The organism is Pandoraea horticolens (assembly GCF_902459555.1).
Classification (GTDB): Bacteria; Pseudomonadota; Gammaproteobacteria; order Burkholderiales; family Burkholderiaceae; genus Pandoraea; species Pandoraea horticolens.
In genome coordinates this window covers 280,500-337,642 of record NZ_CABPSM010000002.1, presented here as the reverse complement: position 1 = coordinate 337,642, position 57,143 = coordinate 280,500, and the positions used below count along the sequence as shown (strand labels likewise).

The 57,143-nt window shown below is 62.8% G+C and carries 53 protein-coding genes and 1 pseudogene (2 of these 54 cut by a window edge); 18 read left to right on the top strand and 36 right to left on the bottom strand.

Features of this window, described 5'->3' with window-relative positions; genetic code table 11:
* The 23 genes from purF to PHO31112_RS05270 all read right to left on the bottom strand — a co-directional run.
* A protein-coding gene (gene purF / locus PHO31112_RS05385; RefSeq protein WP_150619552.1) for an amidophosphoribosyltransferase crosses the window boundary here: on the bottom strand, positions 1 to 1,432 show its 5' portion. 89 nt of this gene lie to the left of the window's left edge; only the first 1,432 of its 1,521 coding nucleotides appear in the window; its start codon is at positions 1,430 to 1,432; its stop codon lies beyond the left edge, outside the window.
* Positions 1,433 to 1,490: 58 nt separating this feature from the next.
* Positions 1,491 to 2,288, bottom strand: a complete 798-nt coding sequence (locus tag PHO31112_RS05380) for a CvpA family protein (RefSeq protein ID WP_150619551.1) — start codon at positions 2,286 to 2,288, stop codon at positions 1,491 to 1,493.
* Positions 2,289 to 2,316: 28 nt separating this feature from the next.
* Positions 2,317 to 3,345 carry an SPOR domain-containing protein gene (locus tag PHO31112_RS05375; RefSeq protein WP_246177752.1) on the bottom strand — a complete coding sequence of 343 codons (1,029 nt, stop codon included), beginning with the start codon at positions 3,343 to 3,345 and terminating at the stop codon, positions 2,317 to 2,319.
* Between the two features lie 45 nt (positions 3,346 to 3,390).
* Positions 3,391 to 4,689, bottom strand: coding sequence for a bifunctional tetrahydrofolate synthase/dihydrofolate synthase (gene folC, locus PHO31112_RS05370; RefSeq protein ID WP_150619550.1), 1,299 nt, complete (start codon positions 4,687 to 4,689; stop codon positions 3,391 to 3,393).
* A gap of 288 nt (positions 4,690 to 4,977) precedes the next feature.
* Positions 4,978 to 5,853, bottom strand: a complete 876-nt coding sequence (accD, locus tag PHO31112_RS05360) for an acetyl-CoA carboxylase, carboxyltransferase subunit beta (protein WP_150619548.1) — start codon at positions 5,851 to 5,853, stop codon at positions 4,978 to 4,980.
* Positions 5,854 to 5,970: 117 nt separating this feature from the next.
* Positions 5,971 to 6,795, bottom strand: coding sequence for a tryptophan synthase subunit alpha (gene trpA, locus PHO31112_RS05355; RefSeq protein ID WP_150619547.1), 825 nt, complete (start codon positions 6,793 to 6,795; stop codon positions 5,971 to 5,973).
* On the bottom strand, positions 6,749 to 7,582 hold the full coding sequence (locus tag PHO31112_RS05350; RefSeq protein WP_174995571.1) for a DNA-methyltransferase: 834 nt from the start codon (positions 7,580 to 7,582) through the stop codon (positions 6,749 to 6,751). Before PHO31112_RS05350 ends, trpA begins: the two co-directional genes overlap by 47 nt.
* A 165-nt stretch (positions 7,583 to 7,747) precedes the next feature.
* The gene (trpB, locus tag PHO31112_RS05345) at positions 7,748 to 8,950 is read right to left on the bottom strand and encodes a tryptophan synthase subunit beta (RefSeq protein WP_150619545.1); all 1,203 of its coding nucleotides are present in this window, start codon (positions 8,948 to 8,950) and stop codon (positions 7,748 to 7,750) included.
* Positions 8,951 to 9,007: 57 nt separating this feature from the next.
* Positions 9,008 to 9,664 (bottom strand): phosphoribosylanthranilate isomerase, encoded by a 657-nt coding sequence (locus PHO31112_RS05340; protein ID WP_150619544.1) that lies wholly within the window; start codon positions 9,662 to 9,664, stop codon positions 9,008 to 9,010.
* Positions 9,661 to 10,461 (bottom strand): tRNA pseudouridine(38-40) synthase TruA, encoded by an 801-nt coding sequence (truA, locus tag PHO31112_RS05335; RefSeq protein ID WP_150619543.1) that lies wholly within the window; start codon positions 10,459 to 10,461, stop codon positions 9,661 to 9,663. Before truA ends, PHO31112_RS05340 begins: the two co-directional genes overlap by 4 nt.
* Positions 10,462 to 10,544: 83 nt before the next feature.
* On the bottom strand, positions 10,545 to 13,583 hold the full coding sequence (locus PHO31112_RS05330) for a motility hub landmark protein FimV (protein WP_150619542.1): 3,039 nt from the start codon (positions 13,581 to 13,583) through the stop codon (positions 10,545 to 10,547).
* 124 nt (positions 13,584 to 13,707) lie between these two features.
* Positions 13,708 to 14,838: an aspartate-semialdehyde dehydrogenase gene (asd, locus tag PHO31112_RS05325; RefSeq protein WP_150619541.1), complete on the bottom strand. Its 1,131-nt coding sequence runs from the start codon at positions 14,836 to 14,838 to the stop codon at positions 13,708 to 13,710.
* 60 nt (positions 14,839 to 14,898) lie between these two features.
* Positions 14,899 to 15,966: a 3-isopropylmalate dehydrogenase gene (leuB, locus tag PHO31112_RS05320; RefSeq protein ID WP_150619540.1), complete on the bottom strand. Its 1,068-nt coding sequence runs from the start codon at positions 15,964 to 15,966 to the stop codon at positions 14,899 to 14,901.
* 36 nt (positions 15,967 to 16,002) lie between these two features.
* Complete coding sequence (leuD, locus tag PHO31112_RS05315) at positions 16,003 to 16,653, bottom strand: 3-isopropylmalate dehydratase small subunit (RefSeq protein ID WP_150619778.1); 651 nt, start codon at positions 16,651 to 16,653, stop codon at positions 16,003 to 16,005.
* 121 nt (positions 16,654 to 16,774) lie between these two features.
* On the bottom strand, positions 16,775 to 16,903 hold the full coding sequence (locus PHO31112_RS05310) for an entericidin A/B family lipoprotein (protein WP_010807368.1): 129 nt from the start codon (positions 16,901 to 16,903) through the stop codon (positions 16,775 to 16,777).
* Positions 16,904 to 16,958: 55 nt separating this feature from the next.
* On the bottom strand, positions 16,959 to 18,368 hold the full coding sequence (gene leuC / locus PHO31112_RS05305; protein WP_150619539.1) for a 3-isopropylmalate dehydratase large subunit: 1,410 nt from the start codon (positions 18,366 to 18,368) through the stop codon (positions 16,959 to 16,961).
* Positions 18,369 to 18,648: 280 nt separating this feature from the next.
* Positions 18,649 to 19,950, bottom strand: coding sequence for a citrate synthase (gene gltA, locus PHO31112_RS05300; RefSeq protein WP_010807370.1), 1,302 nt, complete (start codon positions 19,948 to 19,950; stop codon positions 18,649 to 18,651).
* Positions 19,951 to 19,979: 29 nt separating this feature from the next.
* Positions 19,980 to 20,252 carry an FAD assembly factor SdhE gene (locus PHO31112_RS05295; protein WP_150619538.1) on the bottom strand — a complete coding sequence of 91 codons (273 nt, stop codon included), beginning with the start codon at positions 20,250 to 20,252 and terminating at the stop codon, positions 19,980 to 19,982.
* Positions 20,253 to 20,262: 10 nt separating this feature from the next.
* Positions 20,263 to 20,967, bottom strand: coding sequence for a succinate dehydrogenase iron-sulfur subunit (locus PHO31112_RS05290; RefSeq protein ID WP_023873897.1), 705 nt, complete (start codon positions 20,965 to 20,967; stop codon positions 20,263 to 20,265).
* Between the two features lie 12 nt (positions 20,968 to 20,979).
* Positions 20,980 to 22,755 carry a succinate dehydrogenase flavoprotein subunit gene (gene sdhA, locus PHO31112_RS05285; RefSeq protein WP_150619537.1) on the bottom strand — a complete coding sequence of 592 codons (1,776 nt, stop codon included), beginning with the start codon at positions 22,753 to 22,755 and terminating at the stop codon, positions 20,980 to 20,982.
* 3 nt (positions 22,756 to 22,758) lie between these two features.
* Positions 22,759 to 23,124, bottom strand: coding sequence for a succinate dehydrogenase, hydrophobic membrane anchor protein (sdhD, locus tag PHO31112_RS05280; RefSeq protein WP_150619536.1), 366 nt, complete (start codon positions 23,122 to 23,124; stop codon positions 22,759 to 22,761).
* Position 23,125: 1 nt separating this feature from the next.
* A complete protein-coding gene (gene sdhC / locus PHO31112_RS05275; RefSeq protein WP_010807375.1) occupies positions 23,126 to 23,539 on the bottom strand; it encodes a succinate dehydrogenase, cytochrome b556 subunit in 414 nt (137 codons plus the stop codon).
* A gap of 185 nt (positions 23,540 to 23,724) precedes the next feature.
* Positions 23,725 to 24,567, bottom strand: a complete 843-nt coding sequence (locus tag PHO31112_RS05270; RefSeq protein ID WP_425495157.1) for a GntR family transcriptional regulator — start codon at positions 24,565 to 24,567, stop codon at positions 23,725 to 23,727.
* Between the two features lie 340 nt (positions 24,568 to 24,907).
* Between PHO31112_RS05270 and PHO31112_RS05265 the strand changes: the two genes are divergently transcribed.
* The 7 genes from PHO31112_RS05265 to PHO31112_RS05235 all read left to right on the top strand — a co-directional run bounded on the left by PHO31112_RS05265 (position 24,908) and on the right by PHO31112_RS05235 (position 33,472).
* The gene (locus tag PHO31112_RS05265; RefSeq protein WP_150619535.1) at positions 24,908 to 25,891 is read left to right on the top strand and encodes a malate dehydrogenase; all 984 of its coding nucleotides are present in this window, start codon (positions 24,908 to 24,910) and stop codon (positions 25,889 to 25,891) included.
* 137 nt (positions 25,892 to 26,028) lie between these two features.
* Positions 26,029 to 26,430: a hypothetical protein gene (locus PHO31112_RS05260; protein ID WP_150619534.1), complete on the top strand. Its 402-nt coding sequence runs from the start codon at positions 26,029 to 26,031 to the stop codon at positions 26,428 to 26,430.
* A 72-nt stretch (positions 26,431 to 26,502) separates the two neighbouring features.
* A complete protein-coding gene (locus PHO31112_RS05255; RefSeq protein WP_150619533.1) occupies positions 26,503 to 26,991 on the top strand; it encodes a hypothetical protein in 489 nt (162 codons plus the stop codon).
* A 206-nt stretch (positions 26,992 to 27,197) separates the two neighbouring features.
* Positions 27,198 to 29,906 (top strand): aconitate hydratase AcnA, encoded by a 2,709-nt coding sequence (gene acnA, locus PHO31112_RS05250; RefSeq protein WP_150619532.1) that lies wholly within the window; start codon positions 27,198 to 27,200, stop codon positions 29,904 to 29,906.
* A 205-nt stretch (positions 29,907 to 30,111) separates the two neighbouring features.
* The gene (locus PHO31112_RS05245; RefSeq protein WP_150619531.1) at positions 30,112 to 31,599 is read left to right on the top strand and encodes a DNA-3-methyladenine glycosylase 2 family protein; all 1,488 of its coding nucleotides are present in this window, start codon (positions 30,112 to 30,114) and stop codon (positions 31,597 to 31,599) included.
* A complete protein-coding gene (locus PHO31112_RS05240; RefSeq protein WP_150619530.1) occupies positions 31,596 to 32,159 on the top strand; it encodes a methylated-DNA--[protein]-cysteine S-methyltransferase in 564 nt (187 codons plus the stop codon). Before PHO31112_RS05245 ends, PHO31112_RS05240 begins: the two co-directional genes overlap by 4 nt.
* 134 nt (positions 32,160 to 32,293) lie before the next feature.
* Positions 32,294 to 33,472: a DUF2863 family protein gene (locus PHO31112_RS05235; RefSeq protein WP_150619529.1), complete on the top strand. Its 1,179-nt coding sequence runs from the start codon at positions 32,294 to 32,296 to the stop codon at positions 33,470 to 33,472.
* 103 nt (positions 33,473 to 33,575) lie between these two features.
* Here the strand turns inward: PHO31112_RS05235 and trmB are convergent, their stop codons facing one another.
* Positions 33,576 to 34,286, bottom strand: coding sequence for a tRNA (guanine(46)-N(7))-methyltransferase TrmB (gene trmB, locus PHO31112_RS05230; protein WP_150619528.1), 711 nt, complete (start codon positions 34,284 to 34,286; stop codon positions 33,576 to 33,578).
* A 433-nt stretch (positions 34,287 to 34,719) separates the two neighbouring features.
* Here trmB and PHO31112_RS05225 point away from each other — a divergent pair, with 433 nt between their 5' ends.
* The gene (locus tag PHO31112_RS05225) at positions 34,720 to 35,376 is read left to right on the top strand and encodes a BspC domain-containing protein (protein ID WP_150619527.1); all 657 of its coding nucleotides are present in this window, start codon (positions 34,720 to 34,722) and stop codon (positions 35,374 to 35,376) included.
* Positions 35,377 to 35,459: 83 nt separating this feature from the next.
* Here the strand turns inward: PHO31112_RS05225 and PHO31112_RS05220 are convergent, their stop codons facing one another.
* The gene (locus PHO31112_RS05220) at positions 35,460 to 36,608 is read right to left on the bottom strand and encodes a M14 family metallopeptidase (protein ID WP_150619526.1); all 1,149 of its coding nucleotides are present in this window, start codon (positions 36,606 to 36,608) and stop codon (positions 35,460 to 35,462) included.
* A gap of 65 nt (positions 36,609 to 36,673) precedes the next feature.
* Complete coding sequence (gene yaaA, locus PHO31112_RS05215) at positions 36,674 to 37,453, bottom strand: peroxide stress protein YaaA (RefSeq protein ID WP_010807386.1); 780 nt, start codon at positions 37,451 to 37,453, stop codon at positions 36,674 to 36,676.
* Positions 37,454 to 37,500: 47 nt separating this feature from the next.
* Between yaaA and PHO31112_RS05210 the strand changes: the two genes are divergently transcribed.
* From PHO31112_RS05210 to PHO31112_RS05200, 3 genes and pseudogenes are all read left to right on the top strand, one after another.
* A complete protein-coding gene (locus PHO31112_RS05210; RefSeq protein ID WP_150619525.1) occupies positions 37,501 to 38,013 on the top strand; it encodes a putative toxin-antitoxin system toxin component, PIN family in 513 nt (170 codons plus the stop codon).
* Between the two features lie 141 nt (positions 38,014 to 38,154).
* Positions 38,155 to 39,360, top strand: coding sequence for a pyridoxal phosphate-dependent aminotransferase (locus tag PHO31112_RS05205; protein ID WP_150619524.1), 1,206 nt, complete (start codon positions 38,155 to 38,157; stop codon positions 39,358 to 39,360).
* A gap of 113 nt (positions 39,361 to 39,473) precedes the next feature.
* Positions 39,474 to 40,798, top strand: a pseudogene (locus PHO31112_RS05200) (IS3 family transposase).
* 119 nt (positions 40,799 to 40,917) lie between these two features.
* Here the strand turns inward: PHO31112_RS05200 and PHO31112_RS05195 are convergent.
* Positions 40,918 to 41,574: a glutathione S-transferase gene (locus PHO31112_RS05195; protein WP_150619523.1), complete on the bottom strand. Its 657-nt coding sequence runs from the start codon at positions 41,572 to 41,574 to the stop codon at positions 40,918 to 40,920.
* Between the two features lie 550 nt (positions 41,575 to 42,124).
* Between PHO31112_RS05195 and PHO31112_RS05190 the strand changes: the two genes are divergently transcribed.
* The 7 genes from PHO31112_RS05190 to PHO31112_RS05160 all read left to right on the top strand — a co-directional run bounded on the left by PHO31112_RS05190 (position 42,125) and on the right by PHO31112_RS05160 (position 49,348).
* Entirely contained in the window at positions 42,125 to 43,681 is a 1,557-nt protein-coding gene (locus tag PHO31112_RS05190; protein WP_150619522.1) for a 3-hydroxyacyl-CoA dehydrogenase, read from the top strand.
* Positions 43,682 to 43,697: 16 nt separating this feature from the next.
* Complete coding sequence (locus PHO31112_RS05185) at positions 43,698 to 44,477, top strand: oxepin-CoA hydrolase, alternative type (protein WP_150619521.1); 780 nt, start codon at positions 43,698 to 43,700, stop codon at positions 44,475 to 44,477.
* A gap of 144 nt (positions 44,478 to 44,621) precedes the next feature.
* Positions 44,622 to 45,338 carry a histidine phosphatase family protein gene (locus PHO31112_RS05180; protein WP_174995567.1) on the top strand — a complete coding sequence of 239 codons (717 nt, stop codon included), beginning with the start codon at positions 44,622 to 44,624 and terminating at the stop codon, positions 45,336 to 45,338.
* 115 nt (positions 45,339 to 45,453) lie between these two features.
* Complete coding sequence (locus tag PHO31112_RS05175; RefSeq protein WP_150619519.1) at positions 45,454 to 46,578, top strand: phosphotransferase; 1,125 nt, start codon at positions 45,454 to 45,456, stop codon at positions 46,576 to 46,578.
* Between the two features lie 11 nt (positions 46,579 to 46,589).
* The gene (locus PHO31112_RS05170; protein ID WP_150619518.1) at positions 46,590 to 47,834 is read left to right on the top strand and encodes an acyl-CoA dehydrogenase family protein; all 1,245 of its coding nucleotides are present in this window, start codon (positions 46,590 to 46,592) and stop codon (positions 47,832 to 47,834) included.
* A 182-nt stretch (positions 47,835 to 48,016) separates the two neighbouring features.
* The gene (locus PHO31112_RS05165) at positions 48,017 to 48,709 is read left to right on the top strand and encodes a glutathione S-transferase C-terminal domain-containing protein (protein WP_150619517.1); all 693 of its coding nucleotides are present in this window, start codon (positions 48,017 to 48,019) and stop codon (positions 48,707 to 48,709) included.
* Positions 48,710 to 49,012: 303 nt separating this feature from the next.
* A complete protein-coding gene (locus tag PHO31112_RS05160) occupies positions 49,013 to 49,348 on the top strand; it encodes a YegP family protein (RefSeq protein ID WP_150619516.1) in 336 nt (111 codons plus the stop codon).
* Between the two features lie 62 nt (positions 49,349 to 49,410).
* Here PHO31112_RS05160 and PHO31112_RS05155 read toward each other — a convergent pair whose 3' ends face one another.
* The 9 genes from PHO31112_RS05155 to PHO31112_RS05115 form a co-directional block, all read right to left on the bottom strand.
* Positions 49,411 to 49,866 (bottom strand): MaoC family dehydratase, encoded by a 456-nt coding sequence (locus PHO31112_RS05155; RefSeq protein ID WP_150619515.1) that lies wholly within the window; start codon positions 49,864 to 49,866, stop codon positions 49,411 to 49,413.
* A 163-nt stretch (positions 49,867 to 50,029) separates the two neighbouring features.
* A complete protein-coding gene (locus PHO31112_RS05150; RefSeq protein ID WP_150619514.1) occupies positions 50,030 to 50,500 on the bottom strand; it encodes a DUF1178 family protein in 471 nt (156 codons plus the stop codon).
* 63 nt (positions 50,501 to 50,563) lie between these two features.
* Positions 50,564 to 51,157, bottom strand: coding sequence for an NUDIX domain-containing protein (locus PHO31112_RS05145; protein ID WP_150619513.1), 594 nt, complete (start codon positions 51,155 to 51,157; stop codon positions 50,564 to 50,566).
* A gap of 76 nt (positions 51,158 to 51,233) precedes the next feature.
* On the bottom strand, positions 51,234 to 51,551 hold the full coding sequence (locus PHO31112_RS05140; protein WP_174995547.1) for a DUF2818 family protein: 318 nt from the start codon (positions 51,549 to 51,551) through the stop codon (positions 51,234 to 51,236).
* A gap of 123 nt (positions 51,552 to 51,674) precedes the next feature.
* Positions 51,675 to 53,144, bottom strand: coding sequence for an NADH-quinone oxidoreductase subunit NuoN (gene nuoN, locus PHO31112_RS05135; RefSeq protein ID WP_150619512.1), 1,470 nt, complete (start codon positions 53,142 to 53,144; stop codon positions 51,675 to 51,677).
* A 20-nt stretch (positions 53,145 to 53,164) separates the two neighbouring features.
* The gene (locus tag PHO31112_RS05130; RefSeq protein WP_150619511.1) at positions 53,165 to 54,646 is read right to left on the bottom strand and encodes an NADH-quinone oxidoreductase subunit M; all 1,482 of its coding nucleotides are present in this window, start codon (positions 54,644 to 54,646) and stop codon (positions 53,165 to 53,167) included.
* Positions 54,647 to 54,664: 18 nt separating this feature from the next.
* Positions 54,665 to 56,716 (bottom strand): NADH-quinone oxidoreductase subunit L, encoded by a 2,052-nt coding sequence (gene nuoL / locus PHO31112_RS05125; RefSeq protein WP_150619510.1) that lies wholly within the window; start codon positions 56,714 to 56,716, stop codon positions 54,665 to 54,667.
* Between the two features lie 17 nt (positions 56,717 to 56,733).
* The gene (gene nuoK / locus PHO31112_RS05120) at positions 56,734 to 57,045 is read right to left on the bottom strand and encodes an NADH-quinone oxidoreductase subunit NuoK (protein ID WP_023596640.1); all 312 of its coding nucleotides are present in this window, start codon (positions 57,043 to 57,045) and stop codon (positions 56,734 to 56,736) included.
* Positions 57,046 to 57,054: 9 nt separating this feature from the next.
* On the bottom strand, positions 57,055 to 57,143 hold the final stretch of the coding sequence (locus PHO31112_RS05115) for an NADH-quinone oxidoreductase subunit J (protein WP_010807405.1). Its footprint extends 547 nt past the window's final position; the window shows 89 of its 636 coding nt (coding positions 548–636); the start codon falls outside the window, past its right edge; its stop codon occupies positions 57,055 to 57,057.

Sequence of the window (57,143 nt, the reverse complement as noted above, 5' to 3'; positions counted from 1 at the left end):
CCAGACGGTTCAGGTACTCGGTCGTCACATCGCCCGTGATGTACTTCCCGTCGAAGCACGACGCATCGAAATCGGTCAGCGCCGGATTGATGTCACGAACTGCGGCCTTCATGTCCTCGACATCCTGATAAATCAGTTCGTCGGCACCGATGATGCGCGCCACTTCTTCGTCGCTGCGATCATAGGCCACCAATTCGCTGCGCGTGGGCATGTCGATGCCGTACACGTTCGGGAACTTCACCGGCGGTGCAGCCGACGCGAAGATCACCTTGCGCGCACCGGCGTCACGCGCCATCTGCACGATTTCCTGGCTGGTGGTACCGCGCACGATCGAGTCGTCCACGATCAGCACGTTCTTGTCCTTGAACTCGACGCGCATGGCGTTGAGCTTCTGGCGCACCGACTTCTTGCGCATCGCCTGGCCGGGCATGATGAAGGTACGGCCAACGTAACGGTTCTTGAAGAAGCCTTCGCGATAGTTCAGGCCCAGTCGCTTGGCAACCTGCATGGCCGCCGGACGGCTCGAGTCCGGAATCGGCATCACGACGTCGATGTCCTGATAGTCGATCTCGCGGCGAATCTTCTCGGCAAGGTAGTCGCCCATGCGCAGACGCGCGTCGTAGACCGCCACGCCGTCGAGCACGGAATCCGGACGCGCCAGATACACGAGTTCGAAAATGCACGGGTGCATCGACACCGACTCGGAACACTGCTGCGACACCAGTTCACCGTCGTTGCTGATGAAGACCGCCTCGCCCGGCTTGACGTCGCGCTCGAACGCGAAGCCCATGCCTTCAAGCGCCACCGACTCCGACGCCACCATCCACTCCGTGCCATTCGGGCCATCGAAGCGGCCGATGCACAACGGACGGATACCGTTCGGATCGCGGAACGCGAGCAGCCCGAAGCCGGAGATGATCGAGACGATGGCATACGAGCCGCGCAGACGGCCGTGCACCTTGCCCACCGCTTCGAACAGCGACGCGACGTTCAGACCGTCGCGCGCGCTTTGCTGCAATTCGTGTGCGAGCACATTGAGCAGCACTTCGGAATCGGAGGTGGTGTTGATGTGGCGGCGGTCGACGCGGAACATCTCGTCCTTGAGCTGCTCCCAGTTCGTCAGGTTGCCGTTGTGCGCGAGCACAATGCCGTAGGGTGCATTCACGTAGAACGGCTGGGCTTGTGCGGCGCTCGACGAACCGGCCGTCGGGTAACGTACCTGACCGATACCGACCGTGCCCGGCAAGTCGCGCATGTTGCGCGTGCGGAACACGTCACGCACCATGCCGTTGCCCTTGTGCATGTAGAACGACTGACCGTCCGTCGTGGCGATACCGGCGGCGTCCTGCCCGCGGTGCTGCAGCAGCAGTAAGCTATCGTAGATGAACTGGTTGACAGGGGACTTGGAGACTACACCGACGATGCCACACATGGCATAAATCCTTCAAAAAACAGCGAAATCTGTGTCAAACGGAGGACCGTATTATCCGTCATTCGGCAACCTTGTGCAGGCCGGTCGACGGCGCGCCCGATCCGCTGCTGCGCATGCCCCACCCCTGCTGCTGCGCACCGCCCAGGCCATCGCCCGCCAAACCGTTGCCGGCGCTGCCACCCCGAAGGGCGCCACCGCCCATCAGGCTCGACACGCCGGACATCGCGCCGCCGCTCTGGCTGCCCGAATGTCCCTGTGTACCGTTACCGCCCTGCCCGCCGGCGTCCGGCGTTCCCCGATAGGGTTCCAGTTGTGGCAAAGGAATTGCCGTTCCCAGCGGATTGACGCTCGGCATCGCGGCCTCAGGCTTGTGCAGGTAGTGCTGCACAGGCTCGGGCAGGTAAGGCATGAGACGCTCCAGCCCCGCGTCCACCCACGGGCGCACCAGCGAGTGCTGCCACACCGGTTGTTGCGGCAATGCCGTTAACTTGGCGGCGACCATCAACAACATCAAGAGCAGAATGCCGCGAACGATACCGAATAACATCCCTAAACCGCGGTCAGCCGGGCGCAAGCCGATCATATCGGTCATGCGGCCCACGAGCGCGCTGACGATGCCTGCGCCGAATACCACCGCGACCAGCACCAGCAGGAAACCGAGTGCGCCCTGCGTCATCTCGCCACCGGGCAGGTCGGCGGGTAACCAGTGCGCCACCGCCGGGCCGAACGCGCGCGCCACGAAGAACGCCACCACCCAGCCGACCAGATTGAACAGCTCGCGCACGAGTCCGCGCAGCATGCCCAGCAGCATCGAGCCGATCAGAATGGCAATCGCCGCGTAATCCACGACAGTCATCAGACCGCTATGCACCGTATCGCCCAACTCAGCCCGCCTCGGCGACCTGCGCCGTCAGTCCGGCGTCACGGATCTTCTTGCCGGCCGCTTCGGCGCTGTTGCGATCGGGGAACGGCCCCGCGCGCAGCAGATACAACTCACGGCCGTCGACCGTACTCTTCACCATGTAGCTCGGCACATTCACGAGCTTCAGTTTGACGAGCCATGCCTGTGCGCGATCCTGCGTCGAGAAAGCGCCGATGCGCACCAGATACTTGCCACCCGACGACGCCGGTTTCTGCGCGTTGTCGTGGCTATCGGCCGGTTTGGTCGCCTTGGACGTCGTATTGTTCTGCGCGAACTGCGCAATCGGGTCGGCCACGTTGTTATTCGGCTGCGGCTTGGCCTGCGCCTTGGCCGTGTCGTGCGAGTCCGGCTTCGCAGCGGGCTTCTTGACATCGGGCTTGACGTCCGGCTTGTGCTCCGGCTTCGCTTGCGCCACCTGCGGTTCCGGCACGGCGCTCGGTGCAGGAGCAGGAGCAGGCGCCACGGCGGCGGCCGGGGGCACCGCCGTCGGTGCAGGGGCCGGCGTCGGCGCGGGCTTGGCCGGGTTGGCACCGGCCAGCGTGCTGCTGTCGACCGCTTCCTCACCCTTGTCGAGCGAAGCGTCGGACGGCGGCGTAACGGCAACCGCCGCTTTCGGCTTCACGCGCACGGGCGGCGAGTTGGCATCCTTTCCGGGGATCTGGATGGCGATGTCGTCGGCGGCCGGTTTCGGTTCGGGTGCGAGTACCATCGGCAAAATGATGACGGCCGCGAGCACCAACGCCAACGCGCCGACCAGACGGCGGCGCGCGCGTTGCTTCTCGGGCAGCAGCGGGTCGAGTTGCTCGTGCTCGCTGTACTCGCCCCCTCCCGCCGTACGGGTGCCGGTTCGGCCGCTCCTGCGGCTACCGCGCTTCGGGGGAACGGCTTCGGCGTCTTTCTTGCGGAAGGAAAACAATCCCATAGGGCCTTGGCTCAGGTCGTAACTCGCGTCGTTGGACTGATCATCGCGCATGTGGTGCGTCATGCGCATGACATTTCTCGTAAGAAAATGTCACGGCAAACGCACCTTCACACCTCAGTGGCGCTGTAATTTGCGGTGCGACATCACACCCGCCACCGTAAAGAACGATCCAAAAACCACAATTCTATCATTCTCCCCGCACTGCTCGAGCGCGGCGGCATAGGCTTTCTCGGGGGATTCGAAGGTTTCGACCGAATGATCGGCATCTTCCGCGAACCCTGCGGCCCGCAACTTCTCTTCAAGCAACGCCGGTGTGGCGGCACGCTCGGTCGGCAGCGCACACAGACGCCAGTGATCGACCCTGTCGACGAGATGACGCAGCACGCCTTCGACGTCCTTGTCGGCCATCGCACCGAACACGGCATACGTGTACGGGAAGAAGCCCATGCCATCGAGATTGTGGCCAAGCGCTGCGGCCGCATGTGGGTTGTGCGCGACGTCAAGCACCACGGCCGGACGCCCCGGCAGCACCTGGAAACGTCCCGGCAGTTCGACCGATGCAAGACCCAGACGAATGTCCTGCGCCGAGACCGGCAGCCGATCACGCATCGACTCGAGCGCGGCAAGTGCCGCCGACGCGTTGAGCAACTGGTTCGCGCCGCGCAGCGCCGGATACGCCAACGCCGGACGGCGCATCTGACGTCCGCCGTAGCTCCATTGCTGCTTGTCGCCCTGATAGTTGAAATCGCGGCCGAACAGCCATAGGTCTGCACCGATGCGCTCCGCCTCGGCTACAAGCGTGGCCGGCGGCATGGGATCGCCGCAAATCGCCGGCTTCCCGGGCCGGAAAATGCCGGCCTTCTCGATGGCGATCGCCTCGCGCGTATTGCCCAGATACTGCGCGTGATCGATGTCGATGCTCGTGATCACGGCACAGTCGGCATCGACGATATTCACCGCGTCGAGTCGTCCGCCCAGACCGACTTCGAGAATCACGGCGTCGAGGCCGGCCGTGGCGAACATGTGCATGATCGCCAGCGTGGTGAACTCGAAGTACGTGAGCGAGACCGGCGTATCGAAGCTCGTGCGCGCGGCTTCGACCGCTTCGAAGTGCGGCAGCAGTGTGGCGTCGTCGACGACCTCGCCGTTCAGACGCGCGCGTTCGTTAAAGGTCAGCAGATGCGGCGACGTATGGCAACCAACGCGGTACCCCGCAGAAAGCAGAATGGCTTCGATGATCGCGCAGGTCGAACCCTTGCCGTTGGTGCCGCCTATCGTGAAAACGGGGCACGGGAATTGCAGTCCGAGCGCCTCTTTCACGCGGCCAATGCGCGTGAGGCCCATGTCAATGCCCACGGGGTGAGCGGTTTCGAGATGGGCGAGCCAGGCGTCGAGAGTGGAGTATGTCGGCATGGATGTGCGAGGCAGAAAAACAAAAACGCGGACGTCACTAACGTCCGCGCTTCATTCCTGCTAAGTGATGCGTTCAAGCGCCGCTCGCGCGGCACTGCGTGGCGTTGCGTGGCGTTGCGTTGCGTGGCGTTGCGTGGCGTTGCGTGGCGTTGCGTGGCGTTGCGTGGCGTTGCGTGGCGTTGCGTGGCGTTGCGTTGCGTGGCGTTGCGTAATTCTACGCTGTTGCACCGCCCTTGGGGACACTGCAGCGGCGAGCGCCGCGCCATCGCACGCGTGAATTTGCCGTGCTCAGGCGACCGCGTCGGCCGGCTGACACTGCATCAAAGCGATCAGGCGAGCGATCTCCTCACGCATCTTGCGACGGTCGACGATCATGTCGATCGCGCCCTTCTGCAACAGGAACTCCGAACGCTGGAAGCCTTCCGGCAGCTTCTCGCGCACGGTCTGCTCGATCACGCGCGGGCCGGCGAAGCCGATCAGCGCCTTGGGCTCGGCCATCACCACATCGCCGAGGAAAGCGAAGCTGGCGGACACACCGCCCATCGTCGGGTCGGTGAGCACGGAGATGAACGGCAGCTTGGCGTTGGCCAGCTTGGTGAGCATGGCCGTGGTCTTGGCCATCTGCATGAGCGAGAGCAGGCTTTCCTGCATACGTGCACCGCCCGAAGCGGTTACGCAGATGAACGGCACCCCCTGCTCCAGTGCATTCTGTGCGCCGCGCACGAAGCGCTCGCCGACCACCGAACCCATCGAGCCGGCCATGAACGAGAACTCGAAGCACGCGACCACGACCGGCAGCGTGTGGATGGCACCGCCCATGACGACCATCGCATCGGTCTCGCCGGTGTCGTCCATCGCTTCCTTGATGCGATCCGGATATTTGCGGCTGTCCTTGAACTTCAACGCATCGACCGGCACGATCTCCTGGCCGAGTTCGTAACGGCCTTCCGGATCGAGCAGCGCATCGAGACGCGCACGCGCGCCAATGCGCATATGATGGTCACACTTCGGGCAAACGTGCAGATTCGCTTCCACGTCGTTGCGATACAGCACGGCTTCGCATGACGGGCACTTGATCCACAGCCCTTCCGGGATGCTCTTGTTGCGCTGCGTCGGATCGGTTTGCTTGATCTTCGGGGGCAGCAGCTTATCGAGCCAGCTCATAGTTTCTCCTTGGCAAACGCCCGCACCCTCAGGGGCGGGCGTTTCGGGGCGACCGTATGACACGGCCGTTTCAATTCAGCGTTTCACCGGACGGTGCGGCAAAATTACGCCGCGAATTTACGCCGATTTGGCGCCCTCGTCGAGCGCCTGGCGAATGCCACCGATGAATTCAGCCAGCGATTTTACCGCGTTCTGGCCCGTCAGATCACGCGGCGTGTTTTCCAGTCGCTGGACGATGGCGCTGCCGATGACCACGGCGTCCGCCACATTCGCCACGGCGCGGGCCGTTGCGGCGTCGCGAATACCGAAGCCCACGCCCACCGGCAGGGCCGCGGCGGCCTTGATCTGGGGAATCTTCGCAGCAACGCTGTCCATATCCAGGCTCGCGGCACCCGTCACCCCCTTGAGGGAGACGTAATACAGATAGCCGCTCGCCTGACGCGCCACGGCGGCGATACGTGCATCGGTCGATGTCGGCGCGAGCAGGAAGATCGGATCGATACTGCGGGCACGCACGGCGCTCGCATACGCCTCGGCTTCCTCTGGCGGGTAGTCGACCACCAGCACGCCGTCCACACCGGCCGTCGCGGCACGCTCGGCGAAAGTGTCGAGGCCCATCGCCTCGATCGGATTGGCGTAGCCCATGAGGACGACCGGCGTGCGGTCGTTGGTCTGGCGGAACACGGCCACATAGCCGAGCACCTCGGCCAGGCTCACGCCACGGGCCAGTGCACGCTCCGAGGCGCGCTGAATCACCGGGCCATCGGCCATCGGGTCGGAGAACGGCACACCGAGTTCGATGACGTCGGCGCCGTTGTCGGCCAGCGCATGCATCAGTTTGACCGTCCAGCCCGGCTCGGGATCGCCGGCGGTGATGAACGGAATGAGGCCCTTCTTACCCTGCGCTTGCAAGGCTTGGAATGTCGCTTGAATGCGGGACATGATCGGAAAGTCTCTGAAGTCTTTGATTGGCGAGCGCATGGTAATGTGCGTTCAGCTCGTAGCCGACGAATCGCCGGCCGTGCAGCGCGCAAGCCACGGCAGTCGTGCCGCTGCCCATGAACGGGTCGAGCACGAGGCCGCCGGGCGGGCAACTGGCCAGCACCATGCGCTCGATGATATGCAGCGGTTTCTGCGTCGGATGATCGACGCGTTCGGGGTCTTGCCGGTGCAATCGCGAGATCGACCACAGATCCTTGGGGTTGTAACCCAGCTCCAGCCACTTGCTGCCCTCGAAGATACGGCGCGAGCGCGCCTTCTTCGTTGCGGCGTCATACGGCACGCGCACGGCATCGAGGTCGAAGTAGTAATCCTTCGAAACCGCGAAAAAGCCGATGTTGTCGTGGACCGACGAAAACCGCCGGGTGCTGCCGCCCATGCTGGGCACGCGGCGATCCCAGATGATCTCGTTGATCATCAGCATGCGCCGCTTCAGAAATACGAACAGCTCCGGGGCGTACTGCCACGTGCAGAACAGGTAAAGCGAGCCGCGCGGCGCAAGCTTCGGAACCGCCGCCTCGAGCCAGCCATACGTCCAGCCGAGGAAGTCCTCGCCGGAGCGCTTGTCGGAGTCGTTGCCGTAGTCCTTCCCGAGTCCGTAAGGCGGATCGGCAAGAATCAGGTCGACGCTGCCGTCTTCCAGTTCGTGCAAGTGATGCAGGAAGTCGGCATGACGCAATGTGATGTCGCCCGGCGCCCAACGCGCACGCAGCTCCCCGGCCGCTTCCATGGCCTCGAGACGCGCGGCGGCGGCTTCGGTGGCGTCCACGGGGCGCTCTGCCCCGTGGATGTCATTTTGTGCCTTGCGATCAGTCAGATCGGTCATGCTGGTTCTGGTGTCCTCAACGGATCTGGGAACTGGGACCTAGGGGTCAATGGCATCTCGCAGCGCCGCTTACGCGCCCGCAGGCGCCGGCTTGGCCAGCGCCATCACGGTGTGCATGTCTTTGTCGCCGCGGCCCGAAAGATTGACCAGCACGATCTGGTCGCTCGGCAGCGTCGGCGCCAACTTGCACGCGTAAGCGAGCGCATGGCTCGACTCCAATGCCGGGATGATGCCCTCGATCCGGCAGCAGTCATGGAACGCCCGAAGCGCTTCGGTATCGGTAATGCCCACATACTCGGCGCGCTTGATGTCGTGCAGCCACGCGTGTTCGGGCCCCACCCCGGGGTAGTCCAGCCCCGCCGAAATCGAATGCGTCTCGGTGATCTGCCCGTTGGCGTCCTGCAGCAAATAGGTGCGGTTGCCGTGTAGCACGCCAGGCGTGCCGCCGAGGATCGACGCCGCATGACGGCCGGTCTCGATGCCGTCGCCGGCCGCTTCCACGCCCACGAGCTTCACGTTCGGCTCGTCGATGTACGGATAGAAAATGCCCATGGCGTTCGAGCCGCCGCCCACGCAGGCGAGCACGTAATCCGGCTGGCGTCCGGTCAGTTCGGGCATCTGCACCTTGCACTCTTCGCCGATCACGCTCTGGAAATCGCGCACGAGCATCGGATACGGATGCGGCCCGGCCACGGTACCGATGATGTAGAACGTGCTCTCGACATTCGTGACCCAGTCGCGCATGGCTTCGTTGAGCGCATCCTTGAGGGTTTTCGAACCCGACTCCACGGGCACCACGGTCGCGCCGAGCAACTGCATGCGATAGACGTTGGCCGCCTGACGCTTCACGTCCTCAGCGCCCATATACACCACGCACTCCATGTCGAAGCGCGCGGCGATGGTCGCCGTGGCCACCCCGTGCTGACCGGCGCCGGTCTCGGCGATCACACGGCGTTTGCCCATGCGACGCGCCAGCAGCGCCTGCCCGATCACGTTGTTCACCTTGTGCGCGCCGGTGTGGTTCAGGTCTTCGCGCTTGAGGTACACCTGTGCACCGCCCAGTTCGCTGCTCCAGCGCTTGGCGTGATAAATCGGCGACGGACGGCCGACGTAGTGCTTCAGTTCGTAATGGAATTCTTCGAGGAAAGCCGGATCATTCTGATACTTGGCATAGGCCTCGCGCAGTTCGTCGAGCGCGTGAATCAGCGTCTCAGCCACAAAGACACCGCCGTACTGGCCGAAATGGCCTCGGGCGTCAGGTAAATCGTACATGGTCGTCACTCTTCGCATTACCGGTGAGCGGCCCTGATGGGCGCCCCGGCGGGTTGCTTATTCGGCGTCGGCGGCACGCACTGCCTGCACGAACGCCGTCATGCGGGCGTGATCCTTCACGCCCCGCGACGCCTCCACACCACTCGACACGTCGACGGCGTAAGGCGTCACCCGGCCGATGGCTTCAGCAACGTTGTGTGCGTTCAAGCCACCACTCAAAACGGCCCGACGCGCGATGTCTTTTGGAATAAGTGACCAATCGAAAACCTTTCCTCCACCGCCATAGCCCTCAACCAGAGCATCTAGCAAGATGCCTTGTGCGGCGGTGTATGCGTTGGCGAATTGTAGCAAATCGCCGCTGTCTTTCGTCTCAGGGCCGATACGCATGGCGCGCATGTACGGACGGTTGCCCGCCGCCGCCGACAGCGTCGCGCATTCCTCGGGCGTTTCGTCGCCGTGGAACTGCAGCGTCGTCAGCGGCACTGTCTCGACGGTACGCGCGATCTCGTCGGCCGTCACATTGACGAACAAGCCGACCAGACTCACGTAAGGTGGCACCCGGCGGGCGAGTTCGGCCGCACGCGCCAGATCCACGTAGCGCGGGCTCGGCGGGTAGAACACCAGGCCGATGGCGTCGACGCCCAGCGCCACGGCATGATCGATATCCGCCGGCTGCGACAGGCCGCAAATCTTGATTCGGGTACGGGATTTCATGAGCTTGCCCACGGCATCGGGAACGGCCACGCGGCCCAGTTGGGCTCGGGTACGGCGAAACGCTCAGGATACCCCACACGGGCCAGATACAGGCCGTCCGGCATGAACGTCGGGGCGGCCTGACGCCGGTCGAGACTCGCGAGCACCTGCGACATCCAGCTCGCGGGCTGACGTCCCCGGCCGATGGCGACCAGACACCCCATGATGTTGCGCACCATGTGATGCAAAAACGCGCTCGCCCGGAAGCGGAATACAAAGAAATGTCCCTGCTGCTCGATATCGATGGCGTACAGGTGCTTGACCGGCGTCTTGGCCTGGCACTCCGACGAGCGGAACGCCGAGAAGTCGTGCTCGCCCACCAGCGCCTGACTCGCGGTGCGCATCGCGTCGAGATCGAGCGGGGTGTGCAGCCAGCCGCAACGGCCCTCGAGCAAGGGCGAACGCACGGGATGCACGTATAGCACGTAGAAATACGTGCGCTCGAAGGCGGCAAAACGCGCATGGAAGTCGTCGGGCATCGCTTGCGCCCATTGCACGGCAACCGTCTTGGGCAAAAAGGCGTTCACGCCCCGCACCCACGAGAACATCGCACGATCGAGTTCAGTGTCGAAATGCACCACCTGACCGATGCCATGCACGCCGGTGTCGGTGCGTCCTGCAACCGTCGTGGGCAGCGCTACGCCGCCGAACTCGCGCAGTGCGGCCTCGAGCGTCTGCTGCACGGTGTTGCCATGCGGCTGCGATTGCCAGCCGGAGAACGCCGCGCCGTCGTAATGGATGCCCAGTGCAATTCGCATATGAAAAAGAAAAATGGGCGCCCAACCTACGAGCGCCCCAAACTACGGTCAATCAGCGGTGTGATCGTCGATGCGCCGTGGCGTCACTTGCCTAGCTCGGCCAGCCGTGTGCGAGCGGCGGACTGCTGTGCCGCATCCCCTCCGGCGATCACTTCTTCAAGCAATTCTCGCGCGCCATCGTCGTCGCCGATGGTCTGGTACGCGGCGGCCAGTTCGAGTTTCGTATGGAATTCGTCAGGCACGTTCGGCGTGGCGGACGCAGCGGACTCTGCGGACGATCCCGCGACGATCGGCTCCGGCGTCGGCACGATCACTTGCGGCACCTGCGGCGCAGCGGGTTCGGCCGCAAACGGCGTCTCCGGCGGCGTCGAATCCAGCGTCTCGTGCTCGACCAACGCCTCCACGCCGATGTCAGCGGGCAGCGTCGGCGCGCTGACGAACGCCGGTGCGGCTGATGCCTCGTCGCCCTTCAGATCGAGGCTGAAGTCCGACAGATCGAACGACAGTGGCTTGAGCGACGGCGCTTCGTGTGCTTCATCGGTGTAGCTGCGCGGCGCTTCGGGGGGCCGATTTGCCTGCTCCATCGCGGCGTCGAAATCGGCGTCGCTCAGTTCGGGATAGGCGTCGTCGCCCTCCTCATCCGCGCCGGTTTGCTGATGGATCGGACCGTCCTTAGGCTCCATCTTGAACTGCACAGAGCCCAGCCCCTTGCTCAGGGAAGGCAACGCATCGCTAGAAATCGTACCTACATGCGCCGGCTGCCCCGGAATCGCCAGATCCAGATCGCCCACCATGCCTGCCACACCGCCGTCAGGCGTCGCGCCGGCAATCGGCGCAATGTTTTCTGCCGTTTCTGCCTGCGCGGCGGGCGTTGGCTCGACTTGTGCCGTGTGCGCAGCAGCGGCGCCGCCAATGGCCGCCGCAGCGCCAAGCGCTTCCAGCGACGACAAGGTGGCCGTCGCCGGATCGTCATGCGCGGCGGGTACTTCGCCGGCCTCCCCAGCCTGCTCGGCAAACGCGGCATTCCAATCGATTTCCGGCTCGCGGGCAGCTTCCGGCGAGGCTTCCAGCACATGGGGCGCCACCTCGTCGACGACCGGTTCAGCGGGCGCTTCCGACGCCTCGAATGTCACCGGCGAGTTGTCCGGACCTTCGGCGTGAGCCGCGTCGGCCGACGCATCGGCCAAAGGCGACGGCTCGACATCCCATTCTTCCGGCACGCCGGCTTCGGCAGCCTCGGGGGCCGGCTGCTCGTCTTCGACGGCAGCGGCACCAACGTCCGACGCCGACCGTGTGTCATCGGCAGCAGGATGCAAATGTTCGTCGGCTTCCGCCTGATTGGCTGCATACAGCGCGGCAGCGCCTACGGCACCGGCAGCCGCCACGGCACCCGCCGTTGCCACACCTGATGCCGACTCGTCAGCTTGCGGGCCATCGTGCGGCGCATCCTGATCCTGGCCTGCATGAGCGTCGTGCCCATCGTCATACGGGCCGGGCTGCCCGGCCGGTGTCTCGGCACGGCGGCGACGCATCAGCCACCACAGACCGAGCAGCACCACCAGCGCGCCAGCCCCCGGCAGCACATACGGATTCTGAGTCACAGCACGCCAATTCATGGCGGCATTGGGCGCGGGCTTCGACTCGGCTGCCGGCGCGCTGGCGGCCGATGCCGCTACGACCTCGCTAGCCGATGCCGCCACGGCGGCCGCAGCGTCCGAGGCCGTCACACTCGCCGATGCGGCAGAGGCAGCATCGGTGGCCGCAGCCTCCGACGCTACGGCCACCGTGGCCGGACTGTCAGTTGCGGCGGCGTCCTTCGAGTCAGCCACACCCTTGGCGGCATTCGGTACCGCAGCGGCAGTCGCAGCCGCCGCTGGTGTCTTGGTCTTGCCGTCGGCGGATTTCGCCGTCTTGTCCTGTGCGGTCGCCCCGGAAGCGGCGGCGGCCTGCTCCTCCAGATTGGCGACAGCCTGATTCTTCATCGCCAACAGCTTCTGGAGATCTGCTACGTTCTTCTGCAACTCATTCACCCTGCCCTGCGCCTCGGCTTGCGCCTTGCCCTGGGCGATTTGCTCTTCCTCGCTGCCGCCGGTGCGACCGGCCGTGCCGCCCGCCCCACCCTTGCCGGGTCGCGACAGCTTCAATTCATCGCGCGTGGCGGGGGCGGCTGCTTCCGGTGCCTTGCCCGCTTCGATCGCGCCTTGTGCACTGCGGCCACCGGCCGGTGCTGCCTGCCGCGTCGTCGATTCGGCCAGCCGCGCGCGATACGCGTCAAACTGTTCCCGCGCCGAAGACACGAACTTGCGTGCCTGGGCGGGAGGAATACTCTGCACCTGCGCATCGGCCGGGCGTGTCAACGTCGCCCCCTGACGCAGCCGGTTCGGATCGTCACCGATGAACGCCGAGCGGTTCGATTCGAACAGCGCGGTCATCATCTGCGCGAGCGTTGTACCACCTTCGCCGCTCGTGAATTCACGGGCAATCGACGAGAGTGAATCTCCCCGGCCCACCTTACGCGCCCCCTCTGCGGCCGCCCCCGACGATGCGTTGCCTGGCTGAGCAGACGCCGCAGGAGCCGGCGCCGGGGAAGACACGGGAGAGGTAGCCGTCGCGGGAGTCCCGCGATCCGACGTCTGCGCGGGCACAACCGCCTGCGGTTGCGCAGCGCTGGCTTCCGGGATGGCGGACAGCGTGAGCGCGTTGGACTGCCGGCCGGTGCGCCATTCGAGCACCAGCAACAGATCGAGGAACGAGGTAGTGACCGGCTCAGCCGAATCGACATGGACGAGATACGTGCCGCTGTACCCCGGTTCGCGTCCTGCGGTCGGCGTGACCGAGACGGAGAGCTTCTCGAGCGTGGGGTCATAGCGCAGACCTGCCTGCCTGAAGGCATCGCGCGGTGCGAGCTTCACCGACAATCCGTCGGCTTCGGCTTGCGACACGTTGCCCAGCACGATCACTGCGCGCAGCGGCTGGCCCGGACCCGAGCGCACCTGCTGCGGGCCGAACTCTGCAGCACCGGCATTGAGAAGCCCGAGGCTCCACAAGACGGCCGCCGCCGCGCTCAGGCGAAACGAGTTATGGGACGAGTTTGCACGCTTGCCGATCGAGTATTTCCGCACTGTGTCTTGTCAAGCCTGTCAGTCGTTTTTCTCTGGACGCCCCAGCAAATGGGGCGCCTCCCAAAGCGCGGACGGCGGCCCCGCAGGCCGCCGTTCTTCACGCCTTACCAATACGCGTCGACGCTCAAGCGTCGAGCAGGATGCGTAGCATGCGACGCAGCGGTTCCGCTGCGCCCCACAACAGTTGATCGCCCACCGTGAATGCCGACAGGTACTCCGGCCCCATCGACATCTTGCGCAGACGGCCCACCGGAATGGTCATCGTGCCGGTCACGGCGGCAGGCGTCAAATCCTTCACCGACGCCTCACGTGTGTTCGGCACCACCTTCACCCAGTCATTGGCCTGGCCGATGATGTCGGTCAGTTCATCTAACGGCACATCCTTCGTAAGCTTGATGGTCAGCGCCTGGCTGTGACAGCGCATCGCACCGATGCGCACGCACAGACCGTCCACCGGAATGGCGCGCGTACCAGGGAAACCGTCGCCCAGCCCCAGAATCTTGTTGGTCTCGGCTCCGCCCTTCCATTCTTCCTTCGATTGGCCGTTGCCCAGATCCTTGTCGATCCAGGGAATCAGGTTACCGCCCAGCGGCACGCCGAACTGTTTGGTCTCGTCGGCGGTGAGCGCGTGTTGCTTCGCGAGCACCTTACGGTCGATCTCCAGAATGGCCGAGTGCGGGTCGTCCAGCAGCGCCTTGACTTCTGCGTTGATGCTGCCGAACTGCGTGAGCAGTTCGCGCATGTGCTGTGCGCCACCGCCCGATGCAGCCTGATACGTCATCGACGTCAGCCAGTCGACCAGACCGTGCTGGAAGAGACCCCCCAGGCCCATCAGCATGCAGCTCACGGTGCAATTGCCGCCGACGAAGTTCTTGGTGCCCTTCGTCAGCGAATTCTTGATCACATCGAGGTTGACCGGATCGAGAACGATGATGGCATCGTCCTTCATGCGCAGCGTCGAGGCTGCGTCGATCCAATAGCCGTTCCAACCCGCAGCGCGCAGCTTCGGGAAGATCTCGGTTGTATAGTCACCGCCCTGGCAGGTAATAATGATGTCGCATTTTTTCAGCTCGTTGACATCATTGGCGTCTTTCAGCGAAGTCTCGTTCTTCGCCGTCGACGGGGCTTTGCCGCCCGCGTTGCTGGTGCTGAAAAACACCGGCTCGATCAAAGCAAAGTCGTTCTCCTGCTGCATGCGCTGCATCAGAACCGAACCGACCATGCCCCGCCAACCTACCAGACCTACGGTTTTCATTTATCCACTCTCTTATCGTTGCAATTGCGCAGAGGGGCGTCTCACGACGCCCCGTCGGCGTTAAAGCGCGGCGACGACCGCCGCGCCCATTTCGCGCGTACCGACCTTGGTTGCGCCTTCCCGCCAGATGTCGGGTGTACGCAAGCCTTGCGCCAGCACCTTCTTCACTGCGTTCTCCACGCGGTCGGCCTGTTCCGCGAGGCCGAACGTGTAACGCAGCATCATGGCCGCCGACAGAATCGTCGCCAACGGATTGGCCACGCCCTTGCCGGCGATATCGGGAGCCGAACCATGCGACGGTTCGTACAGCCCCTTGTTGTTGGCATCGAGCGACGCCGACGGCAGCATGCCGATCGAGCCCGTCAGCATGGCCGCCTCATCCGAGAGAATATCGCCGAACATGTTGCCAGTCACCACCACGTCGAAGTTCTTCGGCGCCTTGACCAGTTGCATCGCGGCGTTATCGACGTACATATGCGACAGTTCGACTTCCGGATACTGCTTCGCGACCTCGATCATCGTGTCACGCCACAGTTGCGACGTCTCTAGCACATTGGCCTTGTCGACCGAGCACAAACGCTTGTCACGCTTGGCTGCGGCCTGAAATGCGACGTGCGCGATACGCTCCACTTCGGGCACGCTATAGCGCATGGTATCAAAACCTTCGCGCGCCCCTTCGAAAGCACCGTCCGGCGACTGGCGGAAACCCTTCGGCTGACCGAAGTAAATGTCACCGTTCAGCTCGCGAATGATCAGGATATCCAGCCCTGCCACGATTTCCGGCTTCAGGCTCGACGCGTCGGCCAATTCCTTGTACAGAATGGCAGGACGGAAGTTGGCGAACAGTTGAAGATGCTTGCGCAACCCCAGAATCGCCTGCTCGGGACGCAGCGCACGCTCGAGCGAATCGTACTTCCAGTCGCCCACGGCACCGAACAGAATGGCGTCCGCCTCCTTCGCGAGCTTGAGTGTGGCGTCCGGCAGCGGGTGCCCCGTGGCCGCATAGCCAGCGCCGCCGACGGGCGCCTCTTCCAGCTCGAACTTTTCGCCAAGTGCGTTCAACACGTTGACGGCTTCCGTCACGATTTCCGGACCAATGCCGTCACCCGGCAACACAGCGATTTTCATGCAATCTCCTTGGATTGAGCCTTGAGTGCTCGGGACTCAGCCCGGCAAGCGCGTTGCGAGCCACGGCTGCTTCGTGAGCCGCTCGGCCTCGTAGGCGCGAATCTTGTCGGCGTGACGCAGCGTCAGGCCGATGTCGTCGAATCCGTTCACCATGCAGTACTTGCGGAACGGCGCGATATCGAACGCATAAGCGCGGCCATCGGACGTCACCACTGCCTGCTTGTCCAGATCGATCGTCAACTGGTAGCCGTTGAACGCTGCCGTCTCGTTGAACAGATGGTCAACCTGCAACTCGGACAGCGCGATCGGCAGCAGCCCGTTCTTGTAGCAGTTATTGAAGAAGATGTCGGCAAAACTCGGCGCAATGACGGCGCGAAAGCCGTATTGCTGCAACGCCCACGGCGCGTGCTCGCGCGAGCTGCCACAGCCGAAGTTCTTGCGGGCGAGCAGAATCGTCGCGCCCTGATACCGAGGCTGGTTCAGCACGAAGTTCGGATTGAGCGGACGCGTGCTGCAATCCTGCCCCGGTTGACCGACATCGAGATAACGCCACTCGTCGAACAGATTCTGGCCGAAGCCCGTACGCTTGATCGACTTCAGGAATTGCTTGGGGATGATCGCGTCGGTATCGACGTTTTCGCGATCCAGCGGTGCCACCAACCCCGTATGGACAGTAAATTTTTCCATCATGAACCACCTGATCAAAACAGTTCGGCTACGCACGGCCCCGGAAAACCGGAGCCGTCAAAGCCGGAAATTTCGTAGGCGCATGCGCGAGGCGCTTGCCCGCACGACACGCACCGTCGCATCACTTCTTCGCGGCGTTCTCGAGGGCCGAGCCAGCGGCTTGGGTATCCTTGCCGAGGCCCGCCATCGTGTTACAACCCGCCACACCCAGCACCAGCACCGCACCGATCAGCATCCACAGTTTTTTCATGATTCTTTCTCTGTCAAAAACGATGTCAAACGACGGTTAAACCGATGCTAAAGCGTCAGATGAGACGTCGCACGTCGACGAAATGACCTTCGATGGCAGCCGCCGCAGCCATCGCCGGGCTCACGAGGTGCGTACGCCCACCCGCGCCCTGACGGCCTTCGAAGTTGCGGTTCGAGGTCGACGCGCAGCGCTCACCCGGCTCCAGACGGTCGGCATTCATCGCCAGACACATCGAGCAGCCCGGTTCGCGCCATTCGAAGCCTGCGGCCTTGAAGACCTGATCCAGCCCTTCTTGCTCGGCCTGACGCTTCACCAGCCCCGAGCCCGGCACCACCATCGCCAGGCGCACATTCGACGCCACACGACGGCCGAGCGTCTTCACGACGTAAGCCGCCGCACGAATATCTTCGATGCGCGAGTTGGTGCACGAGCCGATGAACACCTTGTCGACGTTGATACTCGCCATCGGTGTATCGGGCGTGAGCGCCATGTACTCAAGCGCGCGCTCCATGGCGCTACGCTTGACCGGGTCCTTCTCCTTCTCGGGATCGGGCACGCGGTCTTCTATGCTCACGACCATTTCCGGCGACGTTCCCCAGCTCACCTGCGGAACCAGCGCATTCGCATCGATCTCGACCACATGGTCGAAATGCGCCCCCGGATCGGTGTGGAACGTACGCCAGTAGGCTTCGGCCTGCTGGAACTCCACGCCCGTAGGCGCGAACGGACGGCCCTTCACATAGTTGATCGTCGTATCGTCCACGGCCACCAGACCGGCGCGCGCACCGGCCTCGATAGCCATGTTGCACACGGTCATGCGACCTTCCATCGTGAGCGAGCGGATCGCCGAGCCGGCGAATTCGATCGTGTAGCCCGTGCCGCCCGCAGTGCCGATCCGGCCGATGACGGCCAGCACGATGTCCTTGGCGGAACAACCGCGCGGCAGCGTGCCCTCAACCTTCACGAGCATGTTCTTGCTCTTTTTCATGAGCAAGGTTTGCGTGGCGAGCGTGTGCTCGACTTCCGACGTGCCGATGCCGAACGCCAGCGCGCCGAACGCGCCATGCGTGGACGTGTGCGAGTCGCCGCAAACCACCGTCATGCCGGGCAGCGTGGCGCCCTGCTCCGGGCCGATCACGTGCACGATGCCCTGACGCACGTCGTTCATCTTGAATTGGGTGATGCCGAAGTTGTCGCAGTTGGTATCGAGCGTGTCGACCTGCAAACGCGAAATCGGATCGGCAATGCCTTGCGTACGATCGGTGGTCGGCACGTTGTGGTCCGACACTGCGAGATTGGCGGAAAGACGCCAGACCGGACGCTGCGCGAGTTTTAGCCCCTCAAACGCCTGCGGACTGGTCACCTCGTGCAACAGGTGACGATCGATGTAGAGCAACGTAGTGCCATCGTCCTCGGTATGCACGATATGTGCATCCCACAATTTGTCATACAGCGTCTTGGCCATGATAAAAACGCGGGGCTAAATTATCGTTCCGAGAACAAATATCGTTCTGTGAACTTTTGATTATGCCATAGCGCTTTCGCGCCGGCGGAATACAAAATCCCCGGGAAACCGGGCGGTAAACGCACGATCAACCGGGGATTTGTGCGAATCACGGCAGCTTGTGCCGTGGCTTCGAATATAACGCAACGAGGGCGCGTTGCGGGCCGCACCGCCTTGCCGATTCGGCAAGGTTGCGGTGCCGGCACGGCAAGCAGGGGCCGTGCCGGACGCCTCGACAGGCTTAGCGCTTGTCGATCGACGCGACTTCGCGCGGCGTGTGGCCGATGAACAGCTGACGCGGACGGCCGATCTTCTGATCCGGCTCGCCGATCATCTCGTTCCACTGCGCGATCCAGCCCACGGTACGTGCCAGGGCGAAAATGCAGGTGAACATCGACGTCGGAATGCCGAGCGCGCGCTGAACGATACCCGAGTAGAAGTCGACGTTCGGGTACAGCTTGCGCGACACGAAGTATTCGTCTTCCAGAGCGATCTTCTCGAGCTGCATGGCCAGCTTGAACAGCGGGTCGTCGTGCAGACCGAGTTCGTTGAGCACTTCGTAGCACGTCTCGCGCATGAGCTTGGCGCGCGGGTCGTAGTTCTTGTACACGCGGTGACCGAAGCCCATGAGCTTCACACCCGAGTTCTTGTCCTTCACTTGCTTGATGAATTCGGGGATCTTATCCGGCGAACCGATCTGCTCGAGCATATTCAGCGCGGCTTCGTTCGCACCACCGTGCGCCGGGCCCCACAGACATGCGATACCGGCAGCGATACAGGCGAACGGGTTCGCACCCGACGAACCGGCCAGACGGACGGTCGACGTCGAAGCGTTCTGCTCGTGATCGGCGTGCAGGATCAGGATACGGTCGAGGGCGCGCACCAGCACGTCGTTGACTTCGTACTCTTCGCACGGGTTGGCGAACATCATGCGCATGAAGTTCGCGCTGTACGACAGGTCGTTACGCGGGTACACGAACGGCTGGCCGATGCTGTACTTGTACGCCATGGCGACGAGCGTCGGCAGCTTGGCGATCAGGCGGATGGCCGAGACTTCGCGGTGCGTCGGATTGTTGATGTCCAGCGAGTCGTGATAGAACGCCGACAATGCACCGACCGAACCGGTCAGCACCGCCATCGGGTGGGCATCGCGACGGAAACCACGGAAGAAGAAGTTCATCTGCTCGTGCACCATCGTGTGACGGGTCACGGTCTTGACGAACTCTTCCTTATCCTTTGCGTTGGGCAGTTCGCCCTTGAGCAACAGATACGAGGTCTCGAGGAAGTCGCAGTTGGTGGCCAACTGCTCGATCGGGTAACCGCGGTACAGCAGTTCACCCTTGTCGCCATCGATGTAGGTGATGGCGGAATTGCACGACGCCGTCGACATAAAGCCCGGGTCATACGTAAACTTGCCGGTCTGGCCGTACAGCTTGCGGATGTCGATTACATCCGGGCCCATCGTTCCCTGATAGATCGGCAGTTCGACGCTGGGCGAACCGTCAGAGAAAGATAGGGTGGCTTTAACATCAGACGGAGTCATATCGCTTCCTCAAAAAAATACTTAAACCCCTACACGGCACGCAAAAGCGCCAACAGGCGCCGCACGTCCGGCCCGTCCAGATCCGCCTCGGGCTCTTTACGCGCTAGTAGCAGATCCATCAAATCGTTGTCGCTCAAATCGAGCAGCTTCGTGAGGGCGCCCACATCCTCGTCAGTCATCGAGGCTTCGTACCTGGCGAAGAATCGTTCGAGGATGAGGTCGTTTTCCAGCAAACCGCGGCGTGCCCGCCAGCGAAGGCGGGCACGCTTGACCGGATCGGACTGGTGATTGGTATCCGGCATGATCGCTTGGTCAGACGGCGCGGCGCACCATCAGCTCCTTGATCTTGCCGATGGCCTTCGTCGGGTTCAGACCCTTCGGGCACACATCCACGCAGTTCATGATCGTGTGGCAGCGGAACAGACGATACGGATCTTCCAGGTTGTCCAGACGCTCGCTGGTCGCCGTATCGCGGCTGTCGGCGATGAAGCGGTAGGCCTGCAGAAGACCGGCCGGGCCGACGAACTTGTCGGGGTTCCACCAGAAGCTCGGGCACGACGTGGAGCACGATGCGCACAGAATACACTCGTACAGGCCATCAAGCTCATCACGTTGCTCGGGCGATTGAAGACGCTCCTTCTCCGGTGCCGGCTCGGGGTTGATCAGGTACGGCTTGATCGAGTGGTACTGGTTGAAGAAGTGCGTCATGTCGACGATCAGATCGCGAATGACGGGCAGACCCGGCAGCGGCTTCAGAACGATCTTGTTCGGCAGATCGTTCATGTTGGTCAGGCAGGCCAGACCATTCTTGCCGTTGATGTTCATCGCGTCCGAACCGCACACACCTTCGCGGCACGAGCGGCGAAAGGCGATGCCTTCGTCGAGCTTCTTGAGCTTGACCAGGGCGTCGAGCAGCATGCGCTCGTGACCGTCGAGTTCGACCTCGTAGGTCTGCATGTACGGTGCGGCGTCCTTGTCCGGATCGTAGCGGTAGACTTCAAAAATGCGTTTCATGATCTTGCGAATCCCTTAGAACGTCCGCGCCTTGGGCGGAACCGAGTCGACGGTCAGCGGCTTCAACTGCACCGGCTTGTAATCCAGACGGTTGCCTTCGCTGAAGAACAGCGAGTGGCGCATCCAGTTGGCGTCGTCGCGCTCCGGATAGTCGCTGTGCGCGTGCGCCCCGCGGCTTTCCTTGCGGGCTTCGGCCGCGATCATGGTGGCCTTGGCCACTTCGATCAGGTTGTCGACTTCCAGCGCTTCCATACGCGCCGTGTTGAACACCTTCGACTTGTCCTTCAGGTGGACGTGCGACACACGCTCGGCCACTTGCTTGATCTCGTCCACGCCTTCCTTGAGCAGATCCGACGTACGGAACACACCCGCGTGTTTCTGCATCGTTGCACGGATGTCGTTGGCGATGTCCTGTGCGTACTCGCCCGAGCTGGAGGCTTCCAGACGGCCCAGACGCGCCAGTGCGTTCTCGCCGGCATCGGCGGGCAGCGGCTTGTGGTCGCCGTGATTCTTCACGAAGTCGACGATGTGGTTGCCGGCCGCACGGCCGAACACCACCAGGTCGAGCAGCGAGTTCGTGCCCAGACGGTTCGCACCGTGGACCGACACGCACGAGCATTCGCCCACAGCGTAGAAGCCGTTGACCGGGGTCGATGCGCCGTCCTTCTGCAGGACGACCTGACCGTTGTAGTTCGTCGGAATACCGCCCATCTGATAGTGGATGGTCGGCACGACGGGAATCGGTTCCTTGATCGCGTCGACGTTGGCGAACTTCAGCGCGATTTCGCGAATCGACGGCAGGCGCTTCATGATCGTCTCGGCACCGATGTGCGAGAGGTCGAGCAGCACGTAGTCGCCGTTCGGGCCGCAGCCACGGCCTTCCTTGATTTCCTGGTCCATCGAACGCGACACGAAGTCACGCGGCGCCAGATCCTTCAGCGTCGGAGCATAACGCTCCATGAAGCGCTCGCCGTTCGAGTTACGCAGAATACCGCCTTCGCCGCGCACGCCTTCGGTAATCAGCACGCCCGCGCCGGCCACGCCGGTCGGGTGGAATTGCCAGAATTCCATGTCTTCGAGCGGAATGCCCGCACGCGCGGCCATGCCCAGACCGTCACCGGTGTTGATGAACGCGTTGGTCGAAGCGGCGTACACACGGCCGGCACCGCCAGTTGCGAACAACGTGCACTTGCCTTCGAGCAGGTAGACGTCGCCGGTTTCGAGTTCCAGTGCCGACACGCCGAGGACATCGCCCTCTTCATTACGGATCAGATCGAGCGCCATCCACTCCACGAAGAAGTGGGTCTTGGCTGCCACGTTTTGCTGATACAGCGTGTGCAGCAGGGCGTGACCGGTACGGTCAGCGGCCGCGCAAGCGCGCTGGACAGGCTTCTCGCCGTAGTTGGCCGTGTGGCCGCCGAACGGGCGCTGGTAAATCGTGCCGTCCGGGTTACGGTCGAACGGCATGCCGAAATGTTCCAACTCGTAGACGGCGTTCGGTGCCTGACGGCACATGAACTCGATCGCATCCTGGTCGCCGAGCCAGTCGGAACCCTTGATCGTGTCGTAGAAGTGGTAATGCCAGTTGTCTTCGCTCATGTTGCCGAGCGAAGCGCCAATGCCGCCCTGAGCGGCAACGGTATGCGAACGGGTGGGGAACACCTTGGACAGCACAGCCACCGACAGACCGGCCTTGGCCAGTTGCAGCGACGCGCGCATGCCCGAACCACCTGCGCCCACGATGACGACGTCAAAGCGGCGGCGCGGCAGCGAATTTTTAATTGCAGCCATTCTTTACACTCTCCACAGAATCTGTGCGGCATAGCCGGCACAAGCCAGCAGCCAGACGATCGTCAGCGCGTACAGCGCCAGTCGCACACCGACGGGCTTGACGTAGTCCATCCAGATGTCGCGAACGCCGACCCACGCGTGATAGAACAGCGCGAGCAGCGTAACGAACGTGGCCAGCTTCATCCACTGATGCGCGAAGATGCCAGCCCAGCCTTCGTAGGAGAAATCCTTGGCGGCAAAGAACCACACCAACAGGATCACGGTGTACACGGCCATGATGACCGCAGTCATGCGCTGCGCAATCCAGTCGCGCAAGCCATAGTGCGCGCCGACGACAAGGCGCTTCGAACCGATATTGTTCTGTGCCATCTTAGAACGCTCCGAACAGCTTGAGGGCGACGGCCAGCGTCAGCACCAGCGACACGGCCAGAACGACCACTGCCGAATTCTTACCGCCTTCCTTGCTCACCGCGTCGTGATTGAAGTCCATGCGCAGATGGCGCAAGCCGGCGCAGAAGTGGTGCAGGAAGCCCCACGACAATGCCAGGATGACAAGTTTGACAAACCAGTTGGAGGCGATGCTTCGCAGAACGTCGAAGCTGAGTTCCGACGTGAGGCTCTGTTCGAACAAATAAAGCGCGAACGGCAACAGAAGGAACAAGATCACACCGGCAATACGGTGCAGAATGGAAACGATACCAGCCGGCGGGAGACGGTACGTGACAATCTGTCCGATACCGATATTCCTGTAGACTGGCCGCTCTTTTTTTACCACTTCAGCCATGCTAGACCCCATGTAGTTACATCAGCCCCGGATTTTAGCGCCGATTCTAGTGCGTTGCACCATACCGGTTCCAATGCTCCGGAAATTCCCGCTAACGGCGCACGACACGCCGCCCCTCATGCCTAGACTTTCAGGCACTCACCGGCCACGACGCCGGCTCGCACCTGAGAAGTCGCCCTGCCCTCTCAACTCAATTCGTTCTGGTAGTGATGTTCCGTGGTGACGTACCAGCCCCGGCGCACTTCCACCGGTTTGTCCCCATAAGTGTAGGAAACGCGCTCCACACTCAGCAGCGGGAACCCCTTCGGCACCTTGAGCAGATCCGCAGTCACGTCGTCTGCGCCCACAGCGCGGACTTTCTCCACGGCACGGATCATGCGGGTACCGAATTCATCCTCGAACAGGCCGTACATCGGCCCCTTGTAATCATTGAGCCGCTCTGCCGTCAATCCGCGGAACAGCGCGCCCGGCAGCCAGATTTCGTCGAGCACCGTCGGACGGTCCGAGAAATCCATCATGCGGCGAATGAGAATGACACCATCGCCCGCACGCAGATCAAGCTGACGTGCGATTTCTGCCGGCGCACGCATGCGGCGGCATTCGATCAGGCGACTGGGCGGATGATGGGGTTCGCCCGAATCGGGCGCAAGACGCAGAAACCGGAATTGCACCCGGTCTTCATGATGAGTCGCGACGAACGTGCCGCGCCCTTGCCGGCGCACCAGCAGATTCTCGGCGGCCAACTCGTCGATGGCTTTGCGCACCGTTCCCTGACTCACCTTATAGCGGGCGGCCAGATCGACTTCACTGGGAATGATTTCGCCGGGCTTCCATTCGCCGGCCTGCAGGCTCTGCGTAATGAGCCCCTTGATCTGCTGATACAGCGGACTGAAGGTCGGCGACGCTCCCGGGGCGGCGGCACCCTGCGGGGCCTGGGAGGCCGGTGCGGCGTCGCGCGTGCTGTCCTGTCGCTGCGGGGCATCGACAGGCGGCGTAGTGTTGGATGTGTCGCGAACGTTCGCATTCATGGCGGCGATTTGACCACAAATCAAGGCCTTCGTCCATCGAATAACAGCAATAATCCTATGTCTTATATAAGACATAAGATAGAGTTGACATTCGTTGTGACGGCTCCTACACTGACGCGGGCTAACAGGGGCCTGCAGCCGCAGCACGGCTATCATATAAGAGAGTCCGGTGCTTCGCACTCGTCAACGGCAGCACACCCCGCAGCCCGCAAGCTTCCGTAGGTCAAGGAATTTTAGAAGCTTTATGTGACGCGGCGCTGTCAGCCTGGCAAAAAAGCCACCCGGACGGCGAGCTTACTTTAAGCTTCGCAGGAATTTGTACACGTCTGGAGAGATTCTCATGGCAAAACCCGCAATGCGTGTCGCCGTCACCGGCGCCGCTGGCCAAATTGGCTACTCCCTGCTGTTCCGCATCGCCAATGGCGACATGCTCGGCAAGGATCAGCCCGTCATCCTGCAACTGCTCGACCTCCCGCAAGCTCAAGCCGCCGTCAAGGGCGTCGTGATGGAGCTGGAAGACTGCGCGTTCCCGCTGCTCGCTGGTGTGGTCGTGACCGACGACCCGAAGGTCGCCTTCAAGGATGCCGACGTCGCCCTGCTGGTTGGTGCCCGTCCGCGTTCGAAGGGCATGGAGCGCAAGGATTTGCTCGAAGCCAACGGCGCCATCTTCACGGTGCAAGGTAAGGCCCTGGACGAAGTCGCCAAGCGCGACGTCAAGGTGCTCGTGGTCGGCAATCCGGCTAACACCAACGCCTACATCGCCATGAAGTCGGCACCGAATCTGCCGAAGGAAAACTTCACCGCAATGCTGCGTCTGGATCACAACCGTGCCCTGTCGCAGATCGCCGCCAAGACCGGCAAGCCGGTCGCCAGCATCGAAAAGCTGGCCGTGTGGGGCAACCACTCGCCGACGATGTACGCCGACTACCGCTTCGCCACGATCGACGGCAAGAACGTGAAGTCGATGATCAACGACGACGTGTGGAACAACGACGTGTTCCTGCCGACGGTTGGCAAGCGCGGCGCCGCCATCATCGAAGCCCGTGGTCTGTCGTCGGCCGCTTCGGCTGCCAACGCCGCCATCGACCACATCCATGACTGGGTGCTGGGCACGAACGGCAAGTGGGTGACGATGGGTATCCCGTCGGACGGCTCGTACGGCATTCCGGAAGATGTGATCTACGGCGTGCCGGTGACCTGCGAAAATGGCAAATACAAGCGCGTGGAAGGCCTCGAGATCGATGCCTACTCGCGTGAGAAGATGAACATCACGCTGAACGAGCTTGAAGAAGAGCGCGCCGGCGTGGCACATCTGCTGGGCTAATCCCCCGGGGACTCGGCCCCACGCGATGCCAAAAGCGTCGCAAGGGGCCGAAACTGCGCCGGCGGCTACCCCCAGTGCCGGCGCAACCAATCCCGATAGAGGGAACGATTCCAGCAGTCATCGTGTCGACCAGAGCTATGATCGAAGTGACGACATTTAGCGCAAAAGACCGCGCCGTCTATCGCACCATGACCCTGGCACCGCCCCAGGCAATACCGAGAATACCGAGCGATTTCTTGGCCAAGCGAATGCAACGCCTCACTGCCGCACAAAGCGCACCGGACCGGATGCCCGGCGTGTGCGTAATGTCTGCGGAGACCGTGCAGCGCAACGTTTCTCGCCCCCGTCAGCGTTTGCTTCGCCAAGCATCCCGCCCGCTTCGCGTCATGACCGTCCCCAAGGGCGGCAACATGCGCCTGCGTAGTCCCATCCGGCGTGATGCCGAATTCCGCACCGCAACACCCCTCCAGCGACGCCGGTTCGTACCGCCGCCGCCCGCTGTGCTTGGCGGAAAGGAATTGAAAAAATTTGTATGGTGACGCCGAACAACGCAAACTTCGTACGATAATCTGCGCTTTTGTCGGCTCTCGCCCATTGTTTGGAGATTCACCATGAAAAAGCTTTGCCTGACCGCACTGGTCGCCCTGTGTTCCGCTACCCTTGTGCCGGCTGCGTTCGCCGCTGAGCAACCGGCCGCCAAGACGGCCAAGAAGCCCGCGCCGAAGAAGAGAGCATCGGCCAAGAAAAATGCGACCGTTGCTGCGGCACCGGTGCAACCGGACGAGGGCTCGGAACAATGGAGCTGCAAGGAGAACCAAAAGCTGTTCATCAAGGGCGACATGAAGCGCGACCAGATCCTCACGATGTTCTTCGATGGCCGTAACTACAAGCTGCCGCGTCAACAGACGACGACCGGCGCCGACCGTTTCTACGATGCCGCAAGCGGAATGGATCTGGTCGTGATCCCGGCCAAGGCCATGCTGTTCACGCACCGCGAAGGCGGCAGCCGTCTGGCTGACGATTGCGCGACGCAAGCGATGGCGGAGCAAAACAAGCTCGCCCCGACCCAATCGGTCGAACTGATCAAGGTGACCAACTGAGGCTTGTCCGGTCGACTCGGACGCTGATCGCATGATGCGCCAGCCGCTTTCCTGCTGCAGCCTCAGCCATACTCGTAGTCCCCGGTACACCGGACACCCGGCGCACTGGCGTCGCAGCGGGCACCCTCGAGAGTGCCCGCACGATGCTGCCCCCTGCTAGACGCATCACCACCGCTTCGTTTTTCTGTATCACTCAAGGAAAGATCATGGCCCACAACCTCCACAAAACGCTTAAAGAGTTCAAACTCAGCGGCAACAAGAAAGGCAAGTTCTACTCGCTGCCCCAACTGGGAAAAGCCCTGGGTGTGAATGTCGAGCGCCTGCCGGTGTCGATCCGTATCGTGCTCGAATCCGTGCTGCGCAATTGCGACGGCAAGAAAGTCACGGAAGAGCACGTCAAGCAACTGGTCAACTGGAAGCCGAACGCTGAGCGCACGGACGAAATCCCGTTCGTCGTGGCACGCGTCGTGCTGCAGGATTTCACCGGCGTGCCGCTGCTGGCCGACCTGGCCGCCATGCGCAACGTCGCCGAGCGTCAGGGCAAAAACCCGAAGCGCATCGAGCCGCTCGTGCCGGTCGATCTGGTGGTCGACCACTCGGTCCAGATCGATCACTTCCGCGAGAAGAAAGCGCTCGACCTGAACATGAAGCTGGAATTCCAGCGAAATAACGAGCGTTATCAGTTCATGAAGTGGGGTATGCAGGCGTTCGATACGTTCGGCGTCGTGCAACCGGGCTACGGCATCGTGCACCAGGTGAATCTGGAGTACCTCGCACGCGGCGTGCACAAGAAGGACAACGTGTTCTACCCGGATACCCTCGTGGGTACCGACAGCCACACGACCATGATCAACGGTATCGGCGTGGTGGGCTGGGGGGTGGGCGGCATCGAAGCCGAAGCCGGCATGCTGGGTCAGCCGGTGTATTTCCTGACGCCTGACGTCGTCGGCGTGGAACTGACGGGCCGTCTGCGCGAAGGCGTGACGGCCACCGATCTGGTGCTCACGATCACGGAAATGCTGCGCCGCGAGAAGGTCGTCGGCAAGTTCGTCGAATTCTTCGGCGAAGGCACGTCCAGCCTGGCGCTGCCGGACCGCGCAACCATCGCAAACATGGCACCGGAATACGGCGCAACGATGGGCTTCTTCCCGGTCGACGAAAAGACGATCGACTACTTCAAGGGCACGGGCCGCACGAAGAGCGAAATCGACGCCTTCGAATCGTACTTCAAGGCGCAGAAGCTGTTCGGTATTCCGAAATCGAACGACATCGACTACACGAAGACGCTCAAGCTGGATCTGGGCACGGTCGCGCCGTCGCTGGCCGGTCCGAAGCGTCCGCAAGACCGTATCGAAATCGGTAACGTGAAATCGACGTTCAAGGATCTGTTCACGAAGCCGGTGGCAGAAAACGGCTTCAACAAGACCGAAGAACAACTCGACACGACCTACCAGACCGACAGCGGCATCGACGTGAACAACGGCGACGTGCTGATCGCGGCCATCACGTCGTGCACGAACACCTCGAACCCGAGCGTGCTGCTCGCCGCCGGTCTGCTGGCCAAGAAGGCCGTGGAAGCCGGCCTGAAGGTGGCGCCGCACATCAAGACGTCGCTCGCCCCGGGAAGCCGAGTGGTGACCGAGTACCTCGAAGCCGCCGGCCTGCTGCCGTACCTTGAGAAGCTGGGCTTCGGCGTGACGGCCTACGGTTGCACGACCTGTATCGGTAACGCCGGCGATCTGACGGCCGAACTGAACGACACGATCGTGAAGAACGACATGGTCGCGGCGGCCGTGCTCTCGGGCAACCGCAACTTCGAAGCGCGTATTCACCCGAACATCCGCGCCAACTTCCTCGCTTCGCCTCCGCTCGTCGTGGCCTACGCCATTGCCGGCAATGTGCGTCGCGACCTGATGACCGAGCCGGTTGGCAAGGGCCGCGGTGGCCGTGAGATCTTCCTGGGCGACATTTGGCCGACCAGCGAAGAAATCCACAAGCTGATGAAGTTCGCGATGAACGCGAAGGTCTTCAAGACCAACTACGATTCGGTGAAGGAGCCGAGCCCGCTGTGGGCCAAGGTCAAGGGTTCGAAGGGCCAGGTCTACGATTGGCCGGCGTCGACCTACATTGCCGAGCCGCCGTTCTTCGACGGTTTCGCGATGGATCCGAAGACCGATATCGAGCCGATCCACGGCGCACGCGCCCTAGGCGTGTTCGGTGACTCGGTCACGACCGACCACATCAGCCCGGCCGGTTCGATCAAGGAAACGTCGCCGGCAGGCAAGTGGCTGCTCGAAAACGGTGTGCTCAAGGCTGACTTCAACAGCTACGGCTCGCGTCGCGGCAACCATGAAGTGATGATGCGCGGCACGTTCGCCAACGTCCGTATCAAGAACCTGATGATCCCGGCGAAGGAAGACGGTTCGCGTATCGAAGGCGGCCTGACGATTCACCAGCCGACTGGCGAGCAGCTGTCGATCTATGACGCCGCCATGAAGTATGTCGGCGAAAACACCCCCACGGTGGTGTTCGGCGGCGAAGAGTACGGCACCGGTTCGTCGCGTGACTGGGCAGCCAAGGGCACGCAACTGCTGGGCGTGAAGGCGGTCATCGCTCGTTCGTTCGAGCGTATCCACCGCTCGAACCTGGTCGGCATGGGCGTGCTGCCCCTGCAGTTCAAGGGCTCGGACAGCGCACAGTCGCTGGGCATCACGGGCGAAGAGACGTTCGACATCGAAGGTCTGACGGCCGACATCAAGCCGCAACAGGATGTCACGCTGGTGATCCATCGCAAGAACGGCGAAACGCAAAAGGTGCAAGTCCTGCTGCGTATCGACACGCCGATCGAAGTGGATTACTACAAGCACGGCGGTATCCTGCCGTTCGTGCTGCGTCAACTGCTCGCCGCTGCCTGATTGGCGGTTCGGTAGTGACTCACGCCGCCGGACGACGATTCGCCGTCCGGCGGCAGACAAAACCCGGCCTCGCGCCGGGTTTTGTCGTTATTGGCGACGGTCGCGCACAGGGCGTTGTCATGTCCGGAAATGACTAGCACCGCCCCGGTCTTGCGCGTAGAGTGACAGCCATGCTCTCCGCCCCTGCCCTGCCGGCCGCCCGCCCATGACGCTCGACCCCGAAGTCTGTTACAAGGCCGTCTCCGCTCGCGACCGGCGTTTCGACGGCTGGTTTTTCGTCGGCGTCTCGTCCACTGGCATCTACTGCCGCCCCGTGTGTAACGTTCGCACGCCGCGCTTCGAAAACTGCGCGTTCTACGGCAGCGCCGCCGCTGCCGAGAAAGCCGGCTATCGCCCTTGCCTGAAGTGCCGCCCCGAACTCGCGCCCGGCGGCGCACGTTTCGATGCCAGCCGCGAACTCGCCGATGCCGCCGCGGCCATGATCGACGAAGGCTTCCTGAACCGCGCCGGGCTCCCGGCCCTCGCTGCCCGCATCGGCATCACGGAGCGCCATCTGCGCCGTATCTTTGCCGACGAATTCGGTGTCTCTCCCGTCGAGTACGCGCAGACGCAACGGTTGTTGCTCGCCAAGCGCCTGCTCACCGATACCGCCTTGCCGGTCACGGAGATCGCCCTCGCCTCCGGCTTCGGCAGCGTTCGACGCTTCAACGGCCTGTTCAAGACGCGTTACGGTTTCGCCCCCAGCCGGCTTCGCCTGAATGCTCGTCACGCCGCCCTGCCCGACGCCGATCTCGTCTTCCAGCTTGCCTACCGGCCGCCCTTCGCTTGGCACGCGCTGCTCGACTTTCTGGGCGACCGGGCGATTGAAGGTGTCGAACTACGAGAGGGCGACGTCTACACGCGCGCACTGAGTATCGAACGGCAAGACGGGCATACGGTCGCCGGATGGTGCCGCGTCACGCTGCTGCCGGATCGTCACGCACTGCAAGTGACGTTGCCGCCCGTGCTGGCCGGCAGCGTGCCGCAGGTGCTGGGCAAGCTGCGCCATCTGTTCGATCTGGGCGCGCGTCCAGACGTCATCGACGCGCATCTCGGGCCGCTCGCCACAGCGACACCGGGTCTACGGGTGCCGGGGGCCATCGACGGCTTCGAGATGGCCGTGCGCGCCGTCGTCGGCCAGCAGATCACGGTCAAGGGCGCCCGGCGCTTGCTCGGGCGGCTCGCACTACACTTCGGCACGCCCCTGCCCGTGCCGGTGCAAGGTCTGACGCACACCTTCCCCAGCGCCGCACAATTGCTCGCCGTGCCCCCCGAGGCACTGGGCGAAGCCGGTATCATTCGAAGTCGAATTGCCGCCATTCACGGGGTCGCGCAGGCGATCGTCGATGCCCACCTGCGGCTTGACCCGCTAGCGCCACTGGAAGCCACCGTGAAGGCGCTGCTCGCGATCAAGGGCATCGGACCATGGACAGCGCAGTACATCGCCATGCGTGCCCTTGGTTCGCCCGATGCGATACCTGTCGACGACCTGGTGCTGCGTCAGGCGCTTGGCGTGGCCGATGGACGTGCCGTCGCCGCACGCGCGACCCGGTGGGCACCGTGGCGCGCGTACGCAGCGCTGCACATCTGGCGGGCGGCGGCGCAGGGGCCGGCCGGCCAGCCGGTCGAGACTTTGCAGGAGGTGGGTACATGACCCGTTACGAAACGTATTACGACAGCCCGCTGGGCGAAATGCTGCTCGTCGCGAACGGCGACGCGCTCACCGGCGTGTATTTCTCGCATCAGAAGTACTTTCCGCAAGACGAGGACGTACGCCGCGAGGGCGACGATCTTGCCCTGCTCAACGACGCAAAGCGCCAACTCGACGAGTATTTTCACGAAGGACGCCGCACCTTCGAACTGCTGCTGGCCCCCGAAGGCACTCCGTTCCAGCAGCGTGTCTGGGCGGAGCTTTGCCGCATCCCGTTCGGCGAGACGCGCAGTTATGGCGATCTCGCTCACGCGTTGGGCGACGCGAACAAATCACGCGCCGTCGGCGCCGCCAACGGGCGCAATCCGATAACGATCATCGTTCCCTGCCATCGCGTGATCGGCGCGGACGGCACCCTCACCGGCTATGCCAGCGGCGTCGAGCGCAAGCTCGCGCTGCTCACGCTCGAAGGCGCCGCGCTGGCCTCTGTCACCGGCACAGGCACGGGGGCGACGCGTCGCACGAGGCTGTCGGCGCCGGCAAATCTCGCGTTCGATTTCTGACGGTATCCGGCCGCCGGTGTCGCGGCGCCGGGTGAGCGCGCGGCCCGGGACAACGCGATTGGTGCAAGCGTCCCATCAATCGCGTTCACGCATGCCGTACAATCGTGAGTTCATGCATTTCTGCTTTACACACTATGCGCTCACGCACCGCCAAACGACTGACTCCCGACGCCGAAAAACTGGTCGGCCACGCGCTTGCGCTTGCCGCCTCCGGCAGCCGTATCGAAGACCGCTTCTGGGAAGCCCAGCTCGACACGTTGCTCACGCGCGTGCTGCGCACCGGCAACCAGCCGGCTATCGACGCGGCGCTCGATCACCTTCAGGCCAACCACAGCGAGGCTTATGGCGCGCTGGCGGACCTGATCGAATCGCAAAGCGAATCCGCCGAGCCGGAAGCTGAAGGTCAGGTGTGGGACGGTTTGCTCGTCGCCATTCCGATCCTCGCCTGGACGCGTTACGCGATCCCCTCCGGCCCCGTGAAGACCGACGCGCTCATGCCCGTTCGCGCCCATCTGCACGCCCACGTGCTCGCGGAATCGGCGCGCGTAGCCATCTCGCCGTATCTCTACAGCATCGATCAACTACCGCGCACGCATTGCGAATCGTGGAAAGTCACGCAGCAACTCGTGCGTGCGGCCGTCGACAATGCCGAAGTCAAGCAGCCGAGCAACGATCTGCCGGAGACGGCGCCGATTCTTGCCGACCCGCGCTTTTTGCTGGCGGCCGTCTCGGTCCCCAGGGGAGCGCCGATGTTCCGTTGGCAGGAAGACGGCGCCCGTCACGCAGAGCGTGGCCAATGTCAGGAGGCATGGTCGGCTCAGGGTGGGCCGAATCTGAATGCGCTACTGCCAGGTTGCGAAATCGAATGCTTGCTACCCGACGCGTATTACGCGAGTTGCCGCGAGGCAGACGAGCGCATTCGTCCTCACACGATCCGTACGGCGCTGCGCTATCTCGAAGACGTGCTGACGCTTACCCCGGCCGAGTTGCGCGCCGTCGTCGCCGGCTTCGGTGAGCAGAACATCGACGAGTACCGCATCGGCTTCACACAGCGCGGCAGCAACGACGTCATCTACGGTGTCGTGTGGCCGCTGTATGGCCGTGAGAACGGCGAAGTCGAAGGCGGCGCGCTTGACGAAGTCGCCGACCTGCTCAAGGCCTGCGGCGTGACCGAGATTCGCAAGCATCCGGGCCGTTTCGATCCGGAGTATTGCGACGATTGCGGCGTGCCGCTGTATCCCGACCCGGTGGGCGAAGTCGTCCACGCGGAAATGCCGGAAGACGCCGAGCCGAACCGTCCGCATTTCCACTGATCGTCATCGCGTCGCCATGACGCGTGTCGATGGCAAGAAAATGGCCGTGCGTTACCTGCGCCCGGCCATTTTTGTTGGCGTGACGCGCGAGGCGCCCGCCGAATCAGTTCGATGACGAGGTGAGCGACGACAGCGGCAGCGTCACGACGCATCGATGAAGCCCATGCCCCGATGCCAGATACTTGCGCTCAAACGGCGTGATGGGCGCAACGCTCGCGGCGTCGGGCGACCACGCTTCGACGACCGGCCGCACACCGCTGAGCCACTCGACCGCCAGCGCGAATTCGTCGATGTAGGTGCTCCAGTTACTGCGACACTCCAGCACGCCGCCAAGGGCCACCACAGTGGGAAATACGGCGTGAGCGTGCCAGCGTCGCGCGAGCTGGCCGATTTTCGGCCACGGATTCGGATAGAGGATGTAGTGACGCGCCGGACGAATACCGGCGTCGAACAACTGCCGCCAGAAGTCGACGAGATCGGCGCGCACCCATACGAAGTTCTCGGGCCACGCGCCATCCCACCAATCTTTGCCGCGTACGATGCGGCTCTCCGACTGATCGATACCGATAACGAAGTGATCGGGAAATTGTGTGGCCAGTCGCAAGGTGCTTTCACCGACGCCACATCCCGCATCGATGATCAATGGTGCGGCCCCGGCGTCGCGCCACGCAGCGATGGCGGCATCGAACGCGCCCGCACTATAGGCAGCCAACGGCTTGCGAAACACCGCATTGCGATGACGGTTCACGAGATCCGCCAGTTTGTCGTGCGGGCCGGTTTGAGCACTGTCGACAGTGCGCGAATTTGCGAACATGCGAAATGAGAAAAACGTAGGGCGTGCGAAGGCGATACCTGAACGCGAATTTTGCGAATCGCTCGAAACCCCTCGAAATGCGCCGCTATTCGAGCGATTGCGCTGCGGCAGCCGATGACACAATGCGCCCCCTATCCTCGCCGGACAGCCGCGATTCGTGCGAAATGCGCGAGGTCGTCGCTGCATCGGAGCGCCGGTCAGGCACGCATTGTAGCGCGCTGTAACTTTCGCGACGCGCCATGTTATGTCTGCGGGCTTACCCGGCGGGCGTCGGCGACTTTTTTTCGGTTAAGATGAGAGCCGCTTCGCCGCTGTTTTTCAAAATGCGGCCGAGCCTCTTCGCGAGCGGCGCGTGCCAGCGACTTACCCGGTGAGTCACCGCATGCCCGCATTGCTCTGCAATGCCTTAGCGCCCCCGAGAATTCATTACAGAATGTCGAATCGATTTTTTCAACGCGCCGCAGGCGTCGTGTTGCGAGCCGTGCGCCAGGTCGCCGGTATCGCCGCCGTCGCCGCGCCGCTCTGCCTGTCGGCCTTTACGGCCCCCGCACAGGCCTTCACGCTCGAGCAGCATCGCGCGCTGGTCGAGCAGTTCATCAACACCCGTCAAGCCGATCCGCTCGTGGCCGATTGTGCGGCGCATGCCAGTTTCGTCGTCGCCACATTGCCCGGCTACGAAAGTGTCGAGTACGGCGAGCATGCGCTCGACCCGGAGCACGCCAAAGTCGCCCCCTGGTCCGGTCCGTTCGGCGACCGCAAGCAACGCGTCGACGTCACGCAGATGGTCGAACTCGACGGCGTCGGCAAACGCACTAACGGTCAGACGGACAACATCCACATTCGCTGTGGCTACGTCGATGGCCGCATGATGGGCTTCGATTACACATCGCCGCTGGCGCAGGTCGAACAACCCGCGAAGCGGGCAACACGCGGGAATACGCGCGGCAAGGCGTCTCACGCAACCGCGAAGTCGGGCAAGCGCAGCACGACTGCCAAGTCGTCAAGCGGTAAGTCGTCGGCGAAATCGTCCTCGGCCAAATCGAGCAGCAGCACGGCCAAGAAGAGCACGGCGAAGAAGAAGTCGAACTGATCGCATCAACGCGATTGGTTCGCCAAAGGAAGCACGACGCATGACGCGTCGTGCTTTGTTGCGCCCCTACGTTGCCTTAGGCCTTACGCGTTGTCGGCCTGCATCTGCGACCAGATCGCGGCAAGCATCGACGCCCCCAGGGCAGCACTTCGTGCGCCGCTCCAGCCAACTTGCGCGTCCGGACGATTTGCGTTGTCCTTGAACGGCATTTCCAGCGTGAGCGACAAACAGCCGAAGCGACGGGCGACCCACTTCGACGCGAGCTTGAGCGACTCGGGGCCGTGCTTGCCCGGCGGATAGCCGAACTTGTCCTGAAAGTCGAGGCTCGCGGCTTTCAGGCGCTCGCCGAACGCCTTCTCACGCGCGAGCACTGCGTCGGTCGCCCACTCGACACCGTCGTTCCCGGCGAGAAATACATAGGGCAGCGCTTCGTCGCCGTGAATGTCGAAAAACATGTTGCAGCCCACCGCCTCGATGGCCGCACGCACGTGATACACCTCGGGACTGCGTTGCAGATCCGGCTCGAGCCACTCGCGATTGAGGTTCGCGCCCGCTGTGTTCGTGCGCAGATTGCCCCGCGCCGCCCCGTCGGGGTTCATGTTCGGCACGATGTGCAGCACGGCTTCGTCAAGCACGGCGGTGGCGAGCGGATCGCCCGCCCAATCCCCTGCCCCCAGCAAACGGCGCAGCAGCCCTTCCACGAACCACTCGGCCATCGTCTCGCCGGGATGCTGACGCGCGATCACCCAGATGTTGCGCTTGCCGGCGCGCGGCTCGCCAACGGTAAGCAACGTCATATCGCGCCCGTCGACGGTCTGCCCCAGTGAGCGTGAACTCACACGCGGCGAGTTCTGCGCCGTGCCGAGCAGCGCCAGATGACGCTCCTCGGCATACGGCTCGAAATACGCCAGATAGACGCTGTCGTGCGCGGGCGTGAACGACACGGTCATGACCTGGCCGTCGTACGAAGTCGGCACGCGGAACCAAGTCACTCGATCGTACGACGCGACTGCGCGGTAGTTCTCCCAGCCTCGCGGATAGGACGTCTGCCCCGCATTGTCGAACACGATACGGCACGGCGTGCCGCCCACCCCCTGCACGCGGAAATGGAACCACTGCGCAAACTCTGCGGCGCCGTCCTGCGGAACGCGAACGTGAATGTCGTCGGCACGCTCGGCGCTCACCACATGGATGGCGCCGCTGTCGAACCTGCTGCTGATGTGGACGGTCATGACTTGTCTCGCTGGCGGAAATGAAAAGCCCCGTGACATCGCCACGGGGCCGGGATCGGCTGGCGTCAGGCCACGCGACGGCGGAACACCCAAAGCGAATCGTTCGACACGCTGTCGTCGAACGCATAGCCCTCGCTGTCGAAGGCCTTGAGTTGCTGCACATCGGTCACACCCCGCTCGATCGCGTAACGCGCCATCAGACCGCGCGCGCGCTTGGCGTAGAAGCTGATGATCTTGTACTTGCCGCTCTTCCAGTCTTCGAACACCGGGGTAATCACCGGTGCGGCGACCAAGCGGCGCTTGATGACCTTGAAATACTCTTCGGACGCCAGATTCACGAGCACGCGGCGCGTCTCGGCATGCTCCGCGAGCGACGCGTTGATCGTCTGCGTCACACGCTCTCCCCAGAACGCATACAGATCGCGCCCGCGCTTATTGACGAAACGCGTGCCCATCTCCAGTCGATACGGTTGCAGCAGATCGAGCGGGCGCAGCACACCATACAGGCCGGACAGGATTCGCAGATGCTTCTGCGCGAAGTCGAGCTGAGTGGCGTTCAGCGAGCGGGCGGCGAGGCCTTCGTACACGTCGCCGTTGAAGGCGAGCACGGCCTGCTTGGCGTTGCTCGTGTCGAAACGAGGCGACCAGTCGGCATAACGGGTGGCGTTCAGCGACGCGAGTTGATCGGAAATGCTCATGAGCGAGCCGACCTGAGCGGGGCTCAGTTCACGCAGGCCTTCGATCAGTTCGGCAGCGTCGTCGACGAACTGCGGCACGGTGTGCGTGCTCACGTGCGGCGGCGTTTCGTAGTCGAGCGATTTGGCCGGCGAGAGAACAATTATCATATCGGGTGCAGCGTTCCTGCGAAAACGAGAAACCGCCATTCTATCCAATGCTTCAAAACGCTGTTGCCACGCCCGCCGAGCGGGCCTTCGCCGAGCACCTCGATACGCTCGCCACCCCACCGCGCGTGGTCCTCGACACCAATGTCTGGATCGACCTGCTGGTCTTCGACGACCCCGTTGTGCGTCCCCTGCGCGATGCCCTCGTCGAGCGCCGCCTCACCGCACTCATGGCGCCGCGCTGCCGCGACGAACTCGCCGTGGTGCTCACGTACCCGCAATTCTCCGCGCGTGAGATCGACAACGCCGCCGCCCTCGCCTGGGTCGATGCCCAAACGCATCGCATCGTGGTGCCGGAAGACGCCCCGCCGCCCGCCCAATTGCCGTTATGCCGCGACCGCGACGATCAGAAATTCCTCGAAGCCGCCCGTGACGGGCACGCACACTGGCTTGTCAGCAAGGACAAGGCCGTGCTGAAGCTGCGCAGCCGCGTGGCGCGTCAGTTCGGCTTTCGTATCGTGACAGCGAGTGCTTTCACGTCGTTGCTCGTCCCGAGCGCGTGAATTCCGAGAGTCCGATCGGAATGGCCGGAGAACGGGCCAGGGAACGTCCGAAATCGGAAGCCGGGCGACCGGGTATCGCCCGCATGCAGCGCGCAGCGGCGTTAGAATGACGGCCTGATCACTGCATCGTCCATCGCATAAATGAACGCACCCCACCCCGCTTCCATCGCATCCACCACACCTGCCGTTCAGGCATTGGTTGCCCCGCCGCTCGCCTCGCGTTTGCCGAACGTCGGCACCACCATCTTCACCGTGATGTCGGCATTGGCGGCCGAGAAGCAGGCGGTGAACCTCGGACAGGGCTTCCCCGATTTCGCTTGCGACCCGAAGATCGTCGACGCCGTCTCGCGCGCCATGCGCGAAGGCCACAACCAGTACCCGCCGATGGCGGGTGTGCCGGCGCTGCGTCAGGCCATTGCCGACAAGATCGGCAATCTCTACGGGCAGCATTACGACTGGAACACGGAAATCACGGTAACGGCCGGCGCGACGCAGGCGCTGCTCACGGCGATTCTCGCGAGCGTGCATCCGGGCGACGAAGTGATCGTTTTCGAGCCGACGTATGACAGCTATGTCCCGTCGATCGAGTTGGCCGGTGGCAAACCGGTGTTCATCACGCTCGAAGCCCCCGAGTTCCGCATTCCGTTCGACAAGCTGGCCGCCGCAATCACGCCGCGCACGCGGCTCATCCTGTTCAACACGCCGCACAACCCGAGCGGCACCGTGTGGCACGAACAGGATCTCGCGAAGCTCTCCGAGATCGTGGCGGGCACCGACATTCTGCTGATCTCTGACGAGGTCTACGAACACATGGTGTACGACGGCAAGCGGCACGAGAGCGTGGCGCGCCATCCCGAACTCGCGCGCCGCAGCTTCATCGTGTCGAGCTTCGGCAAGACGTACCATGTGACGGGCTGGAAGGTCGGCTTCGTCGCGGCACCCGCCTCCCTCTCGGCGGAATTCCGCAAAGTGCATCAGTTCAACGTGTTCACCGTGAACACGCCGATGCAAGTGGGGCTGACGGACTACATGCGTGACCCCGCGCCGTATCTCGAACTCTCGGGCTTCTACCAGAAGAAGCGCGACCTGTTCCGCGAAGGATTGGCAGGCACGCGCTTCAAATTGCTGCCGTGCGAAGGCACCTACTTTCAATGCGTGGATTACAGCGCAATTAGCGACATGAGCGAAAGCGACTTCGCGCTGTGGCTGACCGGCGAGATCGGCGTGGCGGCAATTCCCGTTTCGGCGTTCTATCACGAGCCGCACGAATCGGGCGTCGTGCGTTTTTGCTTCGCCAAGAAGGATGACACGCTGCGCGAAGCGCTGGCTCGACTGGCGAAAATCTGACCACCAACGACCGTCGGTTGTCAGGCGTCAGCCGTCAGAAAAAAGGGCCGCAATCTGGAACTGAACTGCCCCCCCAATAGTTGGACATGAAGCCAACCCTTGGGGGTTTTTGTATGACGAAGTACGATGAGGCGTTCAAGCGCCGGGTAGTTCACGAATATATAGACGGTCGGGGCGGTAGCCAGCATGTCAGCCAGAAGTACGGTGTTGGCCGTACGGTACTCCGACGTTGGCTAAATGCGTATCGGGTGCATGGTGAGGCCGGGCTTCGCAAAAAGCACGAAAGCTATAGCGCCGAGTTCAAGATGTCGGTGCTCCAACACATGTGGCGTCACGAGTTGTCGTACCAGCGCATGTGTGCGGTATTCGATTTGCGCGAGGGCAATAGCGTCAGCCGCTGGGAGCGCCAGTATCATGAGGGTGGCTTCGAAGCGCTCAAGCCGCTCCCCAAAGGCAGGCCACCCAAGATGTCCCAACCCAAACAGTCCTCCCAACCGGCAACGCCTGTCGAAGAGCGTTCGCGCGGAGGTGGCGTACCTAAAAAGTTGGACGAACTGCTCCGTGCCAAAGAGCAGACAGCGCCCAAGAGAAGGCCCAAGCGATGAGCGTACTGCGCGAGCATTACCCGCTTGGGGCATTGCTGAAGATCGCAGGCTTGGCACGCAGTACGTTCTACTATCAGATGACGACGGCCAAGGCTGGGGATCGCCATAGCGCGCTCAAAACCAAGATCGCGCAGGTCTTTGCCCACCACAAGGGCCGCTACGGCTATCGCCGGGTGACGGCCACGCTTCGCCAGAACGGTACCCCCGTCAATCACAAGACGGTGCAGCGCCTGATGTTGGTGCTGCGACTCAAGTCACTCGTACATCCCAAGAAGTATCGCTCTTATCGAGGCGAGACCGGGCGTATCGTGCCCAATCTGTTGGCGCGCCGGTTCGACGCGAGCCAGCCCAACGAGAAATGAGTGACGGACGTCACGGAATTCAGCGTTGCCGGCAAGAAGTTGTATTTATCGCCGGTTCTGGATCTCTACAACGGCGAGATTATTGCTTGGCAAACGAGCGAGCAGCCCGACTTTGCTCTGATCCAAGGCATGCTGGATAAGGCTCTTCGGCGTCTGGCCAATCACGAGGCCCCAATGCTGCACTCCGATCAAGGCCGGGCTTACCAAATGCGGGCGTATCGCGAGCGACCGGCTGCCCGAGGCATGGCGCAGAGCATGTCACGCAAGGGCAATTGCCTCGATAATGCGGCAATGGAGAGCTTTTTCGGCACGCTAAAGTCCGAGTGCTTCCGACTGGCTCGCTTCGACAGCATTGAACAACTACGCCGTGCCATTGCCGACCACATCCGCGACTACAACCACGAACGCATCAAACTCAAGCTAAAAGGGCTAAGTCCTGTGCAGTACAGAACTCAGCCCTTAACGCCATAACTTCCCCGCCCAACTTTACGGGGTCAGTGCAAACATTGCGGCCCTTTTACTTTATCGCGGTAACGCAGGCGAAACAGGGGGAAGGCCCCGCCTCGCCTGACCGTCGGGCATCGACCGACTTATCCCGCCTTCTTCGCCTGCTGCGCCTGTTGGTAGGCCTTCTGTTCGGCGCGCATACGCTGGAACGACTCACGCTCGGCGAGCCGCTTACCGTACGCCTTCCAGTCGATGCCGGCCGCCTGCAGGAAGTCTTCGCCATAGACTGCTTGCGTGGCCATGCCGACGATAGGCAAATGGATGCCGGCGGCAATGTCCGCCATCGAGAACGTGTCACCCGCCACGTAAGGGGCGAATTTCGCCAGCCGCTTGAACGCGGCGATGTTCCGGCGCAGCAGCTTCTCGGTACGATTGCGCGTGCCTTCCGACACCGTGCCGCCGAAGAACGCCTGCGTGTACACCTCGCGCACCACGAGTTCCAGATGCAACTCCGTCATCGTCAGCAACTCGCGCTCCTTGGCTTGCTGCCACGGACCTCTGGAGAAGAGTGCGGGAGACGGATACGCCAACTCAAGGAAATCGCAAATCACTTGCGATTCGGACAGAAAACCGTTTTCCGTCTGCAGATACGGCACCTTGCCAAGCGGCGACGATTGCAGCATCCACTCTTCCTGACAGGGGACCGATTCCGACTCCTCGAAGGGCAAGCCCTTCTCGTACAGCACAACCTTGACCTTGTTGTAGTAGTTACTGATTGGAAAGCCGTACAGCTTCAACATGATGTCTCCCATGCGGCATGGCCAGCGCCCCTGTTGTCGGTGAGGCGCCATGGTCCGCGCGCAGTTTCATGATGCGTCCTTGGTGCACCGCCTCAGTGCAGTGGCGGCGTCTCGTTGGCTGCCGGTCGCGGCTCGCACTTGCAGTGTCATCGCCCGGCCACACCGTCACGACGTAGTGTTTCCCCCTTCTACAGAGGGTGGCGAGGGTAGTGAGTGCGACTAGCGGCTTCGCGCATTGTAACGGTATCGCACGATCGTTCGCGTAAGTGACGCCGCGAACGGCGTCCCGAAATCCGGCAGCGAGCCAACCGTCCCCCGCCCTGCCACCGACCGCTCAGCGGAACAAGCGCTGGCAGCCGCAACGAGATCGGCGACAATAACGGCAACGCAATAGGGGCATCGGTTTGCATCGCCGCGCAACTCAGCAGGAAATTCATTTCCCGACCGACCGGTCGGACGATAGAATGACGCATCACGCCGTACCGCGCCATGCACGCCGGCAGAACGACACCGATCGACGACAATCGACATCAACTTCGAGACACTCCGAATGACTGCATCCTCCTCCCCGGCATCCGCTCACTCTCCGGCCAAGGCTATCGACGTGCTTGGCATCGTCGGTGCCGGCGCCATGGGCCGTGGCATCGCCCAGATCGCCGCACAGGCCGGTCTGCGTGTGAAGCTGTACGACACCAACGCGAAGGCCGTGCAAGCCGCATTGGACGCCCTGCGCGACACGCTGGACAAGCTCGCGGCAAAGGGCAAGATCGAAGCGTCCAGCGTCGAGGCGACGATGGGCCGTTTGCAGGCGTGCAGTGCGCTCGAGGATCTGGCCGACTGCCATCTCGTGGTCGAAGCCATCATCGAGAAGCTCGAGATCAAACGCGACCTGTTCCGCTCGCTCGAAGGTATCGTCGCGGCCGATGCCATCCTCGCGTCGAACACCTCCTCGCTATCGATCACGGCCATTGCCGCGGCGTGCGAGCGACCGGAGCGCGTGGCCGGGTACCACTTCTTCAACCCGGTGCCGCTCATGAAGGTGGTCGAGGTCATCGACGGCCTGCGCACCGCCCCCGACGTCGGCGACGCCCTGCTCGCGCTGGGCCGGCGCATGGGGCACACGGCCGTGCGCTGCAAGGACATGCCTGGCTTTATCGTCAATCATGCGGGACGCGGCATGAACACCGAAGGCCTGCGCGTCGCGAGCGAAGGTGTGGCGAGCTTTGCCGACATCGACCGCATCCTGCGTGAGCAAGCGGGCTTCCGCCTCGGCACGTTCGAACTGCTCGACCTCACCGCACTCGATGTTTCGCACCCGGTGATGGAGTCGATCTATCACCAGTTCTACGAAGAGGCGCGCTTCCGGCCGTCGCCGATCACCGCCGTGCGTTTCGCCGGCGGGCTGCTCGGCCGCAAAGTGGGCGAAGGCTTCTATCGCTACGTCGACGGCAAGCAACAGGTGCCGGCCGAGGCCCCGGCCCCCGACACCCTGCCGGCCAGCGTCTGGGTGAGCCGCGCCGATGCGCGTGGCTTCGCCTCTGTGGTCGAACTGCTGGGGGCGACGGGCGTGGCCATCGAAAGCGGCGACAAACCATCGGAGACGGCACTAATCATTGTCACGCCGCTCGGCCTCGATGCCACGACCTGCGCGGTCGAACAAGGGCTTGACGCTACGCGCACGGTAGCTATCGACACGCTGCTGCCGCTCGCGGGCGCGAAGCGTCATACCCTGATGACCACGCCCGTCACGACACCCGGCGCGCGCAACGCCGCACATGCGCTCTTTGCACACGACGGCACACCCGTAACGGTGATCCGCGACTCAGCGGGCTTCGTCGCGCAACGCGTGATCGCCACCATCGTGAACATCGGTGCCGATATCGCGCAACAGCGCATCGCCACGCCGGGTGACATCGATCGCGCCGTGACGCTGGGGCTGGGCTACGCCAAGGGGCCGCTTGCGCTCGGTGACGCTGTCGGTGCGCGCCAGTTGCTCACCGTCCTGCGCAATCTGCAATCGTTCTATGGCGACCCGCGTTATCGTCCCTCGCCGTGGCTTTCGCGTCGCGCGCAGCTTGGCGTGTCGCTACTCACCGAAGAACAGTGATCCGGAGACTCGATTCATGAGCGCAGAACTCCTTGCCGAACGCGTCGACCAGACACTGGTGCTGACGCTGTCCAACCCCGGAGCACGCAATGCGCTGCATCCGGATATGTATGCCGCCGGGGTCGAAGCGCTGGCCACCGCCGAGCGCGACGCCTCCGTGCGGGCCGTCGTGCTAACCGGCGCCGACAACTTCTTCTGTGCGGGCGGCAACCTGAACCGGCTGCTGGAGAATCGTCAGAAAGATCCGTCGGTGCAGGCGGCGAGCATCGATGCACTCGCCGAATGGATCGAAGCGTTGCGCGCGTGCCCGAAGCCGATCATCGCGGCCGTCGAAGGCGCGGCCGCTGGCGCAGGTTTCTCGCTCGCGCTGGCGTGCGATCTGCTCGTTGCGGCCGAGAACGCCAAGTTCGTGATGGCCTATGTGAAAGTCGGCCTCACGCCCGACGGAGGCGGCTCGTGGTTCCTCTCGCAAGCCCTGCCCCGCCCGCTCGCCACCGAGATCCTGCTCGAGGGCAAGCCGGTGGCGGCGACGCGTCTGGCTGCTGCGGGACTCGTCAACCGCGTGGTCGCGCCCGGACAGGCTCGCGCCGAAGCGCTGAACTGGGCGACCGATCTCGCGCAGCTCTCGCCGAACGCCGTCGGCCGTATCAAGGCGCTCATCGAGACCGGCGCCCGCGAGACGTTGACATCGCAGTTGGGGGCGGAGCGCGACAACTTTGTCGCCTCGCTGCACCACGCCGACGGTCTGGAAGGTATCAGCGCCTTCCTCGAGAAACGTCCAGCAAAATACGCCTGAGCGTGTGACAGAAGCGCGGCGCACGCGAACCTTCGACGTGCGCCGCCGGTCAACGCTTTGCCGCAGTCGCCGATCGGCTGCCGGTCCGTTCAGGAGAATTTCCGCATGAGTTCACTCGCCCATCCGCGCCCCGATGCCGGTCCCTTGACCTTCACCCCGCCGCAGCGCCGCCGCATCTATCTGATGCGCCATGGCGACGTCACCTACTTCGACGATAGCGGCAAGCCCATCGACGCCGACACCGTCCCGCTCAACGAACTCGGGCGCACGCAAGCCAGCGCCGCCGGACGCGCCTTTGCCGCCGAGAATATCCGCTTCGACCGTGTCATCGTGAGTGGTCTGCCGCGTACGCGCGAGACTGCCGAGCGCGTACTGGCCGAGACGGGGCAGCAGATCGATATCGAGACGTGGTCATGCTGGGAAGAGATTCGCGCGGGCAGCCTTTCCGACCTGCCGCCGGCCGAACTCGCGCAGGCGTTTCTCGGTGCGTTCGACGGCCTGGTGCCCGAAAACACCCGATTCATGAACGGCGAGTCGGTGCGCGAACTGCTTGATCGAGTGGTGCCGCCGCTGGCGGAACTTCGCGCCGATACATCATGGGACACCGTGCTGCTGGTGTTGCACGGCGGCGTGAATCGCGCGATTCTCTCGCATGCCGTGCATCCGCTCGGACGCCTTTTTCTGGGCCAACTCGCCCAGACGCCCGCGTGCATCAACGCGCTCGACGTGGGCGACAAGCCCGAAGACTGGGTGGTGCGCCTGATGAACTTCGCGCCGCCGCAGCCGCTGCATCGCGATAACCGGCTGACGGTCATGGAGAAGATTTTCGCGTCGTTCCTGCGCGCGCGAAAGCGAGGATAAGTTCGCAGCAGGCTCAGGATTTCAGCGGTCGCACGCTTCGAGGCGGCCGCTCGGCAAGGGCATCACGCAGTCGAATCGTCACGATCAACGTAGCACCGGAAATGCAGGAGACAGCATGGCCGAGGAGCTTCCACAGGACTTTTCCGCATTTGCAGGCGAACGCGCACTTGGCCAGCACGTGCCCTTCGATATCGCCGCGCTCGAGCGCTGGCTTACCGCACACGTCGACGGCTTCGCCGGGCCGTTGACCCTCACGCAATTCAACGGCGGCCAGTCCAACCCCACCTATCGCCTGGCTACCCCCGGCGCCGCCTACGTCCTGCGTACCAAGCCTGCACCGGCGGCCAAACTCCTCCCGTCTGCCCACGCCATCGAGCGCGAGTACCGCGTGATGGATGCACTCGCAGGCACCGGCGTCCCCGTCGCTCGCATGCGGGGCTTGTGCGAGGACGAAAGCGTGATCGGACTGGCGTTCTATGTCATGGACTTTGTGCCGGGACGCGTATTCTGGGACCCATCGCTGCCCGGCATGACGGTGGCCGAACGCGGCGCCATCTACGACGAAATGAACCGCGTCATCTCGGCACTGCACCGGGTCGACTATCGCGCCATCGGACTTGAGTCCTATGGCAAACCCGGCGACTACATCGCCCGGCAGATCGCCCGCTGGAGCAAACAGTACCGCGCGTCGGAGACGGAAACTATCGACGCCATGGACCGGCTCATCGAGTGGCTGCCCGCACATCTGCCTGCCGATGTGCCCGAGCGCACGAGCATCGTGCATGGTGACTTCCGCCTCGACAACCTGATTTTCCATCCCACCGAACCCCGTGTACTCGCGGTGCTCGACTGGGAACTGTCGACACTCGGTGACCCGCTCGCCGACTTCAGTTACCACTGCATGGCGTGGCATGTGAGCCCCGGCGTGTTTCGCGGTATCGCCGGGCTCGACTGGCAAGCGCTCGGCATTCCCGACGAAAGCACCTACGTCACCCGATACGGCGAGCGCACGGGCATCACGCCGCCCGCGCAGTGGCATTTCTATCTCGCGTACAACATGTTCCGTATCGCCGCGATTCTGCAAGGGATCATGAAACGCGTCGCCGACGGGACAGCAGCCAGCCAGCAAGCGCTCGACGCAGGCAAGCGTGCGCGTCCGATGGCCGAACTCGCGTGGGCATATGCACTGCGCGCACAGCGCAGCGCGGCCCCCGCCCCCGGTCACGCAGACAGACACTGAACGGAGACCTCATGGATTTCAGCTACAGCCCCAAAGTCGAAGCCTTGCGTGTGCGCCTTTCCGCCTTCTTCGACGAACACATCTTCCCGAATGAACACCGGTATCTCGAAGAGATCGAGATAGCGCGCCGTCAGGGAGACGCGTGGCAGCCGTCGCAGGTCATCGAACGCATCAAGCCGCTCGCCCGGCAGGCAGGGCTCTGGAACCTCTTCCTGCCCGACTCCGGGCGCGGTGTGGGCCTGAGCAACGTCGAGTACGCGCCGCTGTGCGAGATCATGGGACAAGTGCCGTGGGCCCCCGAAGTCTTCAACTGCAATGCCCCCGACACCGGCAACATGGAAACGCTCGAGCGCTATGCGACCGACGCGCAAAAGGCGCAATGGCTAGAACCGCTGCTACGCGGCGAGATCCGTTCCGCGTTTCTGATGACGGAGCCGGACATCGCCTCGTCCGACGCCACCAACGTGCAATGCCGGATTCGCCGTGACGGTGACGACTACGTCATCAACGGACGCAAATGGTGGTCGACCGGCGCAGGCGACCCGCGCTGTGCGCTCTACATCGTGATGGGCAAGACCGACCCGGAGGCCCCCAAACACACACAGCAATCGATGATTCTCGTGCCCTCGGATGCCAAGGGAATCTCGCGCGTGCGCCCGCTCACCGTGTTCGGTTACGACGACGCCCCGCATGGTCACATGGAGATCGAACTCGACGACGTTCGCGTGCCTGCGAGCAGCATCCTGCTCGGCGAGGGACGCGGTTTCGAGATCGCGCAGGGACGTCTCGGGCCGGGCCGCATCCACCACTGCATGCGGCTCATCGGCCTGGCGGAGCGTGCCCTGTCGCTGATGTGTCAACGCACACTCGCGCGCGTGGCGTTCGGCAAACCGATCGCCGCGCAGGGCGTGACGCGAGAGCGCATCGCCGAAGCGCGCTGCCAGATCGAGCAGGCGCGCCTGCTCACGCTCAAAGCGGCTTACATGATGGATACGGTAGGCAACAAGGCGGCGCGGGCAGAAATCGCAATGATCAAGGTTGTCGCCCCGAACATGGCGTGTCAGGTGCTCGACTGGGCGATGCAGGCACACGGCGCGGCAGGGCTTTCGGGCGACTTCCCACTGGCCTACGCCTATGCCAGCGCCCGCACCCTGCGCTTCGCGGATGGCCCGGACGAAGTTCACCGCAATGCCATCGCCAAACTGGAACTGGCGCGTTACCTGAGCGCCGAGGCCGACGCCGGCACCGCTCGCTGACCCCACACCCGGCAGAGAAAAACGTTCTGTGGTGTAATTTCCGGGCAGTTTTTCCGGGGGGCGAGCGCTCGCCCCCCGGCCCGTTTCGTCATCTGTGACACCACCGTGCCGGGCGCCTGACGCGATCGTCGCCGCGCTTGACGGGGAACGGCGTCGACCGACGCCCCAATGAGGAGCCGCAATTGATTCAGGTCTATTCCTGGGCTACGCCTAACGGCCACAAAGTCCACGTCATGCTCGAAGAGTGCGGGTTGCCCTACCACGCACATGCCGTCGATATCGGCGCGGGCGATCAGTTCAAGGATGCCTTTCTCGCCATCTCGCCGAACAACAAGATCCCGGCCATCGTCGACGAAAACGGCCCGGACGGCAAGCCGATCTCGCTGTTCGAGTCGGGCGCGATCCTGCTGTATCTGGCGGGCAAGACCGGCCGCTTCCTGCCGGAAGACGTACGCGGCAAGTACGAAACCCTCGAATGGTTGATGTTCCAGATGGGCAGCGTGGGGCCAATGCTCGGTCAGGCGCACCATTTCCGGATCTACGCCCCCGAGAAGATCGATTATGCGATCAAGCGCTACACGAACGAAGCGCGGCGTCTGTATGACGTGCTCGACAAGCGGCTGGGCAGCCATCCGTATGTTGCCGGCGATATGTACACCATCGCGGACATCGCCATCTGGCCGTGGCTGCGCTCGTGGAAGAACCAGGGCGTCGAGCTTTCTGACTTCTCCAACGTGCAGAAATGGTTTGAGGCCATCGAGGCACGGCCTGCGGTACAGCGCGGCATCAAAGTGCTGGCCGACGCGCGCAAGCCGTTGCGGGACGACAAGGCCCGTGAAATGCTGTTCGGCGCGACACAGTACGCTCGCCGCTAAAGCGCGCGCCGTCGGCCGACCCCCAGGGCCGGCCGACACCACCCTCTTCCGCCGGTGCCTTGCCGCACCTCAAGCCCCAGTTTGGCAAGCCATCGCGGGAAGTGGTTTACACTTCGAAACAAACTGCGGTATCGCGGGGACGCGGGCGGTGCTAATCTAGGCGCAATCCGCTCGATACGTAGGCGCCATCGAATCTGTATATCAAGAGGTTTTCAAGGTTTCTCCGACGCGGCCCTCTGCCGTCGTCTCTTGCAGTTCGCAGTCCCTCGCCGCTGGCTTTTGGAAGATCCAGGAGATCCACATATGTCAGGCAAGTTCGAACTCAAGCGTAGCCCCAACGGTGAATTCCACTTTCACCTGCTGACCGACAGCGGGCACATCATCCTCTCTTCCGAGACTTATAAGGCGCGTGCCTCTGCGCAGAACGGCATCGAGTCCGTTCGCAAAAACTCGGTCGAGGATCATCGTTTCGAGCGCAAGACGTCGACGTCAGGCCGCCCCTATTTCGTGCTCAAGGCGCGCAACGGCGAGATCATCGGCCAGAGCCAGATGTTCTCGACAGCCGAGCAGATGGAAGACGGCATCACTCAGGTCAAGCGCGACGCCCCGGCGGCGTCGGTGAGCGATTTGTCGCATTGAGTGCTGCGCGGCGGGCCAGAACGCCCGCCGGTCAAGCCGTCTGCCGTTTTTTCCCGTTTGCTTCAGACGACGCGCCTCAGATAAAGCCCCGTTCCCCGGAACCGGCACACTTCCTCGCCATGCTGGTTCGTGGCTGTCCAGAGCTGCCGCACGATACCGCGATCGGGACGGCTCTTCGACGCGCGAACCTCCAGCGTGCTGCTCGTGACGGTGATCGTATCCCCTGGGCGCACCGGCTTGAGCCACTCGATCTGTTCGACGCCCGGCGACCCCATGCTCGCCGAGCGCGAGAGCAGCTTGTCGACGTTCATCCGCATCATGACGCTGCACGTGTGCCAGCCACTGGCCACCAGCCCACCGAAATGAGACTCACGGCCGGCCAACTCATCGACGTGAAACGGCTGAGGATCGAACTGCCGGGCAAAGTGCACGATCTCGTCTGCTGTGAACGTGTATTCGCCCAGATCGAAGGTGTCGCCTACTGCGAAATCCTCGAAGTAATACTCGAACGTTGCCATCGCGAACTCCTCCGTGCGGCGTGCCGACGTCGTCTGTCGGGCGCGTGAGAATGGAAATGCGTGCAAATGCGTGGAAATGGCGCAGCAATCGCCAGCAAAAGCCAGGACTGCACCGGATGCTGGCGCTACCGCGCACCGAACCGGCCCCGGCCCGGCGATGGACTTACTGTAACGTATCCTTGAAGCCGTCGGGAATGGGGAGCGGCATCACGTCGATGCCCTCCTCCGCCAGCGCCTCGGTCTCTTCCCTAGACACCGTCCCGCGGATGTTGCGCTCCGGGGCTTCCCGATAATGGATCTTGCGGGCTTCCTCCGCGAAGTTGCCACCGACGTCTTCTGTGTTCGCCATGACGTGGCGCACAGCTTTCATCCAGAGCGTCTGCAATTCGCGTTTCGCTTCGACGGCGCCGCTCGACGCGCCGCGCTCCTGAGCGGCCGGTGGCGCGGCATCGGCACGCGAAGTCGCCCCCGACAGGTTCAGGCGCGGTGCAGACGGCATGCGCACGATTGCCGTATCGCCGCAAACGGGGCAAGTCACCAGCCCCCGCGCTTGCTGCGAAAGGTAATCGTCCTCCGAGCCGAACCAGCCCTCGAAGGTGTGCTCGTGCGCACAACGCAAATCAAAAACCTTCATGACGCTATGAATGTGTCCCGGCCCCGCCAGTCGCAAGGCACGAGCTCAAATATTGACGATGGATCAGCGCAGCGGCGAACGCTCGTTCGGCTGCCAGACTCCCGATAATATCTTCTCAAGCCAGAACGCGCCGATAATCGATTTTACGTCCGTTATGCGCCCGTCGCGCACCCATTGCAGCAGCTCGGTCGCAGGCATCTTGAACACGTCGAGAAACTCGCCTTCATCGAGGCACTGCTCGCCAAGCGTGAGGTCGCGCGCGAGCCAGATGTCGATGAATTCCGTCGAATACGAAATCACCGGATGAATACGCGTGAGGTAGTCCCAGCGCTTGGCGTGATAACCGGTCTCTTCCAGCAGTTCACGCTGACCGCAGGCCAAACCGCCTTCCGCGTCGTCGAGCTTGCCCGCCGGCAATTCCGTCATCACACGCTCGAGCGGATAACGATACTGACGCTCCATAAGCACCTGACCATCTTCGAAGAGCGGAATCACCATGACCGCCCCCGGATGGGTGGTGTACTCGCGCAAGGCTGTCTTGCCATCGGGCAGACGGACGCGATCGCGCTTGATGGTCAGGAACGCACCGTCGTAGACCGTCTCACTCGTAACACATGTCTCAATCAGATGTTGATCGTCGGTTTGACGTTGGGTCATAAGCCCTCCACGGCTGAAAATTGGCGAACCCAAAACAAAACGCCGCCCAAGGGCGGCGCTTTGCAAAGCAGACATCTCAAGCGGTAGCCGCCGGTCGATGACGCCACAAATATCGGTAAACGAAGCCCGGAAACGCGAACACGACAAACAGACTCGCCGTCACGGCATAGAACTCCCAGCCCTGCGAAAACACGTTGCCGATGCCCGATTCGATCAGGTATCCGAGGGCGCCCGCCACGAAGTAGGCCACCACCAGTTCGATCAGACGCAACCACAGCGGCTTGACTGCCCGCTTGAGCGCAATGAGGCCGAACAGGCGCTGATTCACGAACGGCAGGTTCGCGCCCAGCACGGCCAGCAGAATCACAAGCGTACCCCCTGCCGACATGCCCATCGTTCTTGCCTCCGCCTGTTTGTCTCTCTTGAGCCGGGCCGGCCATCTCGGCCCGCGCCTGCCCGGTTTCCTGCCGGCGTCGTTGCCTTCGCCGACTTCGTCCTTCCGAACGCCCCCGGCCGCTTAGCTGGCCAGCGTCAGTTTGATGGTGCGCAGGCACCAATCCATCAACGAGCCCGGCATCAGGCCCAGGTAAATCAGCACCAGACCGTTCAGCGACAGCACGAAGCGCATCGTACCGCTGCCTTCCAGCGCGTTGGTGTCTTCCGGCTTGTCGAAGTACATCAGCTTGACGACACGCAAGTAGTAGAACGCACCGATCAGCGATGCGATCACGGCCACCACGGCCAGCCACACCATACCGGCGTTGACCACGGCTTGCAGCACGGCCAGCTTGGCGTAGAAGCCTGCCAGCGGCGGAATGCCGGCCAGCGAGAACATCAGCATCAGCATGACGAAGGCAAACCACGGGCTACGCTGGTTCAGGCCCTTCAGATCCGTGAGGTTCTCGGCTTCGAAGCCCTTGCGCGAGAGCAGCAGCACGATACCGAACGTGCCCAGCGTCGTCAGCAGGTAGATCACACTGTAGAACAGCGACGAGCCGTAAGCGTCGGCGATACCGTCGATTTTGCCGCCCACCACGCCCGAGAGCATGCCCAGCAGCACGAAACCCATGTGCGAGATCGTCGAGTACGCCAGCAGACGCTTGACGTTGGTCTGCACGATGGCCGTCAGGTTACCGATCACCAGCGAGAGCACCGCCAGGATGATCAGCATCTGTTGCCAGTCGATCGCCAGCGGCAGCATGCCTTCGACGAGCAAACGCAGCAGCAGTGCAAACGCACCCAGCTTCGGCGCGCCACCGATGAGCAGCGTGACCGGGGTCGGTGCGCCTTGGTAGACGTCCGGCACCCACATGTGGAACGGAGCAGCGCCCAGCTTGAATGCCAGACCGGCGACCACGAACACCACGCCGAACACGAGCACGATCTTGTTCACGGCGCCCGAAGCGATGACTTCGAAGACCTTGGCCAGTTCGAGCGAACCGGTCGCGCCGTACATCATCGACATGCCGTACAGCAGGAAGCCCGAAGCGAGTGCGCCCAGCACGTAGTACTTCATGGCCGACTCGGTCGCGTTCGTCGAATCGCGCCACACGGCAGCGAGGGCGTACAGCGACAGGGACATCAGTTCCAGACCCAGATACAGCGTCAGGAAGTTGTTGCCCGAGATCATCACTGACAGACCCAGCAGCGAGAACAGGCTGAGGACATAGAAGTCGCCACGGGCAAGGCCGCGCGCTTCCAGATACTTCTGGCCGTAGATGAACGTGACGAACGTTGCCAGACCACCGAAGGCCTTGAGCAGGTTCGACATCGGATCGGCGATGAACACGTTGCCGAACAGGTAGTGCGATGCCGGGTCGCCGGCATTGCAAGCCCACAGCACGGACACGACCGCAGACGTGATGAGTGCCAGAACGTAGTTCAGCTTGCGCGTCTGGCCGAGAAACGCGTCGCACATCATGATCACGAGGATCATGAGCAGCAGGATGGCCTCCGGCAACGCAGGCAGCAGATTAATGTTTTGCATGATCTAGATGTCCTCCCCGATTACGGCAGCTTGGTCTGCGCCACGTGGGCGAGGAGGTTAACCACGGAGGTGTGCATCAGGTCCGTGAAAGGCTTCGGATAGATACCCATGAACAGCGTGAGTGCAGCCAGCACCGCCAGCATGAAGAACTCGCGCTTGTTGATATCGATCAGCTCGCGCACATGATCGTTGGCGATTGCACCGAAGATCACGCGCTTATACATCCACAGCGAGTAAGCCGCACCGGTGATCAGCGAGGTGGCCGCCAGCAGGCCCACCCAGAAGTTCAGCTTCACGGCGCCCAAAATCACCAGGAATTCACCCACGAAGCCCGACGTCGCCGGCAAACCGCTGTTGGCCATCGCGAACAGCATGAAGAACGTAGCAAACTTCGGCATCGTGTTCACCACACCGCCGTAATCGGCGATGTTGCGCGAGTGCATGCGGTCGTACAGCACCCCGATACACAGGAACATGGCGCCCGACACGAAACCGTGCGAGATCATCTGAACCAGCGCACCCTGCATGCCGATTTCGCTGAACATGAAGAAGCCGAGGATCGCGAAGCCCATGTGCGCAATCGACGAGTACGCCACCAGCTTCTTCATATCGGTCTGCACCAGCGCTACGAGGCCGATGTAGACGACGGCGATCAGCGCAAGCGCGATCATGAAGCCCGACAGGTAGTGGCTGGCGTCCGGGACGACCGGCAGCGAGAAGCGCAGGAAACCGTACGCGCCGAGCTTCAGCATGATGGCGGCCAGCACGACCGAGCCGCCCGTCGGTGCTTCCACGTGAGCGTCCGGCAGCCAGGTATGCACCGGCCACATCGGCACCTTCACGGCGAAGGCCATGAAGAACGCCACGAACAGCAGTATCTGCACGTTCATCGGCAGCTTCACCGCGTACCAGTCGGTCAGCGTGAACGAACCCGTTGCGTTGTACAGGTAGATCAGCGCGACCAGCATCAGCAGCGAGCCGAGCAACGTGTACAGGAAGAACTTGAACGCTGCGTACACACGGTTCGGCCCACCCCACACACCGATGATCAGGTACATCGGGATCAGCGTGGCTTCGAAGAACACGTAGAACAGCAGGCCGTCTTGCGCCGAGAACACACCGACCATCAACCCCGAGAGGATCAGGAACGCGGCCATGTACTGCGAGACACGCTCCGTGATCACTTCCCAGCCCGCGATCACCACGATCACCGTGATGAGTGCGGTCAGCACGACCAGCCACAGCGAGATGCCGTCGATACCCAGGAAGTAGTTGATGTGGAAACGCTCGATCCAGCTCGTCTTTTCGACGTACTGGAACGCCGGCGTGTTGGCGTCGAAGTTCGAGATCAGCGGTAGCGTGACCAGGAAGCTCACCAGCGAACCGATGAGCGCCAGCACGCGTGCGCCCGTCGGGTTACGGTCATTTCCCACCGCGAGGATAACGATCCCCGACAGGATGGGCAGCCAAATGGCCAGACTCAGAAGCGGTAGCGATTGCATTATTGTTGGCTCCCCCTATTACTTGCCGTTCAACGTCACAAACAGCGTCAGGAGCCCGAGCATGCCGATGATCATGGCGAACGCGTAGTGGTAGATGTAACCGGATTGTGCGAAGCGGATGACACCGGCGAACCAGCCCACCAGACGCGCGCTGCCATTCACGACGGCACCGTCGATGAGCCCCTGATCGCCCGCCTTCCACAGGCCGCGGCCAATCTTGAGCGCGCCCTTGGCGAAGACCACTTCGTTGATCTTGTCCATGTAGTACTTGTTGTCGAGCAGCTTGTAGATACCCGAGAACTTGTTCTTCAGTGCTTCCGGAATGTCCGGGCGCTTCAGGTAGAAGAAGGCCGCGAGCACGATACCCAGTGCCGACAACGCGATCGGCAGCGTGCCGAACGAGTGCAGCGCCATCGCTACCCAACCGTGGAACTCATGGCTCAGTTCTTCCATCGCCGGGTGGTTCTCGCCGATGAAGATCACGTCCTTGAACGCCACGCCTTGCTTGAAGAATTCGCCGAAGAGCATCGGGGCAATCGCAATCGCGCCGATGATGACCGACGGGATCGCCAGCAGAATCAGCGGAATCGTCACGACAGCGGGCGACTCATGCGGCTTCTGCCCCGGTGCCAGACCGTGGTGCTCGCCGTGCGAATCTTCTTCCTCTTCCTCGTGATGCGCGTCGTGATGGTCATGGTGCGCCAGACCGAAACGCTCCTTGCCATGGAAGACCAGGAAGTACATACGGAACGAGTAGAACGCCGTGACGAACACACTGGCGACCACAGCGAAGTAAGCGAAGCCCGAACCCGGCAGATGCGAGGCTGCCACCGCTTCGATGATCGAGTCCTTCGAGTAGAAGCCTGAGAAGAACGGCGTGCCGATCAGCGCCAGCGAACCGAGCAGCGACGTGATCCACGTGATCGGCATGTACTTCCACAGGCCGCCCATGTTGCGCATGTCCTGATCGTGGTGCATACCGATGATGACCGAGCCGGCGCCGAGGAACAGCAGCGCCTTGAAGAACGCGTGCGTCATCAGGTGGAAGATGGCCACCGGGTAGGCCGACACGCCGAGCGCGACCGTCATGTAACCGAGCTGCGAGAGCGTCGAGTAGGCCACGACACGCTTGATGTCGTTCTGGATCATGCCCAGGAAGCCCATGAACAGCGCCGTGATCGCACCGATGATCGTGATGAACGACAGCGCGGTGTCCGACAGTTCGAACAGCGGCGACATGCGGCTCACCATGAAGATACCTGCGGTCACCATCGTGGCCGCGTGAATCAGTGCGGAGATCGGGGTCGGGCCTTCCATCGAGTCGGGCAGCCAGACGTGCAGCGGGAACTGAGCCGACTTACCCATCGCGCCGATGAACAGGCAGATACAGGCCACCGTAATCAGCCGCCAGTCGGTGCCCGGGAACGACAGGGCCGCGACATCGTTGGCCTTGGCGAACACTTCGCCGTAGTTCAGCGTGCCGGTGAAGGCCAGCAGCAGACCGATACCGAGCAGGAAACCGAAGTCACCAACACGGTTGACCAGGAACGCCTTCATGTTGGCGTAGATCGCGGTCGGACGCGTGTACCAGAAACCGATCAGCAGGTACGAGACCAGACCCACCGCTTCCCAGCCGAAGAACAATTGCAGGAAGTTGTTGCTCATCACGAGCATCAACATCGAGAACGTGAACAGCGAGATATACGAGAAGAAGCGCTGGTAGCCGGGGTCTTCCGCCATGTAGCCGATGGTGTAGATGTGCACCATCAGCGAGACGGAAGTGACCACGCACATCATGGTGACGGTGAGCGTGTCGACGAGGAAGCCGATCTCGAGTTTGAGTTCGCCGATGCGAGCCCATTCATAAACGGTGGCGTTGAAGCTCGCACCGTTCATGACGTCGATGAAGGTCATGACCGACAGGACAAACGCGACCAGCACGCCGAGGATCGTGACCGTGTGGGCGCCCGCGCGTCCGACTTGCTTGCCGAACAGACCGGCAATCAGGGAGCCGGCGAGCGGCGCCAGCGGGATCGCGAGCAGCAGGTTGGGATTCAATGTGGATGCCATAACAGCGTTCGCTTTTGTTAACCCTTAAGGCGGTCGAGATCTTCGACGTTGACCGTTTCGAGCTTACGGAACAGCGTGACCAGAATGGCCAGACCGATCGCGGCTTCCGCGGCGGCCACCGTAAGAATGAAGAACACGAATACCTGGCCGGCAATGTCGCCCAGGTAATGCGAGAACGCGACGAAGTTCAGATTGACCGCGAGCAACATCAGCTCGATGGCCATCAGCAGCACAATCACATTTCTGCGGTTGAGGAAGATACCGGTAATGCTGATCGCGAAGAGAATCGCGCCCAACACCAGGTAATGCGCTAGCGACAACGACATCATGCTGTCTCCTTATTCCGCCGCCGGCTTGTCAGTGCCGGTGGATTGCTGCCGGGCTTCGGCGGGCATCGACACCAGACGCACGCGGTCGCGCGCCTTCA

Bases quoted from the DNA above. Each gene is read 5' to 3' on its own strand.
- PHO31112_RS05380 (WP_150619551.1), bottom strand. From the start codon at position 2,288: ATGACTGTCGTGGATTACGCGGCGATTGCCATTCTGATCGGCTCGATG.
- PHO31112_RS05375 (WP_246177752.1), bottom strand. From the start codon at position 3,345: ATGCGCATGACGCACCACATGCGCGATGATCAGTCCAACGACGCGAGT.
- folC (WP_150619550.1), bottom strand. From the start codon at position 4,689: ATGCCGACATACTCCACTCTCGACGCCTGGCTCGCCCATCTCGAAACC.
- accD (WP_150619548.1), bottom strand. From the start codon at position 5,853: ATGAGCTGGCTCGATAAGCTGCTGCCCCCGAAGATCAAGCAAACCGAT.
- trpA (WP_150619547.1), bottom strand. From the start codon at position 6,795: ATGTCCCGCATTCAAGCGACATTCCAAGCCTTGCAAGCGCAGGGTAAG.
- PHO31112_RS05350 (WP_174995571.1), bottom strand. From the start codon at position 7,582: ATGGAAGCGGCCGGGGAGCTGCGTGCGCGTTGGGCGCCGGGCGACATC.
- trpB (WP_150619545.1), bottom strand. From the start codon at position 8,950: ATGTACGATTTACCTGACGCCCGAGGCCATTTCGGCCAGTACGGCGGT.
- PHO31112_RS05340 (WP_150619544.1), bottom strand. From the start codon at position 9,664: ATGAAATCCCGTACCCGAATCAAGATTTGCGGCCTGTCGCAGCCGGCG.
- truA (WP_150619543.1), bottom strand. From the start codon at position 10,461: ATGCGAATTGCACTGGGCATCCATTACGACGGCGCGGCGTTCTCCGGC.
- asd (WP_150619541.1), bottom strand. From the start codon at position 14,838: ATGAAAACCGTAGGTCTGGTAGGTTGGCGGGGCATGGTCGGTTCGGTT.
- leuB (WP_150619540.1), bottom strand. From the start codon at position 15,966: ATGAAAATCGCTGTGTTGCCGGGTGACGGCATTGGTCCGGAAATCGTG.
- leuD (WP_150619778.1), bottom strand. From the start codon at position 16,653: ATGGAAAAATTTACTGTCCATACGGGGTTGGTGGCACCGCTGGATCGC.
- PHO31112_RS05310 (WP_010807368.1), bottom strand. From the start codon at position 16,903: ATGAAAAAACTGTGGATGCTGATCGGTGCGGTGCTGGTGCTGGGTGTG.
- leuC (WP_150619539.1), bottom strand. From the start codon at position 18,368: ATGGCCAAGACGCTGTATGACAAATTGTGGGATGCACATATCGTGCAT.
- gltA (WP_010807370.1), bottom strand. From the start codon at position 19,950: ATGACTCCGTCTGATGTTAAAGCCACCCTATCTTTCTCTGACGGTTCG.
- PHO31112_RS05295 (WP_150619538.1), bottom strand. From the start codon at position 20,252: ATGCCGGATACCAATCACCAGTCCGATCCGGTCAAGCGTGCCCGCCTT.
- sdhA (WP_150619537.1), bottom strand. From the start codon at position 22,755: ATGGCTGCAATTAAAAATTCGCTGCCGCGCCGCCGCTTTGACGTCGTC.
- sdhD (WP_150619536.1), bottom strand. From the start codon at position 23,124: ATGGCACAGAACAATATCGGTTCGAAGCGCCTTGTCGTCGGCGCGCAC.
- sdhC (WP_010807375.1), bottom strand. From the start codon at position 23,539: ATGGCTGAAGTGGTAAAAAAAGAGCGGCCAGTCTACAGGAATATCGGT.
- PHO31112_RS05270 (WP_425495157.1), bottom strand. From the start codon at position 24,567: ATGAATGCGAACGTTCGCGACACATCCAACACTACGCCGCCTGTCGAT.
- PHO31112_RS05265 (WP_150619535.1), top strand. From the start codon at position 24,908: ATGGCAAAACCCGCAATGCGTGTCGCCGTCACCGGCGCCGCTGGCCAA.
- PHO31112_RS05260 (WP_150619534.1), top strand. From the start codon at position 26,029: ATGATCGAAGTGACGACATTTAGCGCAAAAGACCGCGCCGTCTATCGC.
- PHO31112_RS05255 (WP_150619533.1), top strand. From the start codon at position 26,503: ATGAAAAAGCTTTGCCTGACCGCACTGGTCGCCCTGTGTTCCGCTACC.
- acnA (WP_150619532.1), top strand. From the start codon at position 27,198: ATGGCCCACAACCTCCACAAAACGCTTAAAGAGTTCAAACTCAGCGGC.
- PHO31112_RS05245 (WP_150619531.1), top strand. From the start codon at position 30,112: ATGACGCTCGACCCCGAAGTCTGTTACAAGGCCGTCTCCGCTCGCGAC.
- PHO31112_RS05240 (WP_150619530.1), top strand. From the start codon at position 31,596: ATGACCCGTTACGAAACGTATTACGACAGCCCGCTGGGCGAAATGCTG.
- PHO31112_RS05235 (WP_150619529.1), top strand. From the start codon at position 32,294: ATGCGCTCACGCACCGCCAAACGACTGACTCCCGACGCCGAAAAACTG.
- trmB (WP_150619528.1), bottom strand. From the start codon at position 34,286: ATGTTCGCAAATTCGCGCACTGTCGACAGTGCTCAAACCGGCCCGCAC.
- PHO31112_RS05225 (WP_150619527.1), top strand. From the start codon at position 34,720: ATGTCGAATCGATTTTTTCAACGCGCCGCAGGCGTCGTGTTGCGAGCC.
- PHO31112_RS05220 (WP_150619526.1), bottom strand. From the start codon at position 36,608: ATGACCGTCCACATCAGCAGCAGGTTCGACAGCGGCGCCATCCATGTG.
- yaaA (WP_010807386.1), bottom strand. From the start codon at position 37,453: ATGATAATTGTTCTCTCGCCGGCCAAATCGCTCGACTACGAAACGCCG.
- PHO31112_RS05210 (WP_150619525.1), top strand. From the start codon at position 37,501: ATGCTTCAAAACGCTGTTGCCACGCCCGCCGAGCGGGCCTTCGCCGAG.
- PHO31112_RS05205 (WP_150619524.1), top strand. From the start codon at position 38,155: ATGAACGCACCCCACCCCGCTTCCATCGCATCCACCACACCTGCCGTT.
- PHO31112_RS05195 (WP_150619523.1), bottom strand. From the start codon at position 41,574: ATGTTGAAGCTGTACGGCTTTCCAATCAGTAACTACTACAACAAGGTC.
- PHO31112_RS05190 (WP_150619522.1), top strand. From the start codon at position 42,125: ATGACTGCATCCTCCTCCCCGGCATCCGCTCACTCTCCGGCCAAGGCT.
- PHO31112_RS05185 (WP_150619521.1), top strand. From the start codon at position 43,698: ATGAGCGCAGAACTCCTTGCCGAACGCGTCGACCAGACACTGGTGCTG.
- PHO31112_RS05175 (WP_150619519.1), top strand. From the start codon at position 45,454: ATGGCCGAGGAGCTTCCACAGGACTTTTCCGCATTTGCAGGCGAACGC.
- PHO31112_RS05170 (WP_150619518.1), top strand. From the start codon at position 46,590: ATGGATTTCAGCTACAGCCCCAAAGTCGAAGCCTTGCGTGTGCGCCTT.
- PHO31112_RS05160 (WP_150619516.1), top strand. From the start codon at position 49,013: ATGTCAGGCAAGTTCGAACTCAAGCGTAGCCCCAACGGTGAATTCCAC.
- PHO31112_RS05155 (WP_150619515.1), bottom strand. From the start codon at position 49,866: ATGGCAACGTTCGAGTATTACTTCGAGGATTTCGCAGTAGGCGACACC.
- PHO31112_RS05150 (WP_150619514.1), bottom strand. From the start codon at position 50,500: ATGAAGGTTTTTGATTTGCGTTGTGCGCACGAGCACACCTTCGAGGGC.
- PHO31112_RS05145 (WP_150619513.1), bottom strand. From the start codon at position 51,157: ATGACCCAACGTCAAACCGACGATCAACATCTGATTGAGACATGTGTT.
- PHO31112_RS05140 (WP_174995547.1), bottom strand. From the start codon at position 51,551: ATGGGCATGTCGGCAGGGGGTACGCTTGTGATTCTGCTGGCCGTGCTG.
- nuoN (WP_150619512.1), bottom strand. From the start codon at position 53,144: ATGCAAAACATTAATCTGCTGCCTGCGTTGCCGGAGGCCATCCTGCTG.
- PHO31112_RS05130 (WP_150619511.1), bottom strand. From the start codon at position 54,646: ATGCAATCGCTACCGCTTCTGAGTCTGGCCATTTGGCTGCCCATCCTG.
- nuoL (WP_150619510.1), bottom strand. From the start codon at position 56,716: ATGGCATCCACATTGAATCCCAACCTGCTGCTCGCGATCCCGCTGGCG.
- nuoK (WP_023596640.1), bottom strand. From the start codon at position 57,045: ATGATGTCGTTGTCGCTAGCGCATTACCTGGTGTTGGGCGCGATTCTC.